General features: G+C 51.2%; 63 protein-coding genes and 4 tRNA genes (1 of these 67 cut by a window edge). 53 read left to right on the top strand and 14 right to left on the bottom strand.

What is annotated here, in order from left to right; genetic code table 11:
- The 3 genes in view from CHB59_RS05310 to CHB59_RS05300 are tightly spaced (at most 6 nt apart) and all read left to right on the top strand, a layout consistent with a single transcriptional unit that may run on beyond the window.
- Positions 1 to 890 carry the 3' portion of a M48 family metallopeptidase gene (locus CHB59_RS05310; RefSeq protein ID WP_245835042.1) on the top strand. The gene continues 499 nt to the left of window position 1, outside the view, so only the last 890 of its 1,389 coding nucleotides appear in the window; its start codon lies off the left edge, out of view; the stop codon is at positions 888 to 890.
- The gene (locus CHB59_RS05305; protein ID WP_089375206.1) at positions 890 to 1,318 is read left to right on the top strand and encodes a thiosulfate oxidation carrier protein SoxY; all 429 of its coding nucleotides are present in this window, start codon (positions 890 to 892) and stop codon (positions 1,316 to 1,318) included. Before CHB59_RS05310 ends, CHB59_RS05305 begins: the two co-directional genes overlap by 1 nt.
- 6 nt (positions 1,319 to 1,324) lie before the next feature.
- Entirely contained in the window at positions 1,325 to 1,648 is a 324-nt protein-coding gene (locus CHB59_RS05300; protein ID WP_143738693.1) for a thiosulfate oxidation carrier complex protein SoxZ, read from the top strand.
- Between the two features lie 14 nt (positions 1,649 to 1,662).
- Here the strand turns inward: CHB59_RS05300 and CHB59_RS05295 are convergent, their stop codons facing one another.
- A complete protein-coding gene (locus CHB59_RS05295; RefSeq protein WP_089375204.1) occupies positions 1,663 to 2,292 on the bottom strand; it encodes an HdaA/DnaA family protein in 630 nt (209 codons plus the stop codon).
- Positions 2,293 to 2,438: 146 nt separating this feature from the next.
- On the opposite strand from CHB59_RS05295, the gene purM reads away from it, so the two are divergent.
- From purM to azu, 5 genes are all read left to right on the top strand, one after another.
- On the top strand, positions 2,439 to 3,479 hold the full coding sequence (gene purM / locus CHB59_RS05290; RefSeq protein WP_089375203.1) for a phosphoribosylformylglycinamidine cyclo-ligase: 1,041 nt from the start codon (positions 2,439 to 2,441) through the stop codon (positions 3,477 to 3,479).
- Between the two features lie 105 nt (positions 3,480 to 3,584).
- Positions 3,585 to 4,286, top strand: coding sequence for a DUF3108 domain-containing protein (locus CHB59_RS05285; RefSeq protein ID WP_089375202.1), 702 nt, complete (start codon positions 3,585 to 3,587; stop codon positions 4,284 to 4,286).
- Positions 4,287 to 4,341: 55 nt separating this feature from the next.
- Positions 4,342 to 5,592, top strand: coding sequence for an RsmB/NOP family class I SAM-dependent RNA methyltransferase (locus CHB59_RS05280; RefSeq protein WP_089375201.1), 1,251 nt, complete (start codon positions 4,342 to 4,344; stop codon positions 5,590 to 5,592).
- Positions 5,593 to 5,601: 9 nt separating this feature from the next.
- On the top strand, positions 5,602 to 6,861 hold the full coding sequence (locus tag CHB59_RS05275) for a dicarboxylate/amino acid:cation symporter (protein ID WP_089375200.1): 1,260 nt from the start codon (positions 5,602 to 5,604) through the stop codon (positions 6,859 to 6,861).
- Between the two features lie 260 nt (positions 6,862 to 7,121).
- Positions 7,122 to 7,571, top strand: coding sequence for an azurin (gene azu / locus CHB59_RS05270; RefSeq protein WP_089375199.1), 450 nt, complete (start codon positions 7,122 to 7,124; stop codon positions 7,569 to 7,571).
- Positions 7,572 to 7,688: 117 nt separating this feature from the next.
- On the opposite strand, the gene CHB59_RS05265 is transcribed toward azu, so the two are convergent.
- The 5 genes from CHB59_RS05265 to CHB59_RS11865 all read right to left on the bottom strand — a co-directional run bounded on the left by CHB59_RS05265 (position 7,689) and on the right by CHB59_RS11865 (position 14,402).
- Positions 7,689 to 9,095, bottom strand: a complete 1,407-nt coding sequence (locus CHB59_RS05265) for a putative porin (RefSeq protein WP_089375198.1) — start codon at positions 9,093 to 9,095, stop codon at positions 7,689 to 7,691.
- 237 nt (positions 9,096 to 9,332) lie between these two features.
- The gene (locus CHB59_RS05260; RefSeq protein ID WP_089375197.1) at positions 9,333 to 12,404 is read right to left on the bottom strand and encodes an efflux RND transporter permease subunit; all 3,072 of its coding nucleotides are present in this window, start codon (positions 12,402 to 12,404) and stop codon (positions 9,333 to 9,335) included.
- Positions 12,401 to 13,492: an efflux RND transporter periplasmic adaptor subunit gene (locus CHB59_RS05255; protein WP_089375196.1), complete on the bottom strand. Its 1,092-nt coding sequence runs from the start codon at positions 13,490 to 13,492 to the stop codon at positions 12,401 to 12,403. The genes CHB59_RS05260 and CHB59_RS05255 overlap by 4 nt, the downstream gene beginning before the upstream one ends.
- Before the next feature lie 94 nt (positions 13,493 to 13,586).
- A complete protein-coding gene (gene ampD / locus CHB59_RS05250) occupies positions 13,587 to 14,171 on the bottom strand; it encodes a 1,6-anhydro-N-acetylmuramyl-L-alanine amidase AmpD (protein ID WP_089375195.1) in 585 nt (194 codons plus the stop codon).
- 12 nt (positions 14,172 to 14,183) lie between these two features.
- Positions 14,184 to 14,402: a PP0621 family protein gene (locus CHB59_RS11865; RefSeq protein WP_089375194.1), complete on the bottom strand. Its 219-nt coding sequence runs from the start codon at positions 14,400 to 14,402 to the stop codon at positions 14,184 to 14,186.
- A 132-nt stretch (positions 14,403 to 14,534) separates the two neighbouring features.
- On the opposite strand from CHB59_RS11865, the gene CHB59_RS05240 reads away from it, so the two are divergent.
- The 3 genes from CHB59_RS05240 to CHB59_RS05230 are packed head-to-tail and all read left to right on the top strand — an operon-like array spanning position 14,535 to position 15,882.
- Positions 14,535 to 15,122, top strand: a complete 588-nt coding sequence (locus CHB59_RS05240) for an RNA polymerase sigma factor (RefSeq protein WP_089375389.1) — start codon at positions 14,535 to 14,537, stop codon at positions 15,120 to 15,122.
- Entirely contained in the window at positions 15,119 to 15,469 is a 351-nt protein-coding gene (locus CHB59_RS05235; RefSeq protein ID WP_089375193.1) for a DUF3619 family protein, read from the top strand. Before CHB59_RS05240 ends, CHB59_RS05235 begins: the two co-directional genes overlap by 4 nt.
- On the top strand, positions 15,451 to 15,882 hold the full coding sequence (locus tag CHB59_RS05230; protein ID WP_089375192.1) for a DUF3106 domain-containing protein: 432 nt from the start codon (positions 15,451 to 15,453) through the stop codon (positions 15,880 to 15,882). The genes CHB59_RS05235 and CHB59_RS05230 overlap by 19 nt, the downstream gene beginning before the upstream one ends.
- A gap of 40 nt (positions 15,883 to 15,922) precedes the next feature.
- Here the strand turns inward: CHB59_RS05230 and lptG are convergent, their stop codons facing one another.
- Both lptG and lptF read right to left on the bottom strand, forming a co-directional pair.
- Positions 15,923 to 16,993, bottom strand: a complete 1,071-nt coding sequence (gene lptG, locus CHB59_RS05225; protein WP_089375191.1) for an LPS export ABC transporter permease LptG — start codon at positions 16,991 to 16,993, stop codon at positions 15,923 to 15,925.
- 9 nt (positions 16,994 to 17,002) lie between these two features.
- A complete protein-coding gene (lptF, locus tag CHB59_RS05220; RefSeq protein ID WP_089375190.1) occupies positions 17,003 to 18,085 on the bottom strand; it encodes an LPS export ABC transporter permease LptF in 1,083 nt (360 codons plus the stop codon).
- A gap of 96 nt (positions 18,086 to 18,181) precedes the next feature.
- Here lptF and CHB59_RS05215 point away from each other — a divergent pair, with 96 nt between their 5' ends.
- The 3 genes from CHB59_RS05215 to CHB59_RS05205 are packed head-to-tail and all read left to right on the top strand — an operon-like array spanning position 18,182 to position 20,620.
- Positions 18,182 to 19,669, top strand: coding sequence for a leucyl aminopeptidase (locus CHB59_RS05215; protein ID WP_089375189.1), 1,488 nt, complete (start codon positions 18,182 to 18,184; stop codon positions 19,667 to 19,669).
- Between the two features lie 6 nt (positions 19,670 to 19,675).
- Complete coding sequence (locus tag CHB59_RS05210) at positions 19,676 to 20,107, top strand: DNA polymerase III subunit chi (protein ID WP_089375188.1); 432 nt, start codon at positions 19,676 to 19,678, stop codon at positions 20,105 to 20,107.
- A 12-nt stretch (positions 20,108 to 20,119) separates the two neighbouring features.
- Positions 20,120 to 20,620 carry a hypothetical protein gene (locus CHB59_RS05205; RefSeq protein WP_089375187.1) on the top strand — a complete coding sequence of 167 codons (501 nt, stop codon included), beginning with the start codon at positions 20,120 to 20,122 and terminating at the stop codon, positions 20,618 to 20,620.
- Here CHB59_RS05205 and gcvH read toward each other — a convergent pair.
- Entirely contained in the window at positions 20,617 to 20,988 is a 372-nt protein-coding gene (gene gcvH / locus CHB59_RS05200; RefSeq protein ID WP_089375186.1) for a glycine cleavage system protein GcvH, read from the bottom strand. The genes CHB59_RS05205 and gcvH overlap by 4 nt on opposite strands.
- Positions 20,989 to 21,168: 180 nt before the next feature.
- Here gcvH and pbpG point away from each other — a divergent pair, with 180 nt between their 5' ends.
- Positions 21,169 to 22,212, top strand: a complete 1,044-nt coding sequence (gene pbpG, locus CHB59_RS05195; RefSeq protein ID WP_089375388.1) for a D-alanyl-D-alanine endopeptidase — start codon at positions 21,169 to 21,171, stop codon at positions 22,210 to 22,212.
- 64 nt (positions 22,213 to 22,276) lie between these two features.
- Here pbpG and topA read toward each other — a convergent pair whose 3' ends face one another.
- From topA to CHB59_RS05180, 3 genes are all read right to left on the bottom strand, one after another.
- Complete coding sequence (topA, locus tag CHB59_RS05190; protein ID WP_089375185.1) at positions 22,277 to 24,802, bottom strand: type I DNA topoisomerase; 2,526 nt, start codon at positions 24,800 to 24,802, stop codon at positions 22,277 to 22,279.
- A gap of 120 nt (positions 24,803 to 24,922) precedes the next feature.
- Complete coding sequence (gene ttcA / locus CHB59_RS05185) at positions 24,923 to 25,834, bottom strand: tRNA 2-thiocytidine(32) synthetase TtcA (RefSeq protein ID WP_089375184.1); 912 nt, start codon at positions 25,832 to 25,834, stop codon at positions 24,923 to 24,925.
- Positions 25,835 to 25,848: 14 nt separating this feature from the next.
- Complete coding sequence (locus CHB59_RS05180) at positions 25,849 to 26,619, bottom strand: pteridine reductase (protein ID WP_089375183.1); 771 nt, start codon at positions 26,617 to 26,619, stop codon at positions 25,849 to 25,851.
- 40 nt (positions 26,620 to 26,659) lie between these two features.
- Here CHB59_RS05180 and CHB59_RS05175 point away from each other — a divergent pair, with 40 nt between their 5' ends.
- The gene (locus tag CHB59_RS05175; RefSeq protein WP_089375182.1) at positions 26,660 to 27,820 is read left to right on the top strand and encodes a class I SAM-dependent methyltransferase; all 1,161 of its coding nucleotides are present in this window, start codon (positions 26,660 to 26,662) and stop codon (positions 27,818 to 27,820) included.
- Positions 27,821 to 27,848: 28 nt separating this feature from the next.
- Positions 27,849 to 28,565 (top strand): tRNA (guanosine(46)-N7)-methyltransferase TrmB, encoded by a 717-nt coding sequence (gene trmB, locus CHB59_RS05170; protein WP_089375181.1) that lies wholly within the window; start codon positions 27,849 to 27,851, stop codon positions 28,563 to 28,565.
- Here the strand turns inward: trmB and yihA are convergent.
- Complete coding sequence (yihA, locus tag CHB59_RS05165) at positions 28,524 to 29,147, bottom strand: ribosome biogenesis GTP-binding protein YihA/YsxC (protein ID WP_089375180.1); 624 nt, start codon at positions 29,145 to 29,147, stop codon at positions 28,524 to 28,526. The genes trmB and yihA overlap by 42 nt on opposite strands.
- Before the next feature lie 113 nt (positions 29,148 to 29,260).
- Between yihA and CHB59_RS05160 the strand changes: the two genes are divergently transcribed.
- The 28 genes from CHB59_RS05160 to tatC all read left to right on the top strand — a co-directional run bounded on the left by CHB59_RS05160 (position 29,261) and on the right by tatC (position 50,147).
- Positions 29,261 to 29,896: a c-type cytochrome gene (locus tag CHB59_RS05160; RefSeq protein ID WP_089375179.1), complete on the top strand. Its 636-nt coding sequence runs from the start codon at positions 29,261 to 29,263 to the stop codon at positions 29,894 to 29,896.
- 199 nt (positions 29,897 to 30,095) lie between these two features.
- On the top strand, positions 30,096 to 32,027 hold the full coding sequence (locus CHB59_RS05155; RefSeq protein ID WP_089375387.1) for a cytochrome c biogenesis protein ResB: 1,932 nt from the start codon (positions 30,096 to 30,098) through the stop codon (positions 32,025 to 32,027).
- 36 nt (positions 32,028 to 32,063) lie between these two features.
- Positions 32,064 to 33,209, top strand: coding sequence for a c-type cytochrome biogenesis protein CcsB (ccsB, locus tag CHB59_RS05150; RefSeq protein WP_179212090.1), 1,146 nt, complete (start codon positions 32,064 to 32,066; stop codon positions 33,207 to 33,209).
- Between the two features lie 288 nt (positions 33,210 to 33,497).
- Entirely contained in the window at positions 33,498 to 34,157 is a 660-nt protein-coding gene (locus CHB59_RS05145) for a prepilin-type N-terminal cleavage/methylation domain-containing protein (RefSeq protein ID WP_089375178.1), read from the top strand.
- A 108-nt stretch (positions 34,158 to 34,265) separates the two neighbouring features.
- A complete protein-coding gene (locus CHB59_RS05140) occupies positions 34,266 to 35,072 on the top strand; it encodes an ABC transporter ATP-binding protein (protein WP_089375177.1) in 807 nt (268 codons plus the stop codon).
- The gene (mlaE, locus tag CHB59_RS05135; RefSeq protein WP_089375176.1) at positions 35,065 to 35,856 is read left to right on the top strand and encodes a lipid asymmetry maintenance ABC transporter permease subunit MlaE; all 792 of its coding nucleotides are present in this window, start codon (positions 35,065 to 35,067) and stop codon (positions 35,854 to 35,856) included. Before CHB59_RS05140 ends, mlaE begins: the two co-directional genes overlap by 8 nt.
- Positions 35,857 to 35,877: 21 nt before the next feature.
- On the top strand, positions 35,878 to 36,357 hold the full coding sequence (gene mlaD / locus CHB59_RS05130; protein WP_089375175.1) for an outer membrane lipid asymmetry maintenance protein MlaD: 480 nt from the start codon (positions 35,878 to 35,880) through the stop codon (positions 36,355 to 36,357).
- 11 nt (positions 36,358 to 36,368) lie between these two features.
- Complete coding sequence (locus CHB59_RS05125) at positions 36,369 to 36,968, top strand: MlaC/ttg2D family ABC transporter substrate-binding protein (protein ID WP_425435866.1); 600 nt, start codon at positions 36,369 to 36,371, stop codon at positions 36,966 to 36,968.
- A 13-nt stretch (positions 36,969 to 36,981) separates the two neighbouring features.
- Positions 36,982 to 37,275: an STAS domain-containing protein gene (locus CHB59_RS05120; RefSeq protein WP_089375173.1), complete on the top strand. Its 294-nt coding sequence runs from the start codon at positions 36,982 to 36,984 to the stop codon at positions 37,273 to 37,275.
- Positions 37,276 to 37,305: 30 nt separating this feature from the next.
- Positions 37,306 to 38,199, top strand: a complete 894-nt coding sequence (locus CHB59_RS05115; RefSeq protein ID WP_089375172.1) for an ABC transporter ATP-binding protein — start codon at positions 37,306 to 37,308, stop codon at positions 38,197 to 38,199.
- On the top strand, positions 38,199 to 38,978 hold the full coding sequence (locus CHB59_RS05110) for an ABC transporter permease (protein ID WP_089375171.1): 780 nt from the start codon (positions 38,199 to 38,201) through the stop codon (positions 38,976 to 38,978). Before CHB59_RS05115 ends, CHB59_RS05110 begins: the two co-directional genes overlap by 1 nt.
- A 3-nt stretch (positions 38,979 to 38,981) precedes the next feature.
- Complete coding sequence (locus CHB59_RS05105) at positions 38,982 to 39,233, top strand: BolA family protein (RefSeq protein WP_089375170.1); 252 nt, start codon at positions 38,982 to 38,984, stop codon at positions 39,231 to 39,233.
- Positions 39,234 to 39,260: 27 nt separating this feature from the next.
- Positions 39,261 to 39,578, top strand: a complete 318-nt coding sequence (grxD, locus tag CHB59_RS05100) for a Grx4 family monothiol glutaredoxin (protein WP_089375169.1) — start codon at positions 39,261 to 39,263, stop codon at positions 39,576 to 39,578.
- A gap of 3 nt (positions 39,579 to 39,581) precedes the next feature.
- On the top strand, positions 39,582 to 40,853 hold the full coding sequence (gene murA, locus CHB59_RS05095) for a UDP-N-acetylglucosamine 1-carboxyvinyltransferase (protein ID WP_089375168.1): 1,272 nt from the start codon (positions 39,582 to 39,584) through the stop codon (positions 40,851 to 40,853).
- A 60-nt stretch (positions 40,854 to 40,913) separates the two neighbouring features.
- Complete coding sequence (hisG, locus tag CHB59_RS05090; protein WP_089375167.1) at positions 40,914 to 41,558, top strand: ATP phosphoribosyltransferase; 645 nt, start codon at positions 40,914 to 40,916, stop codon at positions 41,556 to 41,558.
- Between the two features lie 13 nt (positions 41,559 to 41,571).
- Complete coding sequence (gene hisD / locus CHB59_RS05085) at positions 41,572 to 42,870, top strand: histidinol dehydrogenase (RefSeq protein ID WP_089375166.1); 1,299 nt, start codon at positions 41,572 to 41,574, stop codon at positions 42,868 to 42,870.
- 2 nt (positions 42,871 to 42,872) lie between these two features.
- On the top strand, positions 42,873 to 43,937 hold the full coding sequence (gene hisC, locus CHB59_RS05080) for a histidinol-phosphate transaminase (protein ID WP_089375165.1): 1,065 nt from the start codon (positions 42,873 to 42,875) through the stop codon (positions 43,935 to 43,937).
- 164 nt (positions 43,938 to 44,101) lie between these two features.
- Positions 44,102 to 44,767: a 3-hexulose-6-phosphate synthase gene (gene hxlA / locus CHB59_RS05075; protein ID WP_089375164.1), complete on the top strand. Its 666-nt coding sequence runs from the start codon at positions 44,102 to 44,104 to the stop codon at positions 44,765 to 44,767.
- A 118-nt stretch (positions 44,768 to 44,885) separates the two neighbouring features.
- The gene (gene hisB, locus CHB59_RS05070) at positions 44,886 to 45,473 is read left to right on the top strand and encodes an imidazoleglycerol-phosphate dehydratase HisB (protein WP_089375385.1); all 588 of its coding nucleotides are present in this window, start codon (positions 44,886 to 44,888) and stop codon (positions 45,471 to 45,473) included.
- Between the two features lie 33 nt (positions 45,474 to 45,506).
- Positions 45,507 to 46,151 (top strand): imidazole glycerol phosphate synthase subunit HisH, encoded by a 645-nt coding sequence (gene hisH / locus CHB59_RS05065; protein WP_089375163.1) that lies wholly within the window; start codon positions 45,507 to 45,509, stop codon positions 46,149 to 46,151.
- 20 nt (positions 46,152 to 46,171) lie between these two features.
- Positions 46,172 to 46,915 carry a 1-(5-phosphoribosyl)-5-[(5-phosphoribosylamino)methylideneamino]imidazole-4-carboxamide isomerase gene (hisA, locus tag CHB59_RS05060; protein WP_089375162.1) on the top strand — a complete coding sequence of 248 codons (744 nt, stop codon included), beginning with the start codon at positions 46,172 to 46,174 and terminating at the stop codon, positions 46,913 to 46,915.
- Positions 46,912 to 47,670: an imidazole glycerol phosphate synthase subunit HisF gene (hisF, locus tag CHB59_RS05055; RefSeq protein ID WP_089375161.1), complete on the top strand. Its 759-nt coding sequence runs from the start codon at positions 46,912 to 46,914 to the stop codon at positions 47,668 to 47,670. Before hisA ends, hisF begins: the two co-directional genes overlap by 4 nt.
- Positions 47,667 to 48,059: a phosphoribosyl-AMP cyclohydrolase gene (gene hisI, locus CHB59_RS05050; RefSeq protein ID WP_089375160.1), complete on the top strand. Its 393-nt coding sequence runs from the start codon at positions 47,667 to 47,669 to the stop codon at positions 48,057 to 48,059. The genes hisF and hisI overlap by 4 nt, the downstream gene beginning before the upstream one ends.
- Positions 48,052 to 48,372 carry a phosphoribosyl-ATP diphosphatase gene (locus CHB59_RS05045; protein ID WP_089375159.1) on the top strand — a complete coding sequence of 107 codons (321 nt, stop codon included), beginning with the start codon at positions 48,052 to 48,054 and terminating at the stop codon, positions 48,370 to 48,372. Before hisI ends, CHB59_RS05045 begins: the two co-directional genes overlap by 8 nt.
- A 32-nt stretch (positions 48,373 to 48,404) precedes the next feature.
- On the top strand, positions 48,405 to 48,743 hold the full coding sequence (locus tag CHB59_RS05040) for a histidine triad nucleotide-binding protein (protein WP_089375158.1): 339 nt from the start codon (positions 48,405 to 48,407) through the stop codon (positions 48,741 to 48,743).
- A gap of 17 nt (positions 48,744 to 48,760) precedes the next feature.
- On the top strand, positions 48,761 to 48,979 hold the full coding sequence (tatA, locus tag CHB59_RS05035; RefSeq protein WP_089375157.1) for a Sec-independent protein translocase subunit TatA: 219 nt from the start codon (positions 48,761 to 48,763) through the stop codon (positions 48,977 to 48,979).
- Between the two features lie 17 nt (positions 48,980 to 48,996).
- Positions 48,997 to 49,419, top strand: coding sequence for a Sec-independent protein translocase protein TatB (tatB, locus tag CHB59_RS05030; protein WP_089375156.1), 423 nt, complete (start codon positions 48,997 to 48,999; stop codon positions 49,417 to 49,419).
- On the top strand, positions 49,416 to 50,147 hold the full coding sequence (tatC, locus tag CHB59_RS05025; RefSeq protein WP_089375155.1) for a twin-arginine translocase subunit TatC: 732 nt from the start codon (positions 49,416 to 49,418) through the stop codon (positions 50,145 to 50,147). The genes tatB and tatC overlap by 4 nt, the downstream gene beginning before the upstream one ends.
- Positions 50,148 to 50,164: 17 nt before the next feature.
- Here tatC and CHB59_RS05020 read toward each other — a convergent pair whose 3' ends face one another.
- Positions 50,165 to 51,331 (bottom strand): Do family serine endopeptidase, encoded by a 1,167-nt coding sequence (locus tag CHB59_RS05020; protein ID WP_089375154.1) that lies wholly within the window; start codon positions 51,329 to 51,331, stop codon positions 50,165 to 50,167.
- A 46-nt stretch (positions 51,332 to 51,377) separates the two neighbouring features.
- On the opposite strand from CHB59_RS05020, the gene CHB59_RS05015 reads away from it, so the two are divergent.
- The 8 genes from CHB59_RS05015 to tuf all read left to right on the top strand — a co-directional run bounded on the left by CHB59_RS05015 (position 51,378) and on the right by tuf (position 55,017).
- Complete coding sequence (locus tag CHB59_RS05015) at positions 51,378 to 52,124, top strand: Nif3-like dinuclear metal center hexameric protein (protein WP_089375153.1); 747 nt, start codon at positions 51,378 to 51,380, stop codon at positions 52,122 to 52,124.
- A 165-nt stretch (positions 52,125 to 52,289) separates the two neighbouring features.
- Positions 52,290 to 52,889 (top strand): glutathione S-transferase N-terminal domain-containing protein, encoded by a 600-nt coding sequence (locus tag CHB59_RS05010; RefSeq protein WP_089375152.1) that lies wholly within the window; start codon positions 52,290 to 52,292, stop codon positions 52,887 to 52,889.
- Between the two features lie 9 nt (positions 52,890 to 52,898).
- Positions 52,899 to 53,321, top strand: a complete 423-nt coding sequence (locus tag CHB59_RS05005; RefSeq protein WP_089375151.1) for a ClpXP protease specificity-enhancing factor — start codon at positions 52,899 to 52,901, stop codon at positions 53,319 to 53,321.
- Positions 53,322 to 53,336: 15 nt separating this feature from the next.
- Positions 53,337 to 53,412: transfer RNA gene (locus CHB59_RS05000), tRNA-Thr, on the top strand.
- A 62-nt stretch (positions 53,413 to 53,474) separates the two neighbouring features.
- Positions 53,475 to 53,559 (top strand) — tRNA-Tyr (locus CHB59_RS04995).
- Positions 53,560 to 53,598: 39 nt separating this feature from the next.
- Positions 53,599 to 53,674, top strand: a tRNA-Gly gene (locus CHB59_RS04990).
- 18 nt (positions 53,675 to 53,692) lie between these two features.
- Positions 53,693 to 53,767: transfer RNA gene (locus CHB59_RS04985), tRNA-Thr, on the top strand.
- Positions 53,768 to 53,826: 59 nt separating this feature from the next.
- Complete coding sequence (gene tuf, locus CHB59_RS04980; protein ID WP_089375150.1) at positions 53,827 to 55,017, top strand: elongation factor Tu; 1,191 nt, start codon at positions 53,827 to 53,829, stop codon at positions 55,015 to 55,017.
- Position 55,018 lies beyond the last annotated feature (1 nt).

The raw sequence follows: 55,018 nt of genomic DNA, 5'->3' as shown, positions 1-55,018 counted from the left end.
AGAAGCAGATTGATTATACGCGTGAGCATGAGCGCGAGGCGGATCGCGTAGGTTTGCAGATTATGGCGGATGCAGGATTTGATGCGCATGCCATGCCGGCCTTTTTTGAAACCCTGCAAAAGGGCACGCGGTTCTCTGAAGGCAGTGCGCCGGCTTTCCTGCGTACCCATCCGCTGACGGTTGAGCGGATTGCAGATGTGCGGAACCGGGTCGAGCAGGGCAGCAGTTTCCGTATGGTGCAGGAAAACCCGGAATTCCAGTTTGTGAAGGCAAAACTGCTTTCCAATATAGGCACGGCAGATAGTGCGATCAACTTGTTCCGCATCAATCTGGAAGAAAACAACCGCACCAATGAAGCTGCCCAGCATTATGGTATTGCGTTGGCGATGCTGCGCAAGAATGACCTGCCCGGCGCGGCAGAAGAGGTGGCCTGGTTACGCAAGAATGCGGTAGCCAATGCCATGATAGAAACCCTGGCCACCAGGGTGGCTGTTACCGGAAAAAGCCCTGCGGTAGCGGAACAGCAATATCTGGACGCATTGCGGCATTATCCTGAGTACCGGGCATTGATTTATGCATATGCTGACCATCTCCTAGCCTCGAGGCAGGGGGGCAAATTATTGCAACTGATTGCAGACAAGCAATCGCGGTTTCCCGATGATCCTTATTTTTATGAGTTGAAAGCGCGTCTTTACAGCATGCAGGGTAACACTTTGCTTATGCACCAGGCACAGGGAGAAGCATATGCACGGCGCTACAATTTACGTGGCGCTGTGGAGCAGATGGATCTTGCCACCAAGGTAAAAGGTGGTGATTTCTATGAGCGATCCATCGTTGAGGCACGGTTGAAGCAGTTGCGCCAGCAACTGGATGACAAGAAGCGCGATTGATGGCCACGGCTGGAATCAAGCGGCGCAGGATCTTGCAATGGTGTGCTGTTTCTTTGCTGATGCCATGGCAAGGCATAGCGGCTGTCTGGCGCGAGTCGGGAAAGTCGGTGGGCAGCGATGGGGAAGATAAGGCCGCCGCGCGAGTGGATACTGTCCAGGATGGCATGATTGACATTGTGCTGCCCGCGTTTGCCGAGGAGGGGAGTGCTGTCACCATGTCGGTCATGAGCCATATCGCAGGGACGGAAGCGATTGCAATTTTCGCTGAAAAGAACTTTGTACCACTGATAGCGAATTTTTCTTTCGCGCAGGGAGCGTGTCCCTGTATCAGGACGGATATCATGCTGGCTGCAAGCCAGGATGTTGAAGTGGTTGTCCAGGCTGCAGGAAAGTATTATCAGGCGCGCTGTTATGTCACGGTGACGTGAAGTTAGGTGAACGTAAGCAGAATGGGCACTATCAGTATGCAGGTCGATCTGGATAATGGGATTGCGGCAGTTGAGCTGAGGATGTTACATCCCATGCTGGCTGGGCATGTCCAGCAGGATTCTGGTACAGGAGCGACGGTTCATTTCATACAGCTGGTGCAGGCACGCCACAATGGCAGGCAGGTCATGGAAGCGCAATGGAGTACCAGCGTTGCGCGTGATCCCCGCCTTGTGTTTTATGTGGCAGGCGTGGTCCCGGGAGATACCATCAGTGTGGAATGGCATGACAATAAAGGCCAGAGCGGTCACCATGCAATTACCGTGACATGAGCGGTAGCTGAAAATTATCCTGGATGTACAGCAGACTCCTGCAATAACTGCTTCAGCAGGGGCAGGGTCACGGCGCGCTTGCCAGTCAGCGACCACTCATCAAGTGCATCGATGGTGGCAATCAGGTTGGGCATGTCACGGCGCAAGTGGCGCAGGCAATACTCCAGCACTTCGTCCGGCAGCTTCATTCCCCGGGCGTTGGCATGATTCTGCAATGCCTGGATCTTTTCCTCGTCACTCAGCGGATGCAACTGATAACTCAGGCCCCAGGCCAATCGTGTGGCTAGGTCATCACGTAAACCCATCTGTCCTGGAGCAGCAATGCCGCTTGCCAGTAAATATCCATTGGATTCGCGTAACTGGTTATAGAGGTCAAACAGGGCAATCTGCTCATCCCCTGACAGCAGATGAACGTCATCCACGCAGATCATATTGAGACCTGACATGCTGGCAAGTGCGTTACAGGCTTGCACAAGATGGGTTTTCCCACAGCCACTTTCCCCCCAGAGATAAATGAAGCGTGCATCATCGTGTTCAAGCAGGGTGCGTTTTAACTGGAACAGCGCCTCGGCGTTACGGCCCGTGACAAAATTATCCAGGCTGGGAGCCGCAGGAGGCTGGATATCAAGGAGTAATTGTTTCAAAGTGGTTCACTTGCAAGCAGGTTTTGGCAGGCAATGAAATACAAGGCATTGTCCTGCCGCGGTCTTTAGTATCGTTTGCTGACTATTATCAGGTAAAATTACATTCTAATTGTCTAAATTTATCCTGTGGAAAGCGAGAACTCAACTTGAATTCTGAAAAAACCTCGATTAGCTATCGCGATGCCGGTGTGGATATTGAGGCCGGGGATGCCCTGGTTGAGAGAATCAAGCCATTCGCAAAGCGCACCATGCGTCCGGAAGTTCTGGGTGGAATAGGTGGTTTCGGCTCCCTGTTTGAAGTACCTAAAAAATTCAAGAATCCGGTATTGGTCTCTGGCACGGATGGTGTGGGAACCAAGCTGAAACTGGCATTCCAGTTGAACAAGCATGACACGGTGGGGATCGACCTGGTCGCCATGAGTGTCAACGATATTCTGGTGCAAGGTGCCGAGCCATTGTTTTTCCTGGATTATTTTGCTTGTGGCAAGCTGGATGTCGATGTGGCCGCGCAAGTAGTGCAAGGTATTGCCGCTGGTTGCGAACAGTCCGGCTGCGCGCTGGTGGGCGGCGAAACTGCGGAAATGCCCGGTATGTATCCGGATGGCGAATATGATCTGGCCGGGTTTGTGGTAGGCGCTGCTGACAAGGACGCTCTGATTGATGGCTCCAGTATCGCAGAAGGCGATGTGGTGCTGGGCATGGCCTCCAATGGCGCGCATTCCAATGGCTATTCATTGGTGCGGAAACTGATCGATATGTCTGGAGTGGATATGGACAGCGATTTCTATGGCCGCTCTTTCCGTGATGTAGTCATGGCGCCAACCCGTATTTACGTGAAGCCCATCCTCAAGTTGCTGGAAAGCGTCAAGGTCAAGGGCATGGCGCATATCACAGGTGGCGGGATTACAGAAAATGTGCCGCGTGTACTGCCGGCCGGCCTGACTGCCGAAGTGCGCCAGGGAAGCTGGGATATGCCGCCATTATTCTCCTGGTTGCAGGAGCAGGGCAATGTTACGGATCAGGAAATGTACCGTACTTTCAACTGTGGCGTCGGCATGGTGGTCATTGTGGCTGAGCAGGATGCTGCCGCTGCCCAGGCGTTGCTGGCGGCCGAAGGCGAGAAAGTTTGGCAGATCGGGCGTATCCGTACCCAGGCGGCAGGTGAGGCACCTACTGTTGTCGTATAAAGAACTAAACGGACATTCAGTTGCCAACAGAATGTCCATCAGCACTTCTTGAAGTGTTTGTTCAGGGCGGTGCAGTGCATCGCCCTTCATGTTCCGGGAGGCTAAATGTCCATATACCGTATCCGAATACTCAGCCTGATATTGCTTTGTGTCAGCAGTCTGGCAATGGCTGCGCCCAAGCAGGTCCAGCTTACCTATGAAGCCAGCCGTAACGGCCAGCTGTTTGCGACCGTAAATGAAACCTACCAGCAGGAAGGCAATCGTTACCGCATCGAGAGTGTCACCAAGGGCGTTGGTGTCTATGCCTTGTTTGGTGAGCGCAAACTTACGAGCGAGGGCGAAGTGACTGCACAGGGCCTGAAACCCTCGCACTTTGAGTTGCACCAGGGAGATAATGAGAAACGTGCGCTGTATACCGATTTTGACTGGGATAGCGGACAGCTCAAGATGAAAATCAAGGGCAAGCTCAACAGTGTGCCACTGGAGTCAGGGGCACAGGATCTCAGTAGCTTTATCTATCAATTCATGTTTGCACCACCGAGCGGCAGCGAGTTCAGGTTGCCTGTGACGACCGGCAAGAAGTTGCGCACCTATCACTACAATGTTGATACATCAGGTGAAACACTGGAAACAGTGGCAGGCAAGTTCAAAGTGGTGCATCTGCATGAAGCGGCTGCAGAGGCTGATGACGATGGCAAGGAGCTATGGTTGGGCGTGGAGCAGCATTATCTGCCAGTGAAGCTGATGATGAAGGATGACAAGGGCAGCAAAATAGAACAAGTGCTGACTGGCATCAAGGTGGAATAAACGGTGCCTGCATGATGGCGCAGATTCCTGCCTGAATATTGAATGAAATGAGTATATGAATCAGAGTGTATTGAGACTTGCCGGGATGGTATTGGCGGATGTATTGAGTAACACTGGCCCGGCAGATGCCAAGCTGGGCAGTTTCTTCCGCCAGCACCGGGAGCTGGGGAACAAGGAGCGTGGCTGGATCGCGGAATCCGTGTATGGCGTGCTGCGACGCAAATCTTTTCTTACTTATGTGGCGGCGAGTGAAGACCCACGCCGCCTGCTGGTGGCATGGCTGGTCAGGATACAGGGAAGCAGTCTGCGTGAACTGGACGAGTTGCTGAATAAGCAACAGAAAGAGTGGGCGCAGGCCATCAAGGCAAAACCGACGGAAGACTTGAGCCTGGCTGTGCAGGCTGACCTGCCGGAATGGTTGTGGCAGCGCCTCTCAGCGCAATATGGTGAAGAAGATGCGCTGGCAATTGCGCGTAGCATGCACAAAGCGGCCAGCCTTGATTTGCGTGTGAACCTGATCAAGAGCAATCGCGACGAAGTGCTGGCACGCTTTGCCAGCGAAAAGGCCGCTGCTGAAGCGACACCTTATGCGCCAACAGGAATCAGGTTGCCGCAGCGTATGTCTATCAATCGTCATCCATTTTTTACCGACGGCAAGATTGAGGTGCAGGATGAAGGCAGTCAGTTGCTTGCCTTGCTGGTAGCGCCTCGTCGGGGTGAGATGATTGCAGATTTCTGTGCCGGTGCAGGTGGCAAGTCATTGGCACTGGGTGCGTTGATGCGTAATACTGGCAGGCTCTACGCTTTCGATGTGTCGGAAAAGCGATTGCATAACCTGGGGCAACGCCTCAAACGCTCAGGCTTATCCAATCTGCATAGCCAGGTGATCAGCAGTGAAAATGACTCCAAGCTCAAACGTCTGAACGGCAAGTTTGACCGTGTGCTGGTGGATGCACCATGTAGCGGGCTTGGAACATTGCGCCGCAACCCCGATCTCAAATGGAAGCAGACCGCTGAAGATGTTGCCGAGCTGACTGCCAAGCAGGGTGCCATCCTGGCGCGTGCGGCCAGATTGGTCAAGGCGGGAGGCAAACTGGTATATGCTACATGCAGTCTGCTGGCTGAAGAGAATGAGCAACTGGTTGAGGCTTTCCTGGCCGCCCATCCCCAGTTCAAGTTGTTGAATGCCGGCGAGATTTTGGCACAGCAACAAGTGAAGCTCGATACCGGACATTATCTAAAATTGTTGCCAAACAAGCATGAAACCGATGGTTTTTTTGCTGCTGTGTTTGAGCTGACTACCTAAGGAGAGCGCATGAAGTTTCCCAGCCTGAATACACAGATATTGCTTGGTGCAGTTCTGGGTATATTGCTGGGAGTGATATTGGGGCGCCTGGCACCGGACTCAACCGTGCAGGCGGCTGGCTTGTATGCCAGCACCGTGATGGGCGGTGTATTCGTTGCCCTGCTCAAAATGGTGCTGGTGCCGTTGCTGTTTACATCTATTGTGGTTGGCGTCGCCAACTTGCAGGCCCACAAGCAAATGCACCGTGTGTGGGTATCCACCTTGGTGTTTTTTAGTATTTCCATGGCCATTGCGGTGCTGCTGGCACTTGTGGCAACCAATATCTTCAAGCCGGGAGCCGGATTGCATCTCGGCATGTTTGCTGATGCCATGCAGGACTTCCACAGCGAGAAACTTACGCTGAGCGAGTTTTTCAGTACCTTCCTGTTGAGCCTTTTCCAGAATCCTTTTACGGCACTGGCGCAAAACAATGTATTGGCAGTGGTGATTTTCTCCCTGATTGTGGGCATTGCCATTGTGGTCGGCGGCCAGCGTTATCGCCATTTGCTTGATTTGATGCAGGAAGCATTCGACCTGGTCATGATGATTGTCGGGTGGGTCATGCGCCTTGCCCCGTTGGGTATCATGGCACTACTGACCAAGCTGGTTGCAACGCAGGATGCCCACCTTTTTTCCAGCATGGGAAAATTCATGTTGCTGGTGGTCGGGATTACGTTGGTGCATGGTGTCATTATCCTACCCGGGATTCTGTATGCAGTGACCCGGGTGACGCCCTGGCGATTCTGGAAAGGAGCACGTGATGCGCTGGTAACAGCATTTGCGACCAGCTCCAGCTCTGCCACAATGCCTGTCACCATGCGCTGTACCGAACAGCAACTGGGTGTGAAACGGGATATTGCCGGGTTTGTTGTCCCGCTTGGCGCCACGATCAATATGGATGGTACGGCCTTGTACGAGGCTTCTGCCGCCTTGTTTATTGCCAACCTGGTTGGTGTGGAACTTAATCTGGTTCAGCAGCTCATAGTGTTTTTCATGGCAATGCTGGCGTCGTTGGGTGCACCGGGTATTCCCAGTGCAGGGATGGTGACCATGGTGATGGTATTACAGTCAGTTGGCCTGCCGGCAGAGGCGATAGCCATTCTGCTGCCTATAGACCGCTTGCTGGATACCATACGCACTACTGTGAATGTGGAAGGTGACATGGTAGGTAGTTTGATTGTGCAGGAAATTGTCTCTACTTCCAGCCACAAGCCTGTTGCTAGTGGATGATTTTGTATAGAATTGCCTGTCCTGTCATCCCATACTGAACTGATGCGTTATTAGAAGCGTATTACTGATACTGGAAAAAATGGCGGGTTTAATTGATAATGTTTATCAATTACTATAACGGGGAAACAGACAATGTGCCCTGATGCAGCAACAGCACATGGACGCATAAGAAACCAAAAGCTGTAGTTTGTTTGGTAGTAATCAACGAAAAGTTCTATAACACAGGCAATATTGCCTAATTTTAGATGAGGGAAGTAATTATGAAATCCAGCAAAATCGTCGCTCTGTTGTTCGCTTCATTGTTCTCTGGTTCCGTTCTGGCAGCTGGCTGCTCTGTAGATGTCGAAGCTAACGACGCTATGCAGTACAGCACCAAGAACATTGATATTGAAAAGAGCTGTAAAGAATTTACAGTTAACCTGAAGCACACAGGTTCACTGCCCAAGAACGTTATGGGTCACAACCTGGTGATCACCAAGACTCCTGACTTCAAGGCTGTGATGAATGATGGTGTTGCTGCTGGTGAAGCAGGTAATTTCGTCAAGGCTGATGATGCTCGTGTGATTGCCCATACCAAGTTGATTGGCGGCGGTGAAAAGGATAGTGTCAAGGTTGACGTAAGCAAACTGGCTGCCGGCGAAAAGTACACATTCTTCTGTTCTTTCCCTGGCCACGCTACCATGATGCGCGGTACCGTTACTGTTAAATAATTAACAGTCTCGTGTGTAAAAAAGGCAGCTTTAGCTGCCTTTTTTGTTGTCTGCCGTGATGGCGAAAAAGAAAAAGCAGCCAGTGGCTGCTTTGATCTGTGGTACTGATACCTGGAATCAGAACTTGTAGGTAATATCCATCTGGTACAGGTTATAGCTGTCGATATTCAGGGCAATATCACTTGCTGAGGCAGCAGCAGCAAGTTTGTCGTTCTTGCGGGTGGCGTGACCGGCGGCAAAGTTCAAGACTACATTGTCGCGCAGCAGATATTCTCCCTTGAACACGATACCCTTCATGTTGACGCGCGAATCCATGAAGTCGGAGTCGACAGTATTTGGGTCAAGTGCGTAGATGCCGACATCCTGGTACCAGAGCTTGGCTGACCAATCACCTTTCTTTGGTTGTTTATCCTGTTTCATGGCCAGTCCCAGCCCCAGCAGCCAGGCTTTGTCATCATTGCCAGCATCGCGAATGGCCGCACCAGTAATGGCAGAGGTGGCAGTTGCTGCATTCACTGCTGCCTTGAAGCGGTCATCACCGTCCAGGTTATATACATAATCACCGAACGCAGTCAGTTTCATGCCATCAGCCAGCTTGAACACGATTTCTGCCGGAATCTCAATGGTGCGGATATCGTTAGTTGCTGTCAGCGTGGTGCCCAGGCTGGCTCCCTTGCCAACATTTGTCCCCAATCCAGGGATGAATACTGATGCTCCTGCGGCGTGGTCATTGGTGAATTTGGTAAATGTCACAGCTGCTTTGGCAGAAACTGTATCAGTGATATCAAATTTTGCACCGCCCTGAAATGCCAGAATACCGTTGCTATCTCTGTCATTGGTGCTGATATTAAAGTCCTGGCGGTCACCCAGATACTGGGATTGTGCGAAGTTACCGAACAGATTTACATTGCCCCACTTGTATTCGATCTTTTCAACCAGGCCTTCAAAGGTCAAGTCACCATCCCATACCATGGAAGTGGTATACAGAGGGTTGGCGACACGACCAGCTTCTACTTTCAGCCAGTCTGTCACTTTCCATCCCAGCATTGCGCGCTTGACGTAGACGTTTTCTTTGCTGTTCGCACCGTTGGTGCCGTTGCCGAATGTAGCGTTGTCAGAACGGCCATTGGCACCCATCGACAAGGCGATATCAGAGTAGAAGTCACCTGCAGTGGTTTTTAAACCAAGTACCAATTTGTAGCGTCCGCGTTCGCGGTCTTCAGAGTTGTTCGCAGAATCTTCGCCGTTGCGGAATTCATAACGGGCGCGGATATCGCCATAAAAAGTGGCATTGTCGATGACATCAGAGATCGTGATTTTACCGCCAGATTTCGTGGCTTTTTCCAACGCCTGGTCCTGGCTGGCCTTTTCCCCTTCTCGGCCTTTGGTCAGAAGACGGCCTTCTTCTTCAGTCAGAACACCTTTGGTAACCAGGGTGTTGACAATGTCAATCGTGGAGTCTGCCATGGCAGACATGCTGGTCGCCATTAATGCCGCGATAGGTAATATACGAAACGGTTTCATGCTTTCCTCTTTATTAACTTTGGGTGTTGAGATTGCGGTGTAATGAGGCGGCATTATTGGTTTCGAATATGACAATTCCATGTACGAATTAAGACAAAAGGTGAAAAATGTCTTTTTTTACAGTGATTTACAAAAACTCCAATCTTGTAATAAATTAAAAACAGGTGACGGAATGATGCACATGGGCAATAAAAAAGCGCCAGTCATAACTGGCGCTTTTCCACTGCAAAAAGATGCTTATGACTGCTGCTGCCGCACCGCATGCATCAACAATGAATAGGCCGCTGGTACGACGACTAATGTCAATAGCGTGGAAGAGATCATACCGCCGATGACGGCAATCGATAGTGGCCCATTGGTTTCTGCGCCCGCTCCCAAGCCAAATGCGGCAGGCAGAAGCGCCAGGATAATGGTGAGGGATGTCATCAATACAGGGCGCAGGCGCACCGGGCATGCTTCAAGCAGGGCGTGATGGATGTCTTTGCCTTCATCACGTAGTTGGTTGGTGAGGTCAATCAGCAGAATGGAGTTTTTTGCCACCAACCCGATCAGCAATACCAGCCCAATCATGGAAAAGATGTTGAGGGAGTTGCCGGTGACCCAGAGTGCAAAAACGCCGCCTATGATGGCCAATGGTTGTGCCAACATGATGATGAAGGGCTGCAGGAAAGAATTGAACTGGCTGGCAAGCACCATATAAAGCAATATCATCGCCAGGCTGAACGCGAATATCATGTTGGATACGGTTTTCTCTAGCTCTTCTGCCTGGCCGGTCAGGTTGAACTGGTAGCCTGGTGGCAGCATTTCTGAGGAAAGCTGGTTTACCTGCTGTACAGCATCGCCAAGTGATATGGTAGGGTTGGCATACAGGCTTGCTGCATATTGCAGATCAAAGCGGCCTATGACCGCGGCTCCCAGTGTCTGTTTGAAGCTGGCAACACTATCAAGGCGCACTAGTTCGCCAGTGCCACTGCGCAGGTAGATTTTTTTCAGGTCTTCCGGATGCTGTAGGCTACCCTCCTTGGCCTTGAGGCGGATTTCATAGCGCTGCCCATCGCCAGGCTCATCATTGAAATCGGCAATATCGATGCCGCCAGTATACAAGTTCAATGCGGAGGCGATTTCCAGCGCGGACAGTCCCAGGCTGGCTGCGCGTACTCGATCAATCTGCATGGTGAGCTGGGGCAAGTCCAGATCCAGATCCAGGTCCACTTTACCGATACCGGGTATCTCTGCCAATTTCTGCTGCATGTTCTTGCCCAGCTGGCTGACTTGCTCCAGGTTCGGACCGGTGATGTTGAACTGCAGTTTTTCCGAGCGTTGGCCGCCCACAATGGCTACCGGCACAGGAAACGCGCGTACGCCTGGGATCTGGTCAAGCTCGCTGCGTATGACACGGATCAATGCTTGCTGGCTCATGCTGCGATTGCGTCTGTCATGAAGGCGTATGCTGACTGTGCCTTTGTTGACCTGACCTTGTGCGCCAACCCCGATGACACCGAAATAGCTGGCGATCTGGTCATCATGACGCTGCAGGATGCTTTCAATGCGTTCCATCCGGCTATTGGTATATTCAATGTTTGATCCCAGTGGGGTCCGGAATGAAATCATGAAACGTCCTTCATCCGAATCGGGAATGAACTCTTTCTGCACTTTGCCGAAGAAGAAAATACTGGTAACCACTACCAGCACGGTAAGCAGCATGACCTTCCAGCGGTGGTTCAGTGTCCATGCCAGTATGCGGGCATAGAGATGGTCCATGGCATGAAAGATGCGGTCGAGCCAGTGATAGAAGTGTCCGGCAGGCTCATGTGCTTTCAGGTAGCGCGAGCACAGCATGGGAGTCAGTGTGAGGGACACCAATAGTGATACCAGAACCCCGAATGTCACGACAACTGCAAATGACTTGAAGAATTTGCCGATGATGCCATCCATGAAGATGACCGGTGCGAAAATACATACCAGCGAGAATGTTGCGGCGATTACGGCAAATGCCACTTCACGGCTGCCATTGATGGCTGCATTGCGCGCGATAGTCTGGGATGGAATATCCGTACGCTTTTGCATGCTGAGGTGGCGGTAGATATTTTCCAGCACGACAATGGCATCATCCACCACTACGCCAATCAGCAGCAGTAACGCCAGCAATGTCATGGTATTGAAGGTGAAACCGGAGAAATACATGACGGCGACAGAACCCAATAATGATACCGGGATGGCGGTGGCAATGATCAGGGTGGAACGGATTGAGCGCAGGAATAGCCAGACGATCAAGGCCGCCAGCAAAGTGCCTTCAAACAGGTGTTCCTGTAAGGCGCCGACAATTTCCTCAATGAAAAGCGCGTCATTGGTGGAAATGTCCAGGGTCATGCCAGGAGGGAGATTGGGACGGATTTCCGTGTCCAGTTTATGCAGCACTTCATCGATGATGGCAACGGTATTGGCATTGGATACCTTGACAATACCCAGGCCGACAGACGGTTTTCCCATATAACGTGCCAGTTGGCGATAATCCGCAATGTCATCTTCCAGTTCAGCAACATCCTTGAGCTTGATCGGCGCATCATCCCGGTAAGCCACGACCATTTCACGCATATCGCGTAGGTGATGGAATTCCAGGTCCAGCTTCATGAGGTATTCGGAATTGTGACCCACCAGAAAACCACCAGGTAACTGGATATGCTCGCGTTTGAATGCATCAATCAGGTCAGTGGCAGTCAGGTTGTAAGAGGCCATGCGATCTGGCAGTACATTGACGCGGATGGTACGGTCCTGTCGTCCACCCAGCCGAACTTCGCCAATGCCATTGATGGTCTCGAGCTTTTTCTTGAGCACATTGAACCCGTAAAGGTTGAGTTGCTGTGCTGTGCGGTCACCGCGTAACGCCAGCCACATGATAGGCTGGGCATTGGTTTCGACTTTGCGTACCTGCGGTGGCTCTGCGTCATCTGGCAAACGGCGCAGTACCTGGTTGACCTTGGATTGCACCTCGTTATAGGCGATATCGATATTCTTTTCCAGGTCGAACGTGAGTGTAATGACGGACACACCTGGAGACGAGGATGACTGGATATGTTCTATCCCCGGGGTCGTATTGACCGAGGTTTCAATAATGCTGGTAATGCTGGCATCCACAATATCAGGGTTGGCGCCGTCCAGCGTGGTGGTAATTGAAATGACAGGGAATTCAATATAGGGCAGACGGTCAACGCCAATGCGCTGGTAGCTGATAATGCCAAGCAGCACCAGCAAACCCGAGACCATCCATGCCAGCACATGGCGCTTGATCGATAGTTCCGGTAAGGTCATGGCTGTGCCTGTGATGAGTGATCCAGTATCTGGACACGGGCCTGGTCTGTGAGGAAGGCGGCGCCATCTACCGCAATGGTTTCGCCGGGCTGCAACCCTTCCAGTATCTGGATGGCACCATCTTGATATATGCCAGTCTTGACGATGCGCTGCTGCGCCGTGTTATCGGTAATGACATACACTACCTGTCCGGCGGGGCGCAATACCACGCTTTGCTCTGGAACCACCATGGCCGCGTCATAAGTGCCCAGGATGATATTCCCGGTCACACTGGCACCTGATTGCCAGCCAGGCTGGTCTGTAATATCCACCAGGACATCAATCGCGCGATTGGTACTGCCGATCACGGGTTTGAATTCCCGCAAAACACCTTCTGCTTCCTGATCGGAAGTCGGTGTGGTAAGCCTGACTTTTAGTCCAGGCCGGAGTTTGTTGCCTAGGTGTTCTGGAAATGGCAGGTGGGCGCGCAAGCGCTGGTTGCTGATAATCTGCAATAGTGGATCGCCTACCTTGACGTAGTCGCCCGGGGAAACAATCTGCTTCTCAATCTTGCCATCAATAGGTGCCAGCAGGCGCGTCTTGTTCTGGTTATGCTGGATGCTCGCAAGGCGGGAACGTGCTCCCTCCAGTTGGCGTTTCAATGCTATTTTCTGGGTTTCCAGGTCATCCAGTGCATTCTGGGAAATAAAATTCTTCTCGACCAGTTTCCGGTTGCGTTCCACATTGCGTTGCTGGTTGAGTAGCAGCGCTTCCAGCCGGGACACTTCGCTTTCTGCCTCTTGTTGCTGCAATGTATAGTCCTTGGGGTCAAGCAAGGCAATGACTTCGCCTTTTTTCACTATCTGCCCAGGTCTGGCCAATATGCGGAGCACGCGGGCTGGCACTTCAGCAGCAACGGTCGGGTCCATGATGCCTTCGAGGGTACCTATAGATTGCTCACGGATTTCCAGGTTTGCCGTACTCACAGTAGCGACGCTGACAAGCGGTGCAGGCGCGCTTTTCGCTGGCTCTTCTTTTTTACTGCATGCACTGGAAAATGCCACCAGCAAAGCAAAGCATATGCTGGCCCCTAAACGATAAACTGACATTTATTATGGTTTTCCTGATTCATGATTAAGTACAGCTTGGCATCCTCTGTCACGACCATTGAGGTTGTGATTGGTTTGTTTTTATTCAGAGAATTCAGGAGTCTATACCGGAATTGCCGGGTTTTTCCATTTCATTGCGGATTCCTGTCAGCAAATCCCAGTTGAAATAAGGACCGGGGTCAGTCTTGCGTCCTGGGGCAATATGAGAATGTCCTGCAATATCGCGGATGGGATAGTGCGCAATCAATAACCTGCTCAGCGTGACCAGCATGTCGTACTGCTCTGGGGTAAAGGCTTCAAAATCACTGCCCTCCAGTTCAATACCAATAGAAAAATCGTTACAGCGTTCATGGCCTCGCCAGCTGGATACCCCTGCATGCCAGGCACGTGCCGCGCAGGGAACAAATTGTTGCAGGCTGCCATCTCGACGGATCAGGAAATGCGAAGAAACACGCAGGTGATGAATTTCTGCGTAATACGGATGCTGTCTCGGGTTGAGGGAGTTGGTGAACAGTTCAGTAATACCAGGGCCACCGTACTGGGATGGAGGGAGGCTGATGTTATGGATGACCAACAGGCAGATTTCCGTGTTGACCGGTCTTTCATCACAATTGGGGGAGGCAATGAATTCAGCCTCTGCCACCAGACCTTGCGCATTAATGGAAAGTGCAATATCCATATCTACTATATGCTAGGAATGGTGTGCTTGGCGGTGCGCTTCTGAGCAATAGTGCCGCTCTCCATCCTGAATGCTTTCGCTGCTAGGGAGATGTATCCTGCAGTGCGCACATTGCACCATGGTTTCAGGTTGTGCAGTAGCGGTAGCTTTGTGGTTCATATTGGCACGATATCGTTTGAGGATCATATGAATCAGCCAGAATACGATAGCCAGTAATAGCAGTTTTATCATGATGCCCAGTGAATAAGTGACAGAAGGATGGAATTGTAGCTAAAAGCGCCCAAGGTAACAAAATCAAACCTGCTATACTCGATGACAGTGTGGTATGGCACTAAATCCGATCACAAATATCCAATCATTTTCATGGCAAGTACACAGGAACTCTCAAATTTTCTGGCACAGGTGGAGCGTCGCGCGTTCAAGCAGACGGTGTATGCTGTGCGCGATGAGCATGTCGCTATGGACATCGTTCAGGACGCCATGCTCAAGCTTGCGGAAAAATATGTAAGCCGGCCCGTGGAAGAGTATCCCATGCTGTTTCAACGCATTTTGCAGAACACCATGAAGGATTATTGGCGCAGACAGAAAATACGAACTGCCTGGACGACATTACTTTCTTCTTTCGGCATCAGTCAGGACGAAGAGGAGCATGATCCTCTGGAGACCATGCCGTCACAAAATAGTCAGGATAACCCAGAAGGTTTGTATGAGCAGCAGGAAACGATTGCGATTATTGAGGCTGAAATAAAAAATCTCCCGACCCGTCAACGAGAAGCATTTATCATGCGTTATTGGGAGGAAATGGATGTCGCTGAAACAGCAGCGGCAATGGGGTGTTCTGAGGGTAGTGTCAAAACCCATTGTTCTCGGGCAGTTCATGCTTTGGCTGCAGCGCTGGAAAAGTATGGATTTGGCAAGGAAATGCTCGAAAAAATCGGGGACGGGCGATGAATCAGGAACAACAGATTGCAAAAATGGTCGTTCGGATACTGGACGACAATAAAGAAAATTTGGCGCCGGAAGTGAAAGACCGCCTGGCTGCCGCGCGCCGTCAGGCCGTCGCTGCCGCAATCGAGTCGCACGCACATGTACCGGTCGGATGGACATCCATTGCTTTGCGTCAGCGTACACGGTCAGCGGCGATCCTGTTAGGCGCTGTCTTACTTACATTTATAGTAACCCAGCAATTGACAGGCTACGTACAAGGTGAACATGGCGACGCTTTCTTGCTGGCATCCGAACTTCCTCCAGAGGCGTATCTTGATCAAGGTTTTTATTCATGGTTAGAGCAGCAGTAGCAGCAGCCCTGTTATTACTTGCTTTGACGTCTGCTGCAGAAACAACACCCAAGGAACCAGGCTGGGCACAGCTGACTGACAGTCAACGCCAGGTTCTGGCTCCATTGGCAGAAGAATGGGATGTATTGCGGCCCTGGCAGCGTGAGAAGATGCTGGATATCGTGCGAGATTATCCCAAAATGTCGCCGGAACAGCAGCAGCGTGTGCAGAAGCGTTTGACGCACTGGAGTCGTATGACGCCATATGAGCGCGAGAATGCCCGCAAGAAATATCAGGAGTACAGCAACCTGCCTCCGGAAAAAAAGGCAGAGTTGCGTAAGAAATGGCAGGAATATCAACGTCTGCCAGAAGCACGGCGTGAAGCATTGCGCCGTGAAAATCCGGACATTGATGGCCTGGATGGCTTGGATTAAGCTGTTGTCGCACATCTCGCGATAAGGTACGCGAGAGCCTTTACCTGCGTTCGACCCAATGCAGCATGAAAATACCCGCCGCCATGAATAGCAAAGTAGGTACTACCGCGCTGAATAGCGGAGACCAGTCGTTCAGCAGCCCCAGATGCACAAACACCCGGTTCAGTACTTGATAGACAATCCCCAGCATGATGCCGGCAAAAATCTTGGTGCTTGCTGAGCCTGAGCGCTGCTGCAGGAAACCAAACGGCAAGGCCAGAATCACCATGACCAGGCAGGCGAGTGGATAGATCATCTTGGACCAGAGTGCAATCTGGTGCCGCGAGGTTTTTTGTTTGTTGCTGGATAGGTGGTTGATGTAAAAATAGAGGTTCCAGGCTGACATTTTCTCCGGCACGACCAGCAATACATTCAGTAATTCCGGACGGATCAATGACTGCCAGGTTGCCTCCTGGAAAATACTGGTACGTATCTTCTGCTCTTCAAAATGCGTCTGTGTGACTTGATGCAGATTCCAGTTTTTGCCGTCAAAACTTCCGTCCTTGGCATTACTGATAGTCCTCAGGCGGAATTCATTATCAAACTCATAGATATTGATATTCATGAGTGACGCATCGGGCATGACGGTCTGCACATTGACAAAGCTGTTGCCATCCTTGACCCACAGGCCTGAACGAAAATCCTGGGCAACTACGGAGTCTGTGGCCTGGACGCGAATACGTTGCGCGGATTTTTCGCTCAGGGGGGCGACCAGCTCCCCGACCAGGAATGTCACGATAGCAAACAGCAAGCCCACGCGCAGCAAGGAAAAAGCAATCTTGCGGATGGAAACACCACTGACGCGTAAAATGATCAGTTCGGAATAGCGGGAAAACTGACCCAGGGCATACATGGTGCCGACAAGCACTGCAACAGGTACGACCTCATAAACATGACCAGGTGCACTTAACAGGACATACAGTAATACTTTACTGATGCCGTAATTGCCCTTGCCAAGATTTTCCAGTTCCTGGATCAGGTCAAAAAAGGAAAACATGGCCAGCAGAGCCAGCATGATCAACATGATGCTGGAGATGATTTCCTGAGCGAGGTATCGATTAAGCAGTTTCATTGCGGGTGATTAGCGCCAAAAGCGGGGCAGGAAAGGCAACTGGAATAATCGGCGATAGAACATCCAGAATGTCAGTAGCAGGAATATGGCATGTATCGGCCATAGGCCTATCACAAGCGAAAGCTTGCCTTGAGCCAGCCAGGCCTGCATGATGCTGAGCAGGTTGTTATAGACAATGTAAATCAGCAAGGCCAGCATCAGATTGGCCGAGCGTCCAGAACGCGGGTCAACGAAACTCAAGGGGATTGCCAGCAAGATCAGTACAAAAGCTGAGATAGGAACGGCAAGGCGCCCTTGTAACTCAGCATTACTATCCTTGCTGTGCTCCTGGAAAAGTTCCATGCTGCTTCTGGACTGGGTGTTGGGGGGCTGTTGTTGGACTTCAGCAGGTTCAATGCGGATAGCGTAGCGCTCGAATTCGGTAATGGAATACTCTGCAGTATTGGGAGTGCCTTCATAGCGGCGGCCATTCTGCATGACCAGGAAATTATCGTTGTTTTCTGCTGTTTCACGATGTCCACGTGCTGCCACGACAATACCGAGCTTCTGGTGCTGCATGGATTGGACAAAGATGTTCTTGACGATGTTGCCCAGCTCATCAAAGCTTTCAACAAAAAACACCCGATCAGCCTGACGTGATTCTTTGAAAATACCGGGAGTAATGGAAGCGAGTTCGTCGCGACTCTTCAACTGGTCACGGAATTCCGTACTTTTGAGCGTGGCCCAGGGTGTGACAAACAGGCTGAGAAATGCAATGACCACAATAATGGGCAAACCAAACATCAACACAGGACGGATCCAGCTTGATAGGCCTTGCCCGGCACTGAACCAGACTACCATTTCGCTATCCCGGTGCCAGCGGGACAGTGTCAGGAGCACTGCCAGGAATAAAGTCAGGGAGAGCATCATCGGCAGGAATTTCAGCATGCTGAAACCTAGCAGTGTATTGATGGCATCACTTGCAAGACTGCCTTTGGCGGCAATCCCGATGTAGTATGCTACGCGCTGGGCGATGACAATGCCAAACAGCACAATGAAACCAGCGATGGCTGTGCTGACTAGCTCTTGCAGTAATGAGCGTTTGAAGAGCATGGTTAGAAAAACTGGGGATCCAAATTCCGCAATTGAGTTTGATTTGCCGCAAAAACGCGGGATAATTCAGAAAGCTTAATCTTTAAGGGACTAGGGATGGAATTTAGCATAAAAAGTGGCAATCCGGAAAAACAGCGCAAAGATTGTGTTGTCGTTGGTGTATTCGAAGCTGGCAAGCTTTCGGTTGCCGCAGCGGCGCTGGACAAGGTATCCGATGGGTATATCGGCAAGATTCTGCGTGCGGGTGATCTGGATGGTAAGCCAGGTGCTACCCTGCTTTTGCATGCGGTTCCAGGGGTGGTGGCCAGCAGAGTGCTGCTGGTTGGGTTGGGTAAAGAACGTGATCTGAATGAGCGTACCTATCGTCAGGCATTGCGTGCGTCCATCAGGGCATTGTGTAGTCTGGCGGTGAATGATGTGGCTGTTTTTCTGACAGAAGTTGCAGTCAATAAGCGCGATGCAGCCTGGCGTGTTGCCCAGCTGGTTGAGATTGCAGAGGACAGTAGCTATCGTTTTGACCGATTCAAGACCAAGGCAGCAGAGGGACAAAAAGGTATAGGCAAGTTGCAGGCTCATGTAGCCCAAGGTGAGGAAGCTGCTGCGAAAAAAGGTCTGCACCAGGGACAGGCACTGGCCTCCGGGGTGAGTTTCGCCAAGGATCTGGGCAACCTGGCCCCGAATTACTGTACGCCGAGCTACCTGGCTGAACAGGCGCTGGCATTAAAGGATACGCACGGTTTACAGGTCCAGGTGCTGGAACAGGCTGAACTGGAAAAGCTCGGCATGGGATCATTTCTGGCTGTGACCAAGGGCAGTGTGCAGCCGCCCAAGCTGATTGTCCTGCAGCACAAGAAGGGTAAGAAAAGCCAGAAACCCGTGGTCTTGGTAGGTAAGGGGATTACATTTGATACTGGAGGTATCTCCCTCAAGCCGGGTGCCGACATGGATGAGATGAAATATGACATGTGTGGCGCAGCCAGTGTGCTGGGCACATTCAAGACGATTGCCGAGTTGGATCTGCCGCTGAATGTGGTTGGTATCATTCCAACATGTGAAAATATGCCGGATGGCAATGCGACGCGTCCGGGAGATGTATTGACTAGCATGTCCGGCCAGACGATTGAAGTGTTGAATACGGATGCCGAGGGGCGTCTGATTTTATGTGATGCCCTGACCTATGCTGAGCGTTTCGAGCCGCAGGCTGTGGTCGATGTGGCGACACTGACAGGCGCCTGCGTGATCGCATTGGGGCATCATGCCAGCGGATTGTTCAGTAATCAGGACAGCCTGGCAGCAGAGCTGCTGGCAGCTGGGCAGGAAGCACAGGACAGAGCCTGGCAGCTGCCTCTCTGGGATGATTATCAGGGGCAGCTGGACAGCAATTTTGCAGACATGGCGAATATCGGTGGGCGAGCTGGAGGCAGTATCACGGCGGCATGTTTCCTTTCACGCTTCGCCAAGAAATATGACTGGGCACACCTTGATGTTGCTGGGACAGCCTGGAAATCCGGTAAGGAAAAGGGCGCGACAGGACGTCCGGTGCCATTGTTGGCCGAGTTTCTCCGGCAGCGTGCTGGGAAGTAAAGTTCTATGACGAGGGTGGATTTCTTTTTCAATGTGCCCAATAAGCCTGCGCATGTAGCCGACCTCAGCGGTCGTGCAGTACAGCGCGGGCGACGGCTGATGGTGCTGACACCTACTCAGGAAGCAGCAGAACAGCTTGGCATCTTTTTCTGGAGTCATCCCCCGATTGGGTTCCTGCCCCATTGTCATGCCACGCATCCGCGTGCGACAGAAACACCGGTGATCATCGATTGGCGGCATGAAACCCTGCCACATGACGACATCCTGATTAATCTGGATAGCCAATATCCCCCGTTTTTCAGCAGGTTCAAACGGTTGATCGAAGTCGTGGGGCTGGATGAGGCGGATCGCGCAGCAGCGCGGGATCGGTTCCGTTTTTATCGGGATCGAGGGTATGAGATCAAGACATTTGACGCCAATGGCGCCGCGTTGAGATAAAAGGGCATACGTATGGATGAGCAGATGACCAAGGATGCATTGACAGTGGTATTGAACCGGATCAATGCCCTGCGTGATCCGCATATTGTTTCTGGCCCTGCTGATGATATCCCGGTGCTGACGGAAATATATGAAGGGGGCGGCGTTTTCAAGGCAGTAGCGATGGAACAGTTATTGTCCGCTACTCCACAGAATAGCGCGCCTGATGTGCGGCCCGCCCCCATGATGCCGGTTGCCAGGCCTGCTTCCAGTATCAAGTTCCTGCCTATGGAAACAGAAGCCGGGCTGGCTCAGGACAATATGTCGCCCAATGACGGTACAGACATGCAGCCTGTACCGCGTGAGCTTGCTACCAATATGGTGAAAAGTATACAGCCCTTGATTGCCCAGGTGGTTCAGGGAACTCTGGAGCGGGAAGTGGAATCATTGCTGCCACAGCTTGGCCAGGAAGTGGAGCGGGTGATTGCCGAACGGTTACGGGAACATATCGAGCAGGCATTAAACAGGCATTAGCCCAGTAAACCGGTATATTCTGCCGCAGTCAGCAAGTTTGCGGATTCGCTGGCGGGTTTGAAGGAAAATATCCAGGCATCGTAAGGCTTGTCATTGATTAATTCCGGGGTGCTTTGTAACGCATCGTTGATGGCAGTCACTGTGCCGCTGAGCGGAGCGTGCAGGTCAGAGCCGGTCTTGACTGATTCTATCAGCCCGCAAGGCTGTCCGGCTTCGATGGAGGTGCCTGGTGCGGGAGTCTCAACATATACGATATCTCCCAGCAAGTCCTGGGCATAGTCGGTAATGCCGACTAACCAGTTGCCGTTTTCGGCTGGACGTATCCATACGTGTTCTGCGGTATATTGCAAGTTATCAGGGATGTTCATGGGCAATGCTCTAACAGTGATTGTTAGCTTATTCTCGCATGAAAGTAGACTAATCCGTGCATGAGCTAGGATTTTTATGGCTTATCTTAAGAATATTTATCAACTTTATGTGCTATGTTGATGACAAATAGCACTTTTTTGGATAATATTGACCCTGACCATTGAGCGGGGATGGGCATCATGAGACGGATAATTACATTATTTCTCACCATACTGGCATTATGCATGCCGCCAGTATCGGCTTATGCTGCGGAGAAGAAGCCGCAGAAAACGACGGTAAACAAGGCAAAATCCAGCAAGAAAGTTACTACAAAGAAAAAGGTTGTCGCCAAGAAACAAACCAAAAAAACTACAACTGTTGCCAAGAAGAATGTGAGCAGCGGCCGCATTATCAGTACGATACGTTCCAATAGTGCGGTAGTGCCTGCTAATCATGGTGTATTCCGGGATGAGGAAGGAAATCTGCAGCTGGCCTCCAGCAAGGCCATGATTGTCAACCAGAGCTCAGGTGAGGTGCTGTATGCCAAAGGCACTGACCTGACCACGCCGATTGCCTCACTCACCAAGCTGATGACCGCAATGGTGGTATTGGATGCCCGGCTGGATATGGATGAAAAACTGCAGATTACCCGTGATGATATCGATACGCTCAAGGGTACAAGTTCCCGCATGCCGATTGGCGCTTCGCTGCCGCGTGCAGAAATGCTGCAGTTGGCATTGATGGCTTCTGAGAATCGTGCCGCGTCTACATTGGGCCGTCATTATCCTGGGGGTCTGAATGCGTTCGTTGCGGCGATGAATGCAAAAGCATTGCAATTGGGCATGCTGCACTCCCGTTTTGCCGATCCTACCGGGCTGAATAGTGCCAATGTTTCTACGGCCGAAGATCTGGTAAAGATGGTACGCGCTGCTTACCAGTATCCTGAGATTCGCCATGTTTCAACCAGTGCTTCATATTCTGTTCCTGTCAGGGGTGCGCGAGCTGCACCATTGCATTATGTGAACAGTAATGTCCTGGTGAGGAATGGAGATTGGGTCATCGGATTATCAAAAACTGGCTATATCAATGAGGCAGGACGTTGCCTGGTGATGCAGGCTGAGGTTGCTGGGCAGCCATTGATCATTGTGCTGTTGGATTCGTTCAGCAAAAATGCCCGGCTGGGTGATGCGCGCCGGATCCGTAAGTGGATAGAAAGCAGTAATAGCAATCATCACACAGGATGACTGGGAAATGGATAATAAAAAAGCGGCTATAAGCCGCTTTTTTATTATCTGCATTTCTATGTCACTATGCGTCGCCAGCTACTTTTTTCTTGCGGGTCGTGGTGGCTTTCTTGGGGCTTGCCGCCTTTTTTGTTGATGCACGGGTTTTCTTTGCAGGCGCATCCTTGGCTGCCTTGGCGGCAAGTAGCTCCAATGCCTGTTCCACGGTCAGACTTTCTGGCTCCTGGCTCTTGGGCAGGGTCGCACGTAGCTTGCCATGCTGTACGTAAGGACCATAACGGCCAGAATAAACTGCGATATTGCCGGTACCATCTGGATGGGCACCCAATTCCTTGATCGGAGCCGGACCGGAGTTTGCCTGCGCGAGTAATTCAACGGCACGGGACATATCAATGTCAAAGACGCTATCACTCTTGGGGATGGATTTGAACTTGCCATCATGGTTGACATAGGGCCCGAAACGCCCGATGTTGGCGACGATCTTTTTGCCGGTATCTGGGTGCTGACCCAGGTCGCGCGGTAATGCAATCAGCTTGAGTGCAGTTTCCATATCCATGCTGGTGGCAGAAATTTCCTTGGGAATACTGACACGCTTGGGTTTCTTCTTGCTGTCTGCTTCTGGCAGGCCGATCTGCAGGTAAGGACCATATGGGCCGTTCAGTAACAGGATGTCCTTGCCGCTTTCAGGTTCCTGTCCGATGACTGTAGGTTCATTGCTACTGGTGTTGGCACTCGGGTTGCGGATGTAATCGCACTCCGGGTAGCCTGAGCAGCCGATGAATTTTCCAAAACGTCCCAGGCGGGATTGTAGGGGTTTGCCGCATTTCGGGCAGGCTTCGTCCAGTACTTCCACACCAGGGCGTTCTACATTGCTTTTCTCATTAATCTGCTGATTGAATCCTTGCCAGAATTCATTCAGCACGGGAATCCACTCACGCTCGCCTTCGGCGATATCATCCAGTTCATTTTCCAGGTTGGCGGTAAAGCCATAGTCCACATAACGAGTGAAATGCTCGGTAAGGAACTTGTTCACCACGCGACCGACATCGGTCGGGGTGAAACGCTTTTTGTCCAGCAGAACATATTCGCGGTCCTGCAGGGTGGAAATGATGCTGGCATAAGTGGAAGGACGACCAATGCCGAATTCTTCCAGTGCTTTGACCAGGCTGGCTTCTGAATAACGTGGTGGAGGTTCGGTGAAGTGCTGGTCGCCGAAAATTTTCTGGACGGCCAGTATTTCACCGGTTTCCAGATGGGGCAGCTTGCTTTCCCCTTCCTCTTCTTCATCGTCAACGTCTTCCCTGTAAACGGCAATAAAGCCGGGAAAGACCAAAGTCTGTCCTGTAGCACGGAATAGGTTGGCTTCTGTGCCAATGGCCAGATCAACGCTGACGGCATCAAATTTGGCCTGGGTCATCTGGCATGCCAGAGCGCGTTTCCAGATCATTTCATACAACTTGAACTGCTCATCCGTCAGGAAAGCGCGCAAGCTGGCCGGCGTGCGCGTAATGTCGGTTGGTCGGATGGCCTCGTGCGCTTCCTGTGCGTTCTTGGCCTTGGTCTTGTACATAATGGGCGACCTAGGCAGGTATTCGGCAGCAAAACTCTGCTTGATATAGTCACGGATCTGCATGACAGCTTCGGCTGCGAGGCTGAAGCTATCGGTACGCATATAGGTAATCAGGCCGACGGTGCCCGTGCCGACATCAATACCCTCATACAGCTGCTGGGCGACGCGCATGGCGCGGCTGGTGGTAAACCCCAGCTTGCGCACGGCTTCCTGTTGCAATGTGGAGGTTGTAAACGGTGCAGCAGGGCTGCGGCTGCGTTGTTTCTTTTCAACGCGGGTCACCGTTGTTTTGCCTGCGCTTGCCGCAATCAATTTGCCGACGATGTCTTGTTGCTGTTCCTGATTGGTGACAGTGAATTGCTCCACCTTTTTCCCGTCAAGCTGCACCAGCTTGGCATCAAACACATGCTGGTGCTTGGCGGATTCCAGATGGATGGTCCAGTATTCCTGGCTCGTGAATGCCTCGATTTCCAGCTCGCGCTCGACGATCAGGCGCAGGGCCGGGCTTTGCACGCGCCCGGCGGAAAGGCCGCGACGGATTTTTTTCCACAATAGCGGCGAAAGGTTGAAGCCGACGAGATAATCCAGTGCGCGCCGCGCCTGTTGCGCATTGACCAGCGGCATGGAGATGTCGCGTGGTTCATCAATGGCATGTTGCACGGCAGACTTGGTGATTTCGTGGAATACCACTCTTTTCAGCAGTTTGTCCTTGAGCAGGCGCTTGCTCTTGAGAATTTCGGCGATATGCCAGGAGATAGCCTCCCCTTCGCGATCCGGGTCGGTGGCGAGGTAGATGGCGTCAGCCTGCTTGACGGCTTTGGCAATGGCATCCACATGCCGTGCGTTACGGTCGATCACTTCGTATTTCATAGCGAAATCTTGTTCGGGATCAACCGCGCCTGTTTTGGGAACCAGGTCGCGCACATGCCCATATGAGGCGAGAACCTCAAAATCCTTACCCAGATATTTCTTCAGGGTTTTGGCTTTGGATGGTGATTCAACAATCAGCAGTTTTGACATGGACGCACGGTTTGTGGGATGCAGAGCGGCAGATGATAAGAGTAAATCGTCCGCTGCACAAGAAAGCACTGTAAATTTAGGTGCTTGCCGGTAATCTTTTCCTGAATTTGGGGTTGGGTATCAGGCAAGGTTGCGTTTGAACTCGATACGCGAACCTTCGCTGGAAACCAGGCTCAGGGCCGGGTTGTTTTCCTTGTCGATATCGCCAAACAATGGGTCTTCGTCTTCCAGCCTGGTTTGTGACATGTTCCTGAAATCATAAAGATCAGTATCACCCAGGTGTGAAGGTTCCACATTGCAAATGGCGCGGAAAATATTGTTCACCCGTCCTGGCTGCTCGCGTTCCCAGGCTTGCAGCATATCCTTGACCTTCTGGCGCTGCAGATTTTCCTGGGAGCCGCAGAGATCACAAGGAATGATGGGGAAGTTCATGCCGCGCGCATAGCTGGCAATATCTTTTTCGGCACAGTAAGCGAGAGGCCTGATGACATGGAATTCCCCTTTGTTGGTAGCCAGCTTAGGTGGCATGGCTTTCATTTTGGCACCGAAGAACATATTAAGGAACAGGGTTTCCACAATGTCGTCGCGGTGATGGCCGAGTGCAATCTTGTTTGCTCCCAACTCCTGAGCTGTACGATAGATAATGCCACGACGCAGGCGTGAGCATAGCGAACAAGTGGTTTTGCCTTCAGGAATCTTTTCCTTGACGATGGAATAGGTGTCGGCTTCGACAATGCGGTGCTCCACTCCCAATTGCTGCAGGTAAGCTGGCAGGATATGCTCAGGGAAACCCGGCTGTTTCTGATCCAGATTCATGGCAATCAGCTTGAAATCCACCGGTGCGCGCTCTTGCAACGCAAGCAGCACCATGAGCATGGTGTAGGAGTCCTTGCCGCCACTCATGCAGACCAGGACAGTGTCGCCATCCTCGATCATGTTGTAATCGCCTATGGCCTTGCCTGTCGCGCTGATCAGGCTGTTGCGTAGTTTCAGGAAACTATTGGAAGCATCTTCCGGATAATGTTTGATCATGATTCAAGAGTCATTTAAAAGTTGAGTGAGCGTCCACCATCAACGGCAAGCACATGCCCGGTAATGAAGGGTGCATCTTGCAGAAGGAAATGTACGGCCTTGGCCACATCATCGCTTTCGCCAATACGCTTGAGCAGTGTTTGGGAAATCACGCGTTGCCGATAGACTTCATCGAATTGCGGATTGTCTTCTGGCCATAATACTGGTCCGGGAGCCACCGCATTGACGCGTACTGCAGGTGCGAGTTCATGGGCGAGTGACTTGGTCAGTGTCACCAGGCCAGCCTTGGCAACGCTGTAAATAATGTAGCCCTTCTTCGGGCGCTCCACATGCATATCCGTGATGTTGATGATACTGCCACGGGTTTTTTTGAGCTCGGCTGCAGCTGCTTGCGCAAGAAACAATGGTGCCTTGAGGTTGGGGCCGATCAGGTCTTCCCACTGATGTTCGTTGATACTGCCCAGTTCACTGGGATAATAGCTGGATGCATTATTGATCAATGCATCCAGGTGGCCAAAGTGGTGTACAGTTTCCTGAACCAGCTTGGGCAGGATGCTGAGGTTGAGCAGGTCTCCCTGGATAATGGCAACAGAACCGGGGCGTTGTAGGTTGAGTTCAGCCTGCAATGCCCGCGCTTCGTCATCGGAGCTGCGATAATGGATCATTAAGCTGGCACCGTGGGTATGCAATAGACGACAGATTGCTGCCCCGACACGTTTTGCGCCGCCGGTGATTAAGACAACCTTGTTTTCCAGTGGGGTATCCACAAATGTTCCAGATCGCATCAAAATTTTAGAAATAACATGACATTATAATCCAAATCATATGAATACCTCTGCCTTGCCTATCCCTGATGCTGATGCACTTGCTCATAGCGCAAAGCTGCTTCAGGTGATACACGACCAGATTGCTGTGGAACACTGGATCAGTTTTGCCCGTTATATGGAATTGGCGTTATATGAGCCGGGACTGGGTTATTACAGTGCTGGTGCACAGAAATTCGGTGAGGCCGGGGACTTTGTGACAGCGCCGGAGATGACGCCCTTGTTTGGCCAGGCAGTGGCACAGCAGGTCATGGAGGTATTGGCACAAACATCAGGCGATGTGCTGGAGCTGGGCGCGGGGCGGGGCAGGTTGGCAGTCAGCATGCTGGAAGAAATGCAGCGGGCCGGCGGCCTGCCTGGACAATACCTGATTCTTGAAGTGAGTGCAGACTTGCGGCATGTTCAGCAGCAGTATTTGGAGTCCGTACTGCCGCCTCACCTGTACGCAAAAGTGGTATGGCTGGATGCCTTGCCTGCAGATTTCACCGGCGTGATCGTAGCCAATGAAGTACTGGATGCTATACCTGTACATTTGGTGCGCAAGCAGGAGAACAAATTCCACGAGCTGGGAGTGGGCCTGGATGAGTATGGTGACCTTGTATTGCAGGCACATCCGCTTGCTGCCGGGAGTGACTTGGAACGCGCGCTTGCCGGCCTGGACCTGCCGGATGGTTACCAGGCCGAGGTGAGTCCTGCCATGCAGGCATTGGTGGCAGCATTGTCTGCCTGCCTGCGGCAAGGCGTGATGTTATTGATCGATTACGGTTTCTCACGGGCAGAGTATTATCACCCGCAGCGGGATATGGGCACGTTGATGTGCCACTATCGGCATTATGCCCATACCGATGCATTCCTCTATCCCGGCCTGCAAGACCTGACGGCGCATGTGGATTTCTCTGCGGTGGCAGAAACTGGAATGGCGCATGGTATGCAGTTGCTGGGCTATTGCGGGCAGGCGCAATTTCTCATCAACTGTGGCATTACAGATTTATTGCTGCGCGTGCCGGCAAGGGATGTTAGTCAGTATGCGCCCTTGGCAAGCCAGGCGCAGAAATTATTATCTCCAGCCGAGATGGGGGAGTTATTCAAGGTGATTGCGCTTGGCAGGGAAGTCATGCCGCTTTCGGGCTTTGTTCGCGGTGATCGCTCCCATATTCTATAATCGCGGTTTTTCAGTGATAGAGTCGAGTATGGATCAGGAAGCGTCAGGGCAGGAAACTCTCAGCAAGGAAGAGCTTGCAAAACGTCCAATTCGTAGCTTTGTATTGAGGCAAGGGCGTCTGACACATGGTCAGCAACGCGCGCTGGATGAGCTGATGCCAGTATTTGGGGTGCCATATACTCCAGAATTGCTGGATATGGATGCAGTATTTGCTCGTACGGATCACCCCAGGATACTCGAAATAGGTTTTGGCATGGGCGACAGTACGGCAAAAATTGCCCAGCTTCAGCCTGAGCGCGATTTTCTGGGTGTGGAAGTGCATACGCCAGGGGTGGGTAGCCTGCTGAAACAGATCGGTGAAATGCAGCTCAGGAATCTGCGGATTATCCAGCATGATGCAGTGGAAGTGTTGAAGCACATGATTCCTGATGCCAGTCTGGATGGTGTGCATATATTTTTCCCAGATCCATGGCACAAGAAACGTCATCATAAGCGCCGCCTGATTCAGGCTGAGTTCGTCAAGCTGCTATGCAGCAAGCTGAAAGCGGGTGCTTACTTGCATGTGGCGACGGACTGGCAAGAGTACGCGGAATGGGTTCTGGAGGTGTTGCAGCAGGAGCCCTTGCTGGTAAATACCGCGCAGGATTATGCTCCCAAACCTGATTATCGTCCGTTAACCAAGTTTGAGAATCGTGGCATCAAGTTAGGCCACGGTGTCTGGGATATCATTTTCCGGCGTAAATAGCCAACGCCCGATAATGGACTCGGCTTCTTCTACACCCTGCTTTTTCAGGCTGGAGAACAGCTGGACAGTGCAGTTGCCCCAATTGGCATTCAGCTCTTTTTTTACTTGCTGCAACGTTTGATTGGCAGCCTGACGGGAGAGTTTGTCCGACTTGGTCAGTAGTGCATGGATGGGTTTGCCGCTTGGGCTATACCAATCCAGCATCTGACGATCAAGTGGCGTGAGTGGGTGACGACAGTCCATTACCAGCACCAGGCCGCCGATACATGGGCGCTGGCTGAGGTAGGTTGCCAGCGTCAACTGCCAATGTTTACGCATGGCCTCCGGCACCTTGGCATAACCATAACCTGGTAGATCCACAAGGAAACGATCCTGGCCCAGGCTGAAGAAATTAATGAGTTGGGTGCGGCCGGGTTGTTTGCTGACAAAGGCCAGCCGGTTGTGGTTTGCCAGTGTGTTGAGGGCGCTGGATTTGCCCGCATTGGAACGTCCGGCAAAGGCAACCTCAACTCCGGCTGGAGGGGGTAGATCGCTGAGATTGTGCGCCGAGATGTGGAAAGTGGCGTTCTGAAACAAAGGCATGGGCAAGGCCGACCATAATCTGAAAAGGGAAAAATATTAGCACGAAGTAGGCATTTTTATATAAAATGCGACCCTAATTGCAGTATTGGTATGTACGAAATTTAGGAGTTGCTATGGACTTGCGTAAATATGCGGCACTGATCATGGGTGTCATGATGGTGGCGGGGGTGGCAGTTTCACATGCGGAAACTGATGATGACGAAGAAGATGATGTCGTAAGCAATGTGCCTGCCCAAGCGCAAATCTGTGCCGGATGTCACGGTCCGGATGGCAATAGCCTAGTGCCGATGTTCCCGAAAATCGCCGGTCAGCATCCTGAATATCTGGAGAAACAGTTAAAGAATATTAAGGAAAATGTACGGGTTAGTCCTGTCATGGCCGGGATTGTGGCGACCTTGAACGATGAGGATATGACGATTCTGGCGACACATTTCGCCGAACAACCAGCACGACCTACGCCATCAGTCAGCAATGGACCGGGATCAATCGGCGAGAAGATTTTCCAGACGGGTATTCCTGGGGCCGGTGTTCCTGCCTGTGCATCATGTCATGGTGCGAATGGTCAGGGTATTGCACCTGGATTTCCGCGTTTGGCTGGGCAGCATGCCAATTATGTTACGACACAAGTACAGGCTTTCCGCGACGATCAGCGCAAGAATGATGCAGCCAAGATGATGCGTATGGTCGCAGCCAAGATGACCGATGCGGACATTGCTGCGGTGGCTGATTATATTCAGGGACTCAAGTAATCTCTCTGAAATTTAGACGATCTGACAACCGAAAGCCAGGTAAAAGCGTTAAGGGTGGCATTAGCCGCCCTTAATTTTTTATGCATCACACTTGCAACTAATGGCGAGTGTGATTGCCACACTTCAAATTTGTGAATGGTCTCTTGTTTTGAAATCTGAATCATCCACCCGCCGTAGACTGTATGAATTGCTGAGTTCCATGCGCTTTGCGGTCAGCGTGTTGGTCGTATTGGGTATTGCATCTGTTATTGGGACCGTACTCAAGCAGAATGAGCCTTATACCAACTATATTGTCCAGTTTGGTCAGTTCTGGTTCGAGTTTTTCGAGTTTATCGGGCTTTATGATGTTTATCATAGCGGCTGGTTCCTGATTATCCTGGTCTTCCTGGTACTTTCCACCTCACTCTGTATCTACCGTAATACTCCGCTCATGTTGCGGGAGCTGCGGGCTTTCCGCGAAAATGCCAAGGAAGTTTCCCTGCGCAGTTTCAGTCACAAATATGAGTACCACACCCCGTATTCTGTTGAGGAAACAGGATCCAGGTTGGCCCAGTTCCTGACTGCCCATGGGTTCCGCTTCAAAACAGTCGATCAGGCCGATGGTGGCAGTTTGTTCGCGGCCAAGGCAGGCAGTTACCAGCGCCTGGGATACATCCTGACGCATGCCGCCATCGTGGTGATCTGTATCGGCGGATTGATGGATGGGAACCTGATCTTCAAGGCACAGGAACTGCTGGGTTACAAGAAAATTGAAACCCGTGATATTCCTGAGCGTTCGGTGCCGCCGGAAAGCCGGATGTCACCCGCCAATCTTTCATTCCGTGCCAATATGACCTTGCCGGAAGGCGCGGGTGCCAATGCGGCTTTCATGCGGATTCGTGATGGATACCTGGTGCAGGACCTGCCATTCAGCATTGCGCTGAAAGCATTCCGTATTGAGCATTATGAAACGGGTCAGCCGAAGTCGTTCGAGAGCGACATCATGATTATTGACCCGGAGCGGGAAGACCCGGTTACTGCTACCATCAAGGTCAATCATCCGCTGATTTATAAAGGCATCGCCATCTATCAGTCTGATTTCGGTGACGGTGGCTCCAGGCTGGATTTCAAGGTATGGAATATTCTTGGCAGCCATGCCGATACGATGCCGTTCACTGGCAGTGTGTTCAACAAATATGATGTCAGTGGTGGCAATACGCCATTGAGCGTGGAACTGTCAGATTTCCGCTTGTTCAATATTCTCAACCTCTCTACTGATGGCAAGGGAAAGCCGCGTAATGTGGGTCCAAATGTGACCTTCAAGGTGCGTGATGCTGAGGGGCAGGCGCGTGAGTATGTGAACTATATGCATCCATTGCAGTTGGACGGGCGCCAGTATTTCCTGTCCGGCATGCGCTCCATGCAGCAGGATAGCTATCGTTATCTGCGCATTCCCGCAGACGAAAATGGTGAAATTGAAGGATATATGCAGCTGCGGGCAGCAATGTTTGACCGATCACTGTATCCGGAGCTTGTGCAGCGTGTTTCCCACCTGGCCTTGTCCAGCCATCAGGAAGTCAAGGACGAGACGCAGCAGAAGTTTGAAGCCAGTGTGATGCAGCTGTTGCAGGCGTTTTCCCAGGGCGGCTTTGGGAAAGTGGCTGAGATGATTGATGCGGCTGTACCACAAGAGCAGCGTGCCGGCGCGGCTCAGGCCTACCTTAAAGTGGTGACTACCGCAGCGTTCCAGGCATATGCTATGAATCGTGAACGGGCCGGGTTGCCGCCTGCGGAGAATAACGAGGCTTTGCAACTGTTTATTGAAGACAGTCTGCATGCCATGAGCGACAGTTTTTACTATGGAGCGCCCCTGTATTTGCAATTGACGGGATTTGATCATCGGCAATCCAGCGGGTTGCAGCTGACACGCTCTCCTGGCAAGGTGCTGGTCTATTCTGGCTCTGTGCTGTTGGTATTGGGTATTTTTGCCATGATCTATATTCGCGAGCGTCGTATATGGTTATTGGTCAAGCCGGAGAACAGCCGTGTGCTGTTTGCCATGTCGTCAAGTCGCAAGAACCGTGATTTTGATATCGAGTTTGAGAGAATGCGCGGCAAGCTTGCGCGATTGCTGGAAAACCAACAAGAGTGACATGTGTCACATCACTGACAAGCATTGAGGTTGATGATGAAGATTACCTATATGGAAGATATGCCGGAACCATTGTTCAAACGGCTGGGCTGGCTGGATTGGGGATATTCCCTACTATTGTTGCTAGGCGGAATATTCGCGTTCAGTCAATACGCTGAATTCATGGATGCCTATGAAGTGGGTATCCTGTTCGGGGCTGTGGTGGTGTTCAGTATGCTGGGCTGGCTCTGGAAGCCCATGCGCCTTCTGTTGCTGGTGGTTGCAGGCATTAGTCTGCTTGCCATACAGCTCTATGATGGAAGTCAGGCAAGTACCGAACAGGTGTTCCTGCTCAAGTATCTGATCTCCAGCCAGTCGGCCATTATGTGGATGAACGTGCTGTTCGTTCTGGCGATGCTTGCGTATTGGCTGGGGTTTTTCGCACGCTCCGCATTTGCGGAGAAAGTTGGTTCCAGCTTAGTATGGTCTGCTGTCGTCATGGGGTTTGTCGGGCTGATGGTTCGCTGGTATGAATCCTATTTGATTGCGCCTGATGTGGGGCATATTCCTATCAGCAACCTGTATGAAGTATTTATCCTGTTCTGCCTGATTACTGCACTTGCCTATTTGTATTACGAGGGACAATATGCGATGCGTCAGCTGGGTGGTTTTGTCCTGATAGTCATTAATGCGGCAGTTGGTTTTATTCTCTGGTATACCTTTGATCGTCAGGCATACGAGATCCAGCCCTTGGTTCCTGCTCTGCAATCTTATTGGATGAAGATACACGTCCCTGCCAATTTCATTGGATACGGTACATTTGCGTTGGCAGCCATGGTCGCTGCGGCATACCTGCTTGCCAACAAGGGCATCCTGGCATCGCGCCTGCCCAGCCTGACTGTGCTGGATGATGTGATGTACAAGGCTATTTCTGTTGGTTTTGCATTTTTCACAATTGCGACCATTCTGGGAGCCATGTGGGCGGCAGAAGCCTGGGGAGGTTATTGGTCGTGGGATCCCAAGGAAACCTGGGCATTGATTGTCTGGCTCAATTATGCAGCTTGGCTGCACCTGAGATTGGTCAAGGGGCTGCGTGGTCCGGTGTTGGCATGGTGGGCGCTGGTCGGCTTGCTGGTGACTACCTTTGCTTTTCTGGGTGTCAACATGTTTTTGTCCGGGCTGCATTCCTACGGTGAGCTATAGAGTGCTGCTAGAGTAAAAGTACAACAGAGGCCAGCGTTATGCTGGCCTCTGTCTTTTTGGAAAGCTGGTGTCTGGACTATGGGGTATGTCGAAATTCTGACAGTGTTGACAGAATTTCGACATCAATTGCGTTGAAGGTGACAAGTGGTGTTTCAGGCAATATAACGGTAGGGCAGGCGTTCTGAAGGGGTGTGTGATGTCTTGTTCATTGGCATGAGAGTTGCGTGTTTTTCGCTGGTGCATCGTAGATGCATGGTGCCATGTATAACTCTTGAGCAAGGAAAAACAATGAACAAATCATCTGGGTTTACATTAATTGAGCTGGCCATTGTGCTGGTTATTATAGGATTGCTACTGGGTGGTGTACTGAAAGGGCAGGAGCTGATTAACAGTGCCAAGGTCAAGAACCTGGCAGCTGATTTCAAGAATGTGCAGGTGTATCTCTATGGCTATCAGGATAAATTTCGTGCTTTGCCGGGAGATGATGCGGCGGCAGATGTGCATCTTGCCGGTGCTACCAAGGCAACAACGGGAGCGGGTAATGGCATCATCAATGGTAATTGGGATGCCAGCGATGCGGGAGCAGAGTCCATCTTGTTCTGGCAGCATGTGCGGCTGGCTGGATTTGCTCCAGGCATAACGATCGTGGGGGCAGATGTTGCGGCGTTTGTACCCAGAAATGCTGAAGGTGGGCGAATAGGCATACAGAGCATAGCTGGTGCAACTAACCTGCCCACTCCTGCAATGAGTGGTAGTTATGCTGTTTGTTCTGCCAATATATCGGGCAAGTTTGCCAGGCAGATCGATGTCGCGCTGGATGATGGTGAAACCAGTACCGGATCCGTTCGCGCATATATGGTGGCGTCGGAAGGTGTTGCGTGGGTGGCCAGCGCTGGTGAGAGCGGTATTTCCAATGCTGCAGCGTATAACGTATGCATGTCGTTTTGATGTCGCTGACTTCGCGTGACAGCCCGCAATCGCGGGCTTTTATTTTTCCTGTTATGACGTCGGGCGCTTTTGCATTAAAATGACTGGCTAATCAGAAAAGTAGTGATCATGAACGACAATATCGTCGAAATCGACAATCTATCTTTTGGCTACAAAAATCGACTGCTGCACAAGGGAATCAACATGAAATTCCCGCGTGGCAAAGTAGTGGCCATTATGGGCGGCAGTGGTAGCGGCAAAACGACGTTGCTGCGGTTGATCGGCGGCCAGTTGAGGCCTGTCGGTGGCGAAGTGCGTGTAACAGGGCAAGTCGTGCACAAGCAGAATCGCAAGGGATTGCAGGCATTACGGCGCAAGATGGGCATGCTGTTTCAGCAGGGTGCGTTATTCACTGATCTGTCTGTCTATGAGAATGTGGCGTTTCCGATTCGTGAACATACTGATCTTCCTGAATCCATGATACGTGATCTGGTGATGATGAAACTCAACGCAGTGGGTCTGCGTGGTGCGCGGGATCTCCAGGCGACGGAATTGTCTGGTGGTATGGCGCGGCGGGTAGCGTTGGCGCGAGCAGTGGCCTTGGATCCTTCCATTGTGATGTATGACGAGCCTTTTGCCGGGCTGGACCCGATTTCGATGGCAGTGACCTGTAACCTGATCCGCAGGCTCAATGATGCATTGGGTGCGACTTCCATCATCGTGACGCACGACGTGCAGGAGGTTTTTGCCTTTGCCGATTATGTCTACTTCGTCGCAGATGGCGTAGTGGCTGCCGAAGGTGCTCCGGAAGAGCTTCGCAAGTCGGTGTTGCCCTTTGTGCACCAGTTTGTGCATGGAGAGGTCGATGGACCTGTGCCGTTCCACTACGCTGCACCTGATTATCGGCAGGATATTTTGAGGAGTCCGAATGTTTAGTGCTGTGGCAAACGTGCTGCGCGGAATTGGCCATCGCGTTGTAGATAATCTTTGGCGCTTTGGCGCCAGTATGCGCTTTTTTCTGTATGTACTGATTTATTCGGGTGAAAGTTTTCGCCGGTTGCACCTGACTATCCGTGAAATATATTTCACCGGTGTATTGTCGCTGATCATTATCCTGGTCTCTGCATTCTTTGTCGGCATGGTGTTGGCATTGCAGGGATATAACACTTTGCAGCGTTATGGCTCTTCGGAAGCCATTGGTGTACTGGTCGCGTTATCCCTGGTGCGTGAGCTGGGGCCGGTTGTCACTGCCTTGCTGTTTGCTGGGCGTGCTGGGACTGCAATTACTGCAGAAATTGGTTTGATGAAAGCAACGGAACAGCTCTCTGCGATGGAAATGATGGCAGTTAGCCCTGTGGCACGTGTTGTGGCACCACGATTCTGGGCTGGTGTGTTTTCTATGCCATTGCTGGCTGCATTGTTCTCCATGGTGGGGGTACTCGGTGGGTATCTGGTTGCGGTGCCGCTGATTGGAGTGGATGCAGGTGCATTCTGGTCGCAGATGCAGGCCAGCGTGGATTTCCGCGAGGATATTGTTAATGGCGTCATCAAGAGTGTGGTATTTGGCATTGCCTGCACTTTCATTGCCTTATTTGAAGGTTTTGATGCTCCCCCGACTGCTGAAGGTGTAAGCCGTGCCACGACACGTACAGTGGTGAACTCTTCACTGGCGGTATTGGGGCTGGATTTTGTAATGACTTCGTTCATGATTGTTGCGTAAACGCAACACACTGGAGAAAAGATGGAACGTACAACAATTGACCTGTGGGTTGGTATTTTTGCTGCAGCTGGCGCTGCTGCTTTGTTTGGTCTCGCATTAAAGGTCGGTAATTTCAATAGTGCCACCATGGGCGAAACTTACAGTGTTACCGGGGCTTTCGAGAATATTGGCAGTCTCAAACCGCGTGCCCCGGTTAAAAGTGCTGGTGTGGTTGTGGGCCGTGTGGATAATATCCGGTTTGACCCGGAAACCTATGAGGCGTTGGTGACAGTCAAGGTGGACAAGCGGTATCCTTTCCCCAAGGATACTTTTGCCAACATCTATACAGCAGGATTGTTGGGTGAGCAGTATATTGGCCTAGAGGCCGGCGGCGATGAAAAAATGCTGCAGAATGGTGATAAATTCAGCAAGACTCAAGATGCCGTGGTGCTGGAGAAGATGATCAGTCAGTTCCTGTACAGCAAAGCATCTGAAAGCAATGATACGAAAGAGGCGGATTAAGTATGCAGAGAATGGTGAAATGGATGGCCGCACTGGCCTGCGTGGGTTTTATGAACCTTGCGATGGCGGAAACAGCACCGGATGAGCTGGTGAAGAAAACTGCGGAAGATGTCTTGTCTGTTGTTAAGCAGGACAAAGATATCAAGGCTGGTAACCAGAGCAAGATTTTTGCGCTGGCAGAGGAAAAAATTCTGCCTAACTTTAATTTTGACCGTGTTTCGCGCTTGGTATTGGGCAAAGCCTGGACTAAAGCCACACCTGAGCAGAAGTCCGCTTTCCAGGACGAGTTCCGTAGTCTGTTGCTGCGTACTTATGCAACGGCTCTTTCCAAGTACAGCAACCAGACTATCGAGTACAAACCTTTCCGTGCACAGCCGGGTGAAACCGATGTCAAGGTCAAGACCCAGATTCTGCAGCCAGGTGGCCAGCCTGTGGCAGTGGATTACAGCCTGGAAAAAGGTAGTGATAGCTGGAAAGTGTACGATATTACGATTGAGGGCGTCAGCCTTGTGACGAATTACCGTGGCCAGTTCAGCAATGAAATCCGCCAGAATGGTTTGGATGGCCTGATCCAGAAATTGGCGGCCAAAAATCAGGAATCTACTAAGTAAAAAGAGCATCCCTTTGGCACAAATCCAACAACAAGGAAATCGCTGGCTGGTGAGCGGCGATGTGACAGTGAACCAGGTAGACGGCTTGCTGGCTGAAAGCCGGGCACTGTCGCTGCCTGCGGCGCTTGAAATCGATCTCGGGCAAGTGCAGGAAGTCGATAGTGTGGCGTTGAGCCTGATCTTCGAATGGGTGCGCCAAGCTCAGGCAGCCAAAGCTGCTATTAGCATTGTGCATGTGCCTGACACGCTTACCAGTCTGGCGACGCTGTATGGCGTACTGGACTTGATTCCCCAATCCAGCCATTGATATACGGGGCTTCGGCCCCAATTTTCATTCATGATCCCCGCAATCAATATCCAACAGATTCATAAGCGTTTCGGCGAGTTACATGCGCTGAAAGGTATAGACCTGACCATTGAACAGGGAGAATTCTTTGCCTTGCTGGGACCCAATGGTGCAGGCAAGTCTACTTTGATTAACCTGTTGGCGGGTTTGTCCCGGCCAACAAGCGGGCGCCTGCAAGTTATGGGGTTTGACGTCAACGCGCAATATGCCGAAGCACGGAGGGCGCTGGGCGTTGTGCCGCAGGAGCTGGTATTCGACCCATTCTTCAATGTGCGTGAGATGCTGCGGTTCCAGGCGGGTTACTTTGGCCATGGGCGGAGTAATGATGCGTGGGTGGACGAAATCATAGAGTCACTTGGCCTTGCGGACAAGGCGCATACCAATATGCGACGCCTGTCCGGTGGTATGAAGCGCCGGGCATTGATCGGCCAGGCATTGGCGCATAAGCCTCCGGTTATTGTGCTGGACGAGCCGACTGCGGGCGTTGATGTTGAATTGCGCCAGACCATGTGGGAATTCATACGTCGCCTCAATCAGGAAGGCCATACCATAATCCTGACTACGCATTATCTGGAAGAGGCGGAAACCCTGTGCAGCCGTATTGCCATGATGAAGCAGGGACAGATTGTGGCACTGGATAGCACGCAGAATTTGCTGAATCGTGTCCCGGGTAAACGCCTGCGACTTAAACTTGCCGGTATGTTGCCTGATGTATTGCGGCCTTTATTGCGTGAAGAGCAGGATGGGCAACAGGTGCTGGCGCTTGCTGATATTGCGCAGCTAGAGTCCATTCTCGCAACTTTGCGTGCTGCTAACGTGGCCGTGGAGGATATGCAGTTGATAGAGGCAGATCTGGAGGATGTATTTGTGGAGCTTGTAAGTTGATGGCTGGTTTGCTGAGTCAGAACTGGCGGGGTGCATGGACATTGTTCCGGAAAGAGCTGTTGCGGTTCTGGAGAGTCAGTTTCCAGACTGTGGCTGCTCCTGTCATGACAGCCGTGCTTTACCTGCTGGTTTTCTCCCATGTACTGGAAGGACGGGTACAGGTATACCCTGGTGTTGGCTATACTTCATTCCTCATTCCTGGCTTGATCATGATGTCGCTGTTGCAGAATGCATTTGCCAATAGCTCATCCAGCCTGATTCAGTCCAAGGTGATGGGCAACCTGATTTTTGTGCTGCTGACCCCGATTTCCTATCTGGGGTTTTACCTGGCATTTCTTGCTGCTGCCATTATTCGTGGGCTGGTGGTCGGGCTGGGAATCTACCTGGTTGCCATCATATTCGTTGACCTGCCGCTGGAACATCCCTGGTGGATACTGGCTTTTGCATTACTAGGCAGCGGGTTGCTGGGTACCTTTGGCATTATTGCGGGGATCTGGGCTGAGAAATTTGATCAGATGGCGGCTTTCCAGAATTTTGTCATCATGCCGCTTTCGTTCTTATCGGGCGTGTTTTACTCCATCCATTCATTGCCGCCATTCTGGCAACAGGTGTCGCACCTGAACCCGTTTTTCTACATGATAGATGGTTTCCGTTACGGATTTTTCGGGACTGGTGATATCTCACCTTTCATCAGTCTCGGCGTTGTGGCAGGGTGCTTTTTTGCCCTATCATTGATAACTTTACAGATGCTGAAATCTGGCTATAGATTACGAGGTTGATCCATGTTGAGTGCTGAAACATTGAAAGGCTATATTGCCCATGGACTGCCATGTGAGCATGTGCAGGTAGTGGGGGATGACGGTCAACATTTTGAAGCATTGATCGTGAGTCCCCTGTTTGAAGGAAAAAATATGGTGCAGCAGCACCAGTTGGTTTATCAGGCGCTGGGTGACCGCATGCATGAGGAAATTCATGCCTTGTCCATGCGTACATTCACACCTGCAACCTGGGCAAAGCTCAATGCTGCGCTTTGATCGTTATCAGGAAAATTAAGGAAAGACATGGATACACAGGAATTAATCAAGACTCAGGTCACCAGTAACCCGGTAGTGCTGTACATGAAGGGTAGCCCGAAATTCCCGCAATGCGGATTTTCCGGGCTTGCAGTACAGATTCTGCATGCATGCGGCTTGAAGGACTTTGTTGCCATTGATGTGCTGGCTGAGCCGGCGATCCGCGAAGGCATCAAGACATACGCCAACTGGCCGACCATTCCTCAACTTTATATCAAGGGTGAGTTTGTAGGTGGCGCTGACATCATGCGCGATCTGTACCAGCAAGGCGAATTACAGAAACTGTTGCAGGAAGCCCAGGCCTAGAACGTGGATAAGTTAGTCATCCAGGGCGGCGTCCCTCTGAACGGTGAGATATCAATTTCTGGAGCAAAAAATGCGGCATTGCCGATTTTGTGCGCGGGCCTGCTGACGGCTGAAAAGCTGAACCTGGGTAATGTGCCACAATTGCATGACATTACCACGATGCGCAAATTACTTGAGCATCTTGGTGTCAGGATTGAGCAGCAAGGCGACAATCAATTGAGCCTGGATGCCTCCGGCATTCATACCTGGGAAGCACCGTATGATATGGTCAAGACCATGCGGGCTTCCATTCTTGTTCTGGGACCATTGCTGGCACGTTTTGGTCATGCACGCGTGTCGTTGCCGGGTGGCTGTGCCATAGGGTCGCGGCCAGTCGATCTGCACATCAAGGGACTGCAGGAAATGGGCGCCGAGATCCATATTGAACATGGCTATATCGAGGCCAAGGTGGACAAGCTGCAGGGTGCGCGCATTTTCATGGATATGGTGACGGTGACCGGTACGGAAAACCTCATGATGGCGGCAGCGCTGGCCGAAGGAACCACCATACTTGAAAATGCAGCTAAAGAGCCTGAAGTGGTCGACCTGGCGGAATGCCTGATAAAGATGGGTGCCAGCATCGAAGGCGCTGGCACTGACGTTATCACCATTACCGGTGTTGCAAAATTGCATGCTGCTGATCATGATGTGGTGTGTGATCGTATTGAGGCTGGTACTTACATGGTGGCAGCTGCCATGACAGGCGGTGAAGTGCGATTGAATAATGTCCGGGCTGATCTGTTGGATGTAGTCATTGATAAGTTGCGCGAAAGTGGCGCAACGGTTGAACATGATAGTCATAGCATTATGGTGCGTAGCCAGGGTGTGTTGCAGCAGCCCGGTACTTTGAAGTCAGTGAGTATTCGCACTGCTCCGCATCCGGCTTTCCCGACAGATATGCAGGCGCAGTTCATGGCATTGAATACAGTGGCTGACGCGGTGGCCACCGTGACGGAAACGATATTCGAGAATCGCTTCATGCATGTGCAGGAAATGCAGCGGCTGGGTGCCAATATCGAGGTGGAAGGAAACACAGCGATTGTGCGTGGCAGCGAGTTTCTTGAAGGGGCCACCGTCATGGCCACCGATTTACGGGCTTCAGCCAGCCTGGTGCTGGCTGCCCTGGTTGCACGAGGTGAAACCGTGATTGAGCGAATTTACCACCTGGATCGTGGCTATGAGCAGCTGGAAGCCAAGCTCGGACAGCTTGGTGCGCGAGTGCAGCGAATTAAATAAATGAATTGAGAGCCTGTATCGTAATTGCAAGCTCTGTATTGATAACCAAGAAAGATAGCAATGATTACTATCGCCCTATCCAAGGGTCGTATTTTCGAGGAAACCACGCCATTATTGGCGGCGGCAGGGATTACTGCGCTTGAAGACCCGGAAGCTTCGCGCAAGCTGATCCTGTCCACGAATCGTCCTGATGTCCGACTGATTATCGTGCGTGCTACAGATGTGCCGACTTATGTGCAGTATGGCGCTGCCGATCTGGGTATCGCCGGCAAGGATGTACTGGATGAACATGGCGGGGAAGGGCTGTACCAGCCATTGGATTTACAGATTGCAAAATGCCGGATGATGGTCGCGGTGCGCGAGGATTTTGATTACTTTGGCTCCCTGCGCCGTGGTGCGCGCTTGAAAGTGGTGACCAAATACGTCAAGACCGCACGCGAGCATTTTGCCGCCAAAGGGATGCATGTGGATTTGATCAAGCTTTATGGCTCTATGGAGCTGGGACCGCTGGTAGGCCTGGCAGATGCCATTGTCGACCTTGTCAGCACGGGAGGCACCCTGCGCGCCAATAACCTCAAGGCAGTGGAAGCCATTACTGACATCAGTTCACGCCTTGTGGTGAATCAGGCTTCACTCAAGCTCAAGCGTGATACGCTTCAGCCTATCATGGACGCATTTTCCCAGGCTGTGGCAGCTAAACAATAATCGGGTTGGAATCATGAATATCAGACGTTTTTCTACGAGTAATGCCAGTTTTGATCAGGATTTGAAAGCGCTGCTTGCGTTCGAGACAGCGCAGGATGACAGTATTGATCAGGTCGTTGCGGACATTCTGCGTAATGTAAAAGGGCGTGGTGATGCCGCAGTCCTGGAGTATACGCAGCGCTTTGACCGCCTGGATGCGCAATCCATGACCCAGCTGGAAATCAGCAAGGCTGAGTTGCAGGCCGCACTGGATGGCTTGCCTGCTGCAGAGCGCGAGGCGTTGCAACAGGCAGCACAGCGGGTGCGTGACTATCATGAAAAACAACTGATGTCCTCCTGGAGTTATACCGAGGCGGATGGCACATTGCTGGGTCAGCAAGTGACAGCACTGGACCGGGTTGGACTCTATGTGCCAGGCGGCAAAGCGGCATATCCTTCCTCCGTGTTGATGAATGCTATTCCGGCGAAAGTGGCTGGCGTGCAAGAGTTGATCATGGTAGTGCCGACTCCCGGCGGTGAAAGAAACCAGCTGGTGTTGGCTGCCGCTGCTGTCTGTGGTGTTGATCGCGTATTCTGTATTGGTGGTGCCCAGGCAGTGGGCGCACTGGCTTATGGCACCGAAACTGTGCCCCAGGTGGATAAAATCGTAGGTCCGGGCAATGCCTATGTTGCTGCTGCCAAACGTCGCGTATTTGGCGTGGTGGGTATCGATATGGTAGCCGGCCCTTCCGAGATTCTCGTGATTTGCGACGGTAAGAGCAATCCAGACTGGGTGGCGATGGATTTATTCTCACAGGCAGAGCATGACGAGCTTGCGCAGGCGATTCTGCTTTCGCCAGATGCTGCTTTTCTTGATGAAGTACAGAAAAGTATTGAGCGCCTGATCGAGGAAATGCCACGCAAGGAAATTATTCGTACTTCATTGCAGAACCGCGGTGCCTTGATCAAGGTGAATGACCTGGACCAAGCAGCTGAAATTGCCAATTATATTGCGCCGGAACATCTGGAATTGTCAGTGGAAGAGCCGCTGGCATACAGCAAGAAAATCCGTCATGCCGGTGCCATCTTCATGGGGCGCGATACTTGCGAAGCATTGGGCGATTATTGCGCCGGCCCAAACCATGTGTTGCCTACATCACGTACCGCACGTTTTTCTTCACCCTTGGGCGTGTATGATTTCCAGAAACGCTCCAGCCTCATCATGGTGTCCAGTGAGGGTGCGCAGACACTGGGGCGTATTGCGTCGCGGCTGGCTTATGGTGAAGGCTTGCAGGCACATGCACGGTCCGCGGAATTCAGGTTGAAGGATTGATCTTGAGCAAATTCTGGAGTGCTGTTGTGCATGAGCTGACTCCCTATGTCCCGGGAGAGCAGCCCAAGGTAGCCAACCTGGTCAAACTCAATACCAATGAAAACCCTTATGGCCCCAGCCCTAAAGTATTGGCTGCGCTTGAGGCTGAGGTGGGTGATGGACTGCGCCTGTACCCTGACCCTGCTTCAGATCGTGTGTGCATGGCGGTTGCGGATTTCTACGGAGTGACTCCTGCCAATGTATTTGTCGGCAATGGTTCTGATGAGGTGCTAGCCCATACATTCAATGCTTTGCTCAAACATGAAGCGCCTATCCTGTTCCCGGATATCACGTATAGTTTCTATCCCGTTTATTGCGGTTTGTATGACATCGCTTACCAGACCATTGCATTGGGCAGCGAATTTGAGATCAAGGTGGATGATTATTTCCGCCCCAATGGCGGCATCATTTTCCCTAATCCCAATGCGCCTACTGGCCGCGCCTTGCCATTGGGTGAAATCAAGCGCCTGCTTCAGGCCAATACGGAATCAGTGGTTGTCATTGATGAAGCGTATGTGGATTTTGGGGCAGAGTCGGCAGTTGGATTGATTCAGGATTATCCTAATTTGCTGGTAACACATACTTTGTCAAAAGCACGTTCTCTGGCAGGGTTGCGTGTCGGCTATGCGATCGGTCAGGCCCCTTTGATCGAGGCCTTGAATCGGGTCAAGGACAGTTTCAATTCTTATCCCTTGGATAGATTCGCCATTAGTGGTGCAGTTGCCGCAATAGAAGACAAGGATTATTTCGAAGACACTTGCCGCAAAGTCATACGCACGCGGGAGCAGCTGATTACAGAAATGCAGGTACTAGGATTTACCGTGTTGCCATCTGCGGCCAACTTTATTTTTGCGCGTCATGCAGAACATGATGGCGCCAGTCTGGCAGCCAGTTTGCGTGAACGCAACATTATCGTACGTCATTTCAGCAAGCCGGAACGGATCAACGAATTCCTGCGGATTACCATCGGTACGGATGCGCAGTCTCAAGCGCTGATACATGCGCTGAGGGAAATATTGTCTGCCTGATTGTGGCGTTTCCGACACCACACGACATTGATTTTTCAATAAATTAAGAGAATAGTGCGCCATTACTTCCCTTAATCTGTGGAAAAAATGTATCATAGCGCGGTCAGTACATCATAATTCTGTAATTAAGCGGAGGAAGCATCGTGGCAAAACCATTAGTTCAAATGGCATTAGATTCACTAGATTTCGATCAGACTGTAGCGTTAGCTACGACTGTTGCACCACACGTTGATATTCTGGAAATCGGTACTCCTTGTATCAAGTACAATGGTATCAAGTTGCTGGAAACCCTGCGTGCGAAGTTCCCTAACAATAAAATCCTGGTTGACTTGAAGACCATGGATGCTGGCTTCTACGAAGCTGAGCCATTCTATAAGGCAGGTGCTGATATTGTGACTGTATTGGGTACAGCCGATATCGGTACTATCAAAGGCGTGATTGACGTTGCCAACAAATATGGCAAAAAGGCACAGATCGACCTGATCAACGTTGCTGACAAGGCTGCGCGTACTCGCGAAGTTGCCAAACTGGGCGCACACATCATTGGTGTGCACACAGGTCTGGATCAACAAGCTGCTGGTCAGACTCCATTTGCCGACTTGGGCCTGGTTTCAGGCTTGAATCTGGGTGTGGATATTTCTGTTGCTGGTGGCGTGAAGGCGACAACTGCCAAGCAGGTGGTTGATGCTGGAGCGACTATCGTGGTAGCGGGCGCAGCTATTTACGGCGCTGCTGATCCAGCTGCAGCTGCAGCTGAAATCAGTGCTGCTGCAAAGGGTTCACAAAGCAGCGGTGGACTGTTCGGTTGGTTGAAGAACTTGTTCAGCTAATTGAAATTCTGCAGCATCTACAAGGGTGTTGCCTGAGTCCGTCTGAAAACCGCTGCATGACTGTGTCTACTGTTTTGCAGCGGTTTTGATTTTGTTTTTCATGATTTGAATGGTGACCATGCGTAAAGCTGAAGTAAGTCGCGATACTCTAGAAACCAAGATTGCCGTTTCCATCAATCTGGATGGCACAGGTGTGTCCAAACTGCAGAGTGGGGTCGGTTTTTTTGACCACATGCTGGACCAGATTGCCCGTCATGGCATGATGGATATCAGTGTTGCCTGTCAGGGTGATTTGCATATTGATGCCCATCATACTGTCGAAGATGTGGGTATTGCCTTGGGACAGGCATTCAAGCAAGCATTGGGCGACAAAAAAGGTATACGCCGATACGCACATGCCTATGTACCGCTGGATGAAGCATTGTCACGTGTAGTGCTGGACATTTCTGGCCGTCCGGGGCTTGAATTCAACGTGGAATTCACTCGTGCACGTATTGGTGAATTTGACGTGGATTTGGTGCGCGAATTTTTCCAGGGTTTTGTGAATCATGCGGCAATTACATTGCATATAGATAATTTGCGTGGCACAAATGCGCACCATCAGGCAGAAACGATTTACAAAGCGTTTGGCCGTGCTTTACGTGCAGCGGTTGAGCTTGATCCGCGTATGGCGGGTATAATGCCTTCAACCAAGGGTAGTTTATAAGTCTTTTTTCGGGGTTTGCCCCCTTCTTTTATCATGATAGATATAGCCGTTGTTGATTATGGCATGGGTAATTTGCGCTCCGTGTCCAAGGCATTGGAGCATGTTGCACCCCACCAAAATGTCGTAGTGACCAGTGATCCCAAGCAGATTGCAGCAGCAGCGCGCGTGGTATTTCCAGGCCAGGGCGCGATGCCTGATTGTATGCGCGAACTGGATGCCAGAGGACTGCGCGATGCGGTCATTACGGCGGCAGCCGAAAAACCATTCCTGGGGATATGCATCGGGTTGCAGCTCCTGTTTGAACACAGTGAAGAGGGAAATGCAGCGGGGCTGGGTATCCTGAAAGGCCAGGTCAGGCGTTTTGCCGCGGCTCAGATGCATGATGCAGAGGGCGGCAAGCTCAAGGTGCCGCATATGGGCTGGAACCAGGTGTATCAACGCCAGGCACATCCTCTCTGGCATGGTATCGAGAATGGTGAGCGCTTCTATTATGTGCATAGCTATTATGTCGTGCCGGATGATCGCGGCCTGGACGTTGGCTATAGCGAATATCCTCAACAATTTACCAGCTGTATTGCGCGCGGCAATGTATTTGCTGCGCAATTTCACCCGGAAAAAAGCCAGCATTCCGGGCTTCAGCTTCTTTCTAACTTCGTCCAGTGGGACGGAGTGTTTTAATCGTCAAACTCTGAAATAACATGCTGATAATACCTGCTATCGACCTGAAAGATGGTCACTGTGTTCGTTTGAAACAAGGTCTGATGGAAGATGCTACCGTATTTTCCGAAGATCCCGGCGCCATGGCCCGTCACTGGGTTGACCAGGGAGGCAAGCGCTTGCACCTGGTGGATCTCAATGGTGCTTTTGCCGGCAAGCCGGTCAATGAAGGTGCCATCAAGGCCATTGTCCAGGCAGTTGGTAATGACATCCCCATTCAGCTTGGAGGGGGTATCCGGGATCTTGAGACGATTGAGCGTTACCTGGATAACGGTATTAGTTATGTGATTGTCGGGACCGCTGCTGTAAAGAACCCCGGATTCCTACATGAAGCTTGTTATGCATTTCCCGGACAAATCATGGTGGGCTTGGATGCTAAAGACGGCAAGGTTGCTGTCGATGGTTGGTCCAAACTGACGGGACATGACGTCATTGATCTGGCCAAGAAGTTTGAGGATTACGGAGTAGAGGCCGTGGTATATACCGATATTGGACGCGACGGTATGTTAACCGGCGTCAATATCGAGGCGACGGTTGCTCTGGCACAAGCATTGACGATTCCTGTGATTGCAAGTGGCGGGGTGACTAATCTGGATGACGTACATCGCCTGGTTGCAGTGGAAAGTGAAGGCGTTATTGGTGCGATTACCGGACGTGCTATTTATGAAGGCACATTGAATTTCACTGAAGCGCAGAGTCTGGCTGATGAGTTGAGTCGGGCATGAGTTTAGCTAAGCGCATTATTCCTTGTCTGGATGTGACCGGTGGTCGCGTTGTTAAAGGCGTGAATTTCCTGGAGTTGCGCGATGCAGGTGATCCGGTTGAAATTGCCCGCAGGTATGATGAGCAGGGTGCTGATGAGCTTACATTCCTTGATATAACAGCCAGTTCGGATGATCGGGGCCTGATTCTCGATATCATTGAGCAGGTGGCTTCTCAGGTATTTATCCCATTAACTGTGGGTGGTGGCGTACGTGCTGTGGAGGACGTTAGGCGTTTGCTGAATGCGGGTGCGGATAAAGTCAGCATCAATACAGCTGCAGTTACGAACCCCCAACTGGTTGCTGATGCTGCCGGGCGTTTTGGTTCACAGTGTATTGTCGTGGCGATTGATGCCAAGCAGGTGGGCGATCATTGGGAAATCTTTACCCATGGCGGCCGCAAGCCAACCGGGCTGGATGCTGTTGAATGGGCCCGGAAAATGGTAGCGCTTGGTGCCGGTGAGCTGCTGGTGACCAGTATGGACAGGGACGGTACCAAGACGGGATTCAATTTACCATTGAATCGTGCAATCAGTGAAGCTGTGGACGTGCCTATCATTGCCTCAGGTGGGGTCGGAAACCTGATTCATCTGGTTGAGGGTGTGAGAGAAGGTGGCGCTGATGCTGTTCTTGCTGCGAGTATTTTCCACTATGGTGAATACACGGTGCGCCAAGCCAAGGAATATATGCGCGAGCAAGGAATCGAGGTGCGTCTATGAGTGGGACGTGGCTGGATAAGGTCAGTTGGAATGCTGACGGCCTGGTGCCTGTGATCGCGCAGGAAGTTGGCAGCAATAAAGTATTGATGTTTGCCTGGATGAACCGCGAGGCGTTGAGTCTGACTGCGGAGACTGGCCAGGCTGTGTACTGGTCCCGTTCCCGGAAGCGGCTCTGGCATAAAGGTGAAGAGTCAGGACATGTGCAGAAGGTGCATGCAGTGCACCTGGATTGTGATGAGGATGTCATTCTCATTACGGTGGAGCAGGTGGGAGGTATTGCATGCCATACTGGGCGCCATAACTGCTTTTTCCAGAAGCTGGAACAAGATCAATGGGTGATTGACCAAGAGGTCGTAAAAAATCCTGAGGATATCTACCATCATGAGTGAAGTACTGGATAGGCTGGCTGATTTGCTGGAGCAACGCAAGGGGGCCGATCCGCAAAGCTCCTATGTTGCCAAGTTGTATGCCAAGGGCATTGATACCATCCTCAAGAAAGTGGGTGAGGAGGCAGCAGAAACCATTATTGCCGCCAAGGATGGAGATACTGAAAAGATTATCTATGAAACCGCAGACCTTTGGTTTCATAGTATGGTAATGTTGGCTCATGTGGGGCTTAGGCCTCAAGATGTATTGAAGGAGCTGGCCCGACGGGAAGGATTGTCAGGGCTTGAAGAAAAGGCTTCCCGGCCAACAGAGTGAGATGGCAATATTTGGAGTTGGAGTAATTCTTGATGAGTGCGGATTGTATTTTTTGCAAGATTGTTAACAACGATATTCCCTCAAAAAAGATTTATGAGGACGAGGATGTCATCGCATTCCATGACATCCGGCCAATTGCTCCTACACATTTGTTGTTAGTGCCCAAGATTCATATTGATAGTCTTGCCGATTGTGGACAGAGGCATCAGGCTTTACTGGGTAAAATGTTATTGCTGGCCCCCAGGCTGGCCAGTGAATCTGGTCTCAAGGGTTTTCGCACTATGATCAACACTGGACGGGAAGGCGGCCAGGAAGTTTTTCATATCCATATACATGTATTTGGTGGTGGAGAAACATTGCCAAAAGTTTGATATTCGGGAGAGCAGTCATGGGAACATTCAGTATTTGGCACTGGTTGATTGTGTTGGCAATCGTAGTCTTGATTTTTGGTACCAAGAAATTACGGAACATCGGTGGTGATGTAGGCGGTGCGGTTAAGGAATTCAAGAATGCTGTGAATGAGGGTAAGTCTGCGCCTGCTTCTCTTGACGACGACGTCAAGGGGAATACAGTGGAAAATGATGTGCGACAGCATGAAAGGCATTAAGCCGGAGGATTTGCTTCGTGTTTGATATTGCCTTTTCCGAACTGGTGGTTATCGCTGTCGTGGCATTGATTGTGATCGGGCCAGAGCGGCTTCCTAAAGTCGTCCGTACTGTGGGTCTGTTGCTGGGACGCATGCAGCGCTATGTCAATGATGTGAAATCTGAAATCAACCGTGAGTTGCGTGTTGATGAATTGCAGCGTTTGCAGACAGATGTCAAACAAAGCCTGCAACAGGCAGAGAACAGTATGCACGATAGCGTGTCTGCTATCGAAAAGGAATTACAGGGCATTGCTCAGCTTTCCCAGGAGGAGCAAGACAAACTGGCGAAAGATATGATTGTAAGAACTGCGCCCCCGGCTCCTCGGCAAGTAACGCGCAGGGAAACGGCTCCGCAACAGCCAGACCAAGAATCCCAACCTCCTGGCGGTACTACGAATTGAGCACCACTGATACTTTTATTTCCCATATGATTGAATTGCGTGATCGCTTGTTGCGCATCATCATCGGGACTGTACTGATTACGGTTGTACTTTTTCCATTCGCCAATGAAATCTATCAGTTTCTTGCCAGCCCATTATTGAATAGTCTCCCACTGGGTGGGCAGATGATTGCCACGGATGTGACAACGCCGTTTTTTGTTCCCATGAAAGTGGTATTGCTGGCGGCATTCATGATTTCCTTGCCACATACCTTGTATCAAATCTGGGCCTTTGTCGCACCAGGGTTATATGCACATGAGCGCCGATTGATTGGCCCCTTGGTGTTTGCCAGCACATTGCTTTTCCTGCTTGGGATGGCATTTGCTTACTACCTGGTTTTCCCGGTGGTGTTTGGATTTATTGCCCATACTGCCCCGGAAGGGGTGGCCGTCATGACCGATATAGGTAAATATCTGGATTTTGCAATGACACTGTTTATTGCTTTTGGCCTGGCATTTGAAGTGCCAGTTGCCGTGATCCTGCTGGTCAGTGCAGGCGTGGTCAATGTGGCGACTTTACGCGGAGCCCGCTCCTATGTCATTGTCGGGGCATTTGTCATCGGTGCCATCTTTACTCCGCCTGATGTGATTTCTCAAGTGATGCTGGCAGTGCCGTTGTGGGTGTTATATGAAACTGGCATTCTGGTAGCCAGCCTGCTGCAGAGAAGAAACCAGCAACAGCTCCACTGAGTTTTAACTTAGCGTTATTAATTCAGCTCTCTTCCCCGGGTGCTTCGTTGCACTGGCCGTGTTCCGATCGTGATCGGGATTTCAATCTCAGTCTGACTGCGTGCAATCTTGAATATGACTTTCTTCTCTGGTTTCAGGCCTGAGATCACATTAAGCATAGTGGAGCTGTCCTGGACTTCATGACCATCAATTCCCAGCAGGATATCTCCAGGCCGTAATCCGGCCTGGTCTGCCGGGCCGCCGCGTACCACGCCAGCAACCAGTGATCCGCGCACTTGCTTCAATTTGAACGATTCTGCCAGCTCAGGTGTGATATCTTGTGCTTCAATACCAATCCAGCCGCGGATAACACTGCCTTTACGAATAATCTGCTCCATGACTTGCTTGACCAGGCTGACCGGGATGGCAAAACCAATACCCATGGAACCACCATTGCGTGAATAGATAGCGCTATTGATACCGACCAGATTGCCTTCTGTATCGATGAGGGCACCACCAGAGTTGCCGGGATTGATGGCAGCATCGGTCTGGATGAAGTTTTCGAAAGTATTGATACCGAGATGATTGCGGCCAAGGGCGCTGATGATACCTTGAGTGACAGTCTGCCCGACACCGAAAGGATTGCCGATCGCGAGTACTACATCGCCGATATTGAGAGTGGCGGGTTGGGCGAAGGTGATAGCTGGAAGATTACGGGCATTGACCTTGAGAACAGCCAGGTCTGTTTCAGGGTCGGTGCCGACAATGCGCGCGGGCAGGGTTCTGCCATCAGCAAGTGCGACTTCGATTTCGTCTGCGGCTTCAACGACATGATGGTTGGTAAGTATTAACCCCTGGCTGTTAACAATGACACCTGAGCCGAGGCTGTTTTCCCGTTGACTTTGTTGTTCTTCAAATTGCTCTCCGAAAAAGTGACGAAATAATGGATCATCCATAAAAGGATTCTCGGAGGATTGATTGACCTTTTTGGAGGTGAAGATATTCACGACACTGGGCATTGCCGCCTGGGCTGCATGACGGTAAGAACCTGGTTGCACATTATTTATTGCAGGGATTGATGCTTCTTTGATCGGAGCATTGGTGTCGCGTAGCTGTAATAGCTGCGGATGAAATAGCTGTACGACAAAAAGGGCAGCAAGACTGATAGTGACAGTCTGTGCAAAAATAAGCCAAAGTTTACGCATGTTGGGTTCGACTTAGTGCGAATCTAAAAATATTGGAGAATGATGAATGAAACTAAAAGAGCTTGTTGATTATACCGGACAATTCCTGGAGGTAGATCGCTTCAAGGATTATTGTCCTAATGGTTTACAGGTTCAGGGGCGCAGCGAAGTAAATAAAATAGTGAGTGGTGTAACAGCCAGCATGGACTTGCTTGAGGCGGCAAGAGATGCGCAGGCGGACGCCATTCTTGTGCATCATGGATATTTCTGGCGCAATGAATCTCCTGTGATTGCTGGCATCAAACATAAGCGTCTTAAGTTCTTGTTGCAGAACGATATCAGTTTGTTGGCATACCATCTGCCTTTGGATGCGCATCGTACGCTTGGCAATAATGCCAGGATCGGACAAGTGCTGGATCTTGTCATTGAAGGTTGGACAGGTGAGCAGGGTCTGATAGCGTATGGATGTTTGCCGCATGAGACGACACTGGAAAGCTTTGCTGAGCATCTGGGAGCGCGATTGTTGCGCGAACCCCAGATATTTGGTGAGAAAAATCGCAAAGTGAAGCGTGTTGCATGGTGTAGCGGGGGTGCGCAAGGATATTTTGAAACGGCTATTGCGCTGGGCGTTGATGCCTATATCAGCGGGGAGGTATCGGAGCAGATATTTCATCTGGCGCACGAAACTGGAGTTGCCTATATTGCTGCCGGGCATCACGCAACAGAACGGTACGGCATTGCGGCTCTCGGCAATCACCTGGCATCAGAATTCGGGGTGGAACACGAATTTATTGATCTGGATAATCCAATATAACTAACTGATTTTAATCATTAAAATTAAGTTTTTATTCCCTTTTTATTACGAATTATGTAGAATCTCGCCTTTACTTTAGTGGCCGGCTCTTTGTCTGGCTGCGAACCTATTCTTAATCCGCCGGTAGATGGTTGTACCGGGATGCTAGACGCGAGACTATTAATTATGATGACCTTGTATTCAGGTACTACCTGCCCGTACAGCCACCGTTGCCGTATTGTACTGTTTGAAAAAGGCATGGATTTCCAGGTAATTGATGTGGATATGGCAAACAAGCCGGAAGATTTGGCAGTCATTAATCCACATAATGCCGTGCCCGTTCTCGTTGAGCGTGATCTGGTGCTTGAGCAGGCCAACATTATCAATGAATATATTGATGAGCGTTTCCCGCATCCACAATTGATGCCTGCAGATCCTGTGATGCGGGCTCGCGCACGCTTGTTCCTGCATAACTTTGAAGATCAATTGTTCCGGCATATTGCGGATATTGAATCTGGAAATACCAAGACTGCAGACAAGGCGCGCGCAACTATTCGCGACAACCTGACCCAGATTGTGCCGTTGTTCAGTCGTCAGGAATATATTCTTGGTGATGAATTTTCCATGCTGGATGTAGCGATAGCGCCATTGCTCTGGCGTTTGGGGCATTACGGAATCGAACTGCCCAAGCAAGCTGCCCCTTTACTTAAATACGCAGAACGTATATTCTCTCGCCCTGCTTACATTGAAGCGATGACACCTTCTGAGAAGGCAATGCGCAAATAAGGAGTGGAAATGAGCGAAATTACCTCTACCAAACCTTACATGGTGCGTGCCATTCATGAGTGGTGTACAGATAATGGTTTGACTCCCCATCTTCTGGTTGAGGTTGATTCACAAACACATGTGCCTATGGCATATGTGAAAGATAACCAGATTGTGCTGAATATCAATTTTAGTGCAACAAAGGGTTTGCAAATCGAATCTGATGCTGTTATATTCTCAGCCCGTTTCAACGGTGCGTCGACAGACATATATGTGCCGATGAAAGCAGTACGCGGAATTTTTGCGCGTGAGAATGGACAGGGCATGTTTTTCGAGGTTGAGCCTGAAGGCTCTCCTGATGAAAAGGGTGCTGCAAATAGTGGGTCGGCTGGTGAAAGTGCCATGCCTGATGCGCCAGTAGTAAAGAAGCCCTCGTTGAGAGTGGTGAAGTAAAACAGTTTTGGTCGTGCCGGATTAGCTCAGTTGGTAGAGCAGCGCACTTGTAATGCGAAGGTCGTCAGTTCGATTCCGACATCCGGCACCATTTCTTCTGTAAAATGTGTTGACATCTTTTTTTGGTGTACGCATAATCCCGGGTTCTGCGATGGAGGGGTGGCCGAGTGGTTAAAGGCGACGGACTGTAAATCCGTTCTCTCTGAGTACGAAGGTTCGAATCCTTCCCCCTCCACCAGCATAAATTTGGAGCCAGGGTGTGTTTCTGGCGAGATGCGCGGGTGTAGCTCAGTTGGTAGAGCACTTGCCTTCCAAGCAAGATGTCGCGAGTTCGAACCTCGTCGCCCGCTCCAGTGATCAGAAAAGAATTTGCCCATGTGGCTCAGTGGTAGAGCACTCCCTTGGTAAGGGAGAGGTCGCGGGTCCGATTCCCGCCATGGGCACCATTTGGTGCTGGGTCAAAGGCACTCTATTAACTTGATGGAATCGGTTAAAGGAAACAGAAATGGCAAAAGGTAAATTTGAGCGGACGAAACCGCACGTAAACGTGGGAACGATTGGTCACGTTGACCATGGCAAGACCACCCTGACAGCGGCGATCACCACAGTACTGACCAAGAAATTTGGTGGAGAAGCGAGAGACTACTCCCAGATTGACAATGCGCCAGAAGAAAAGGCACGTGGTATTACCATCAATACCTCCCACGTAGAATACGAAACCGAAACACGTCACTACGCACACGTTGACTGTCCAGGCCACGCCGACTATGTCAAGAACATGATTACCGGTGCAGCCCAAATGGACGGCGCCATCCTGGTATGTTCCGCAGCTGACGGCCCAATGCCTCAGACTCGTGAACACATCCTGCTGGCTCGTCAAGTTGGCGTACCTTACATTGTTGTCTTCCTGAACAAGGCTGACATGGTGGACGACGCAGAACTGCTCGAACTCGTTGAAATGGAAGTTCGTGAGTTGTTGTCCAAATACGAATTCCCAGGTGATGACACCCCAATCGTCAAAGGCTCCGCTAAACTGGCCCTTGAAGGCGACCAATCCGAAATTGGCGAACCAGCTATCTTCCGTCTGGCAGAAGCCCTGGACAGCTACATCCCAACACCAGAGCGTGCAGTGGATGGTGCCTTCCTGATGCCAGTTGAAGACGTATTCTCCATCTCTGGTCGTGGTACCGTTGTGACCGGTCGTGTAGAACGCGGCATCGTCAAAGTAGGTGACGAAATTGAAATCGTTGGCCTCAAGCCAACCCTCAAGACCACCTGTACTGGTGTTGAAATGTTCCGCAAACTGCTCGATCAAGGTCAAGCAGGCGACAACGTAGGCGTATTGCTGCGTGGTACCAAGCGTGAAGAAGTTGAACGTGGTCAAGTGCTGTCCAAGACAGGTTCCATCAAGCCCCATACCAAGTTCACAGCTGAGATCTACGTATTGGGTAAAGATGAAGGTGGTCGTCATACCCCATTCTTCAACGGATACCGTCCACAATTCTACTTCCGTACTACCGACGTAACTGGCGCAGTTGAACTGCCTGCTGGTACCGAAATGGTAATGCCTGGTGACAACGTCTCCATCAGCGTAGCACTGATTGCACCAATCGCGATGGAAGAAGGTCTGCGCTTCGCGATTCGTGAAGGTGGCCGTACCGTTGGTGCCGGTGTCGTCGCTAAAGTTATTGAGTAAT

The organism is Methylobacillus rhizosphaerae, assembly GCF_900187985.1.
Taxonomy (GTDB): Bacteria; Pseudomonadota; Gammaproteobacteria; order Burkholderiales; family Methylophilaceae; genus Methylobacillus; species Methylobacillus rhizosphaerae.
The sequence above is the reverse complement of the archived record's forward strand: the minus strand, read 5'-3'. Positions and strand labels throughout refer to the sequence as shown.

Excerpts from the sequence above, each read along its gene's own strand:
- CHB59_RS05115 (WP_089375172.1), top strand. The coding sequence starts at position 37,306 with ATGATCCCCGCAATCAATATCCAACAGATTCATAAGCGTTTCGGCGAG.
- lptF (WP_089375190.1), bottom strand. The coding sequence starts at position 18,085 with ATGCTCTTCAAACGCTCATTACTGCAAGAGCTAGTCAGCACAGCCATC.
- CHB59_RS05045 (WP_089375159.1), top strand. The coding sequence starts at position 48,052 with ATGAGTGAAGTACTGGATAGGCTGGCTGATTTGCTGGAGCAACGCAAG.
- hxlA (WP_089375164.1), top strand. The coding sequence starts at position 44,102 with ATGGCATTAGATTCACTAGATTTCGATCAGACTGTAGCGTTAGCTACG.
- CHB59_RS05015 (WP_089375153.1), top strand. The coding sequence starts at position 51,378 with ATGAAACTAAAAGAGCTTGTTGATTATACCGGACAATTCCTGGAGGTA.
- ccsB (WP_179212090.1), top strand. The coding sequence starts at position 32,064 with ATGAAGATTACCTATATGGAAGATATGCCGGAACCATTGTTCAAACGG.
- CHB59_RS05180 (WP_089375183.1), bottom strand. The coding sequence starts at position 26,619 with ATGCGATCTGGAACATTTGTGGATACCCCACTGGAAAACAAGGTTGTC.
- hisD (WP_089375166.1), top strand. The coding sequence starts at position 41,572 with ATGAATATCAGACGTTTTTCTACGAGTAATGCCAGTTTTGATCAGGAT.
- topA (WP_089375185.1), bottom strand. The coding sequence starts at position 24,802 with ATGTCAAAACTGCTGATTGTTGAATCACCATCCAAAGCCAAAACCCTG.
- hisI (WP_089375160.1), top strand. The coding sequence starts at position 47,667 with ATGAGTGGGACGTGGCTGGATAAGGTCAGTTGGAATGCTGACGGCCTG.
- CHB59_RS05160 (WP_089375179.1), top strand. The coding sequence starts at position 29,261 with ATGGACTTGCGTAAATATGCGGCACTGATCATGGGTGTCATGATGGTG.
- trmB (WP_089375181.1), top strand. The coding sequence starts at position 27,849 with ATGGATCAGGAAGCGTCAGGGCAGGAAACTCTCAGCAAGGAAGAGCTT.
- CHB59_RS05005 (WP_089375151.1), top strand. The coding sequence starts at position 52,899 with ATGAGCGAAATTACCTCTACCAAACCTTACATGGTGCGTGCCATTCAT.
- mlaE (WP_089375176.1), top strand. The coding sequence starts at position 35,065 with ATGTTTAGTGCTGTGGCAAACGTGCTGCGCGGAATTGGCCATCGCGTT.
- hisG (WP_089375167.1), top strand. The coding sequence starts at position 40,914 with ATGATTACTATCGCCCTATCCAAGGGTCGTATTTTCGAGGAAACCACG.
- CHB59_RS05265 (WP_089375198.1), bottom strand. The coding sequence starts at position 9,095 with ATGAAACCGTTTCGTATATTACCTATCGCGGCATTAATGGCGACCAGC.
- pbpG (WP_089375388.1), top strand. The coding sequence starts at position 21,169 with ATGAGACGGATAATTACATTATTTCTCACCATACTGGCATTATGCATG.
- CHB59_RS05210 (WP_089375188.1), top strand. The coding sequence starts at position 19,676 with ATGACGAGGGTGGATTTCTTTTTCAATGTGCCCAATAAGCCTGCGCAT.
- hisH (WP_089375163.1), top strand. The coding sequence starts at position 45,507 with ATGATAGATATAGCCGTTGTTGATTATGGCATGGGTAATTTGCGCTCC.
- CHB59_RS05125 (WP_425435866.1), top strand. The coding sequence starts at position 36,369 with ATGGTGAAATGGATGGCCGCACTGGCCTGCGTGGGTTTTATGAACCTT.
- ampD (WP_089375195.1), bottom strand. The coding sequence starts at position 14,171 with ATGGATATTGCACTTTCCATTAATGCGCAAGGTCTGGTGGCAGAGGCT.
- CHB59_RS05230 (WP_089375192.1), top strand. The coding sequence starts at position 15,451 with ATGGTTAGAGCAGCAGTAGCAGCAGCCCTGTTATTACTTGCTTTGACG.
- CHB59_RS05305 (WP_089375206.1), top strand. The coding sequence starts at position 890 with ATGGCCACGGCTGGAATCAAGCGGCGCAGGATCTTGCAATGGTGTGCT.
- CHB59_RS05275 (WP_089375200.1), top strand. The coding sequence starts at position 5,602 with ATGAAGTTTCCCAGCCTGAATACACAGATATTGCTTGGTGCAGTTCTG.
- yihA (WP_089375180.1), bottom strand. The coding sequence starts at position 29,147 with ATGCCTTTGTTTCAGAACGCCACTTTCCACATCTCGGCGCACAATCTC.
- CHB59_RS05020 (WP_089375154.1), bottom strand. The coding sequence starts at position 51,331 with ATGCGTAAACTTTGGCTTATTTTTGCACAGACTGTCACTATCAGTCTT.
- CHB59_RS05105 (WP_089375170.1), top strand. The coding sequence starts at position 38,982 with ATGTTGAGTGCTGAAACATTGAAAGGCTATATTGCCCATGGACTGCCA.
- hisF (WP_089375161.1), top strand. The coding sequence starts at position 46,912 with ATGAGTTTAGCTAAGCGCATTATTCCTTGTCTGGATGTGACCGGTGGT.
- tatA (WP_089375157.1), top strand. The coding sequence starts at position 48,761 with ATGGGAACATTCAGTATTTGGCACTGGTTGATTGTGTTGGCAATCGTA.
- CHB59_RS11865 (WP_089375194.1), bottom strand. The coding sequence starts at position 14,402 with ATGATAAAACTGCTATTACTGGCTATCGTATTCTGGCTGATTCATATG.
- mlaD (WP_089375175.1), top strand. The coding sequence starts at position 35,878 with ATGGAACGTACAACAATTGACCTGTGGGTTGGTATTTTTGCTGCAGCT.
- CHB59_RS05145 (WP_089375178.1), top strand. The coding sequence starts at position 33,498 with ATGAACAAATCATCTGGGTTTACATTAATTGAGCTGGCCATTGTGCTG.
- CHB59_RS05155 (WP_089375387.1), top strand. The coding sequence starts at position 30,096 with ATGCGCTTTGCGGTCAGCGTGTTGGTCGTATTGGGTATTGCATCTGTT.
- CHB59_RS05280 (WP_089375201.1), top strand. The coding sequence starts at position 4,342 with ATGAATCAGAGTGTATTGAGACTTGCCGGGATGGTATTGGCGGATGTA.
- CHB59_RS05140 (WP_089375177.1), top strand. The coding sequence starts at position 34,266 with ATGAACGACAATATCGTCGAAATCGACAATCTATCTTTTGGCTACAAA.
- hisB (WP_089375385.1), top strand. The coding sequence starts at position 44,886 with ATGCGTAAAGCTGAAGTAAGTCGCGATACTCTAGAAACCAAGATTGCC.
- CHB59_RS05215 (WP_089375189.1), top strand. The coding sequence starts at position 18,182 with ATGGAATTTAGCATAAAAAGTGGCAATCCGGAAAAACAGCGCAAAGAT.
- CHB59_RS05235 (WP_089375193.1), top strand. The coding sequence starts at position 15,119 with ATGAATCAGGAACAACAGATTGCAAAAATGGTCGTTCGGATACTGGAC.
- tuf (WP_089375150.1), top strand. The coding sequence starts at position 53,827 with ATGGCAAAAGGTAAATTTGAGCGGACGAAACCGCACGTAAACGTGGGA.
- hisA (WP_089375162.1), top strand. The coding sequence starts at position 46,172 with ATGCTGATAATACCTGCTATCGACCTGAAAGATGGTCACTGTGTTCGT.
- CHB59_RS05175 (WP_089375182.1), top strand. The coding sequence starts at position 26,660 with ATGAATACCTCTGCCTTGCCTATCCCTGATGCTGATGCACTTGCTCAT.
- lptG (WP_089375191.1), bottom strand. The coding sequence starts at position 16,993 with ATGAAACTGCTTAATCGATACCTCGCTCAGGAAATCATCTCCAGCATC.
- CHB59_RS05255 (WP_089375196.1), bottom strand. The coding sequence starts at position 13,492 with ATGTCAGTTTATCGTTTAGGGGCCAGCATATGCTTTGCTTTGCTGGTG.
- gcvH (WP_089375186.1), bottom strand. The coding sequence starts at position 20,988 with ATGAACATCCCTGATAACTTGCAATATACCGCAGAACACGTATGGATA.
- CHB59_RS05240 (WP_089375389.1), top strand. The coding sequence starts at position 14,535 with ATGGCAAGTACACAGGAACTCTCAAATTTTCTGGCACAGGTGGAGCGT.
- CHB59_RS05285 (WP_089375202.1), top strand. The coding sequence starts at position 3,585 with ATGTCCATATACCGTATCCGAATACTCAGCCTGATATTGCTTTGTGTC.
- CHB59_RS05040 (WP_089375158.1), top strand. The coding sequence starts at position 48,405 with ATGAGTGCGGATTGTATTTTTTGCAAGATTGTTAACAACGATATTCCC.
- azu (WP_089375199.1), top strand. The coding sequence starts at position 7,122 with ATGAAATCCAGCAAAATCGTCGCTCTGTTGTTCGCTTCATTGTTCTCT.
- CHB59_RS05010 (WP_089375152.1), top strand. The coding sequence starts at position 52,290 with ATGATGACCTTGTATTCAGGTACTACCTGCCCGTACAGCCACCGTTGC.
- CHB59_RS05205 (WP_089375187.1), top strand. The coding sequence starts at position 20,120 with ATGGATGAGCAGATGACCAAGGATGCATTGACAGTGGTATTGAACCGG.
- CHB59_RS05110 (WP_089375171.1), top strand. The coding sequence starts at position 38,199 with ATGGCTGGTTTGCTGAGTCAGAACTGGCGGGGTGCATGGACATTGTTC.
- ttcA (WP_089375184.1), bottom strand. The coding sequence starts at position 25,834 with ATGATCAAACATTATCCGGAAGATGCTTCCAATAGTTTCCTGAAACTA.
- CHB59_RS05260 (WP_089375197.1), bottom strand. The coding sequence starts at position 12,404 with ATGACCTTACCGGAACTATCGATCAAGCGCCATGTGCTGGCATGGATG.
- grxD (WP_089375169.1), top strand. The coding sequence starts at position 39,261 with ATGGATACACAGGAATTAATCAAGACTCAGGTCACCAGTAACCCGGTA.